Source organism: Campylobacter cuniculorum DSM 23162 = LMG 24588 (genome assembly GCF_002104335.1).
GTDB lineage: Bacteria > Campylobacterota > Campylobacteria > Campylobacterales > Campylobacteraceae > Campylobacter_D > Campylobacter_D cuniculorum.
Genome location: NZ_CP020867.1, coordinates 346,029 through 403,699 on the forward strand (window position 1 = coordinate 346,029; position 57,671 = coordinate 403,699).

A 57,671-nucleotide genomic window follows, 5' to 3' on the forward strand; every position below is an offset into this window, starting at 1 on the left:
AAAAAAGAAAAACAATGAAAATTTGTGAATTTTAAAAATATTTTTTTAATCTCAAATCAAAGCAGATGAAAAATTTCTTAGAATTTTTCATAAAAGCTTAGCGAAGTTAAACCAAATTTTTTAAGTTTAATCCGCTTAAATTCATTAAGAAATTGCGGGGTGTGTAAGTCTTTATGATGCTCTAAAATCAAAGCTGAAATTTTAGACGAATCAAGCTGATTTAACAGGGTATAAATTCTTTCATAAATCCCCTCAAAACCTTTCCTTATATCAAAAGGCGGGTCAAAATAAAGGACAGCCAAAGCATCAATTTGTTTTAAAAGCTTAGGTAAAAGCTCGAAGCTATCTCCATTTAAGATGTGTAAATTTTCATCTAAAGCCTTTGCATTTTTCAAAGCAATATGATAAGCCTTTTTATCAAGCTCGATGGCATAGGCTTTTAAAGCATAATTACTCAATGCCGTTGCTGCCATCAAAGCACTGCCACCAAAAGCTTCTATGAAAATTTTATCCCTTAAATTTTGTCTTAAAACATTAAAGACGCAAGAACAGACAATGTTTTTAGTGCTTCTTGTGCTTTGCAAACTTGGCAAAAGAAGTTTTTTTCCTTTGTAGCGACCGCTTGGAATGCTTGTGAAAATTTTTTTAGAATTTTGCTTTAAAAAATCGCTTTTAACTTCACTCATTCATCAAGGCTTTAACGAGCTTATCTTTTAAACTTAAAATGGCTTTATTGATTTTTTCTTCGTATTCTTTTTTAAATTCATTTGCAATTGTATCGATTTTTTGTTCCAAAATTTTTCTTTGCTCTTGGGCTAATTTTTTTGCAGCGATTTTCAAAGCTTCATCGAATTCCTCTAAAGAAGTTAAAAGCTTTTCTTTGCTAAAAGGCACTTGTAAAAAGGGAGAATTATCATTGATGATAAACAAGGGTTTTGCATGGGAGATTTTTTCATCACAAACGATAAAATCACAATCATTTTTTGTTACCAAATGTTCTTTTAAAAAAAGCTCTAAGGATTTTTCTAAAATCAAATCCTTACAATCAACTGCAATTCTCATATCAAAGTAACTTTTAATTTATGATTTTTCAAACTTGCACTCTCTTCACCTTCAATGAGTGCAATCAATTCTTGAGAATTTAAAATATAAAAATCCTCAAAATCCCTCCCACTTTCTTTCATCAAATCCTTACAACAAGTATCAAACATATAAAAATCTTTTGCCTCATCAACAACTAAAAAATCACAACCCTTATCATAAGCGTCTAAAACAATATCTGCGGCTATTTTATAGGCTAAATTTACATTAAAATTTAAAAGTTCAAAACCGCTTGATGGATTTTTAAAATCCATAATCTTAGCCTTAAGTTTGGTTTTTAATTCTTCATTTTCATAACCATAAAAACCTATATTAAATCCCTTAAAATCGTGCTTTATATGTGTTAGTTTTCTCTTTTCTTCTTTTTTAAATTCTTTAAAATTTATTAAATTTTTATCAATCAATCCTGCTTGAGAAATTTCATCTTTTAACTTCTTAATAATTTGCTCTAAATCCTTGTTTTTAGTAGGAAGATGATAAAAAATTCCGCGATTTTTATCTGCAAGAATTTGTAAAAAATCAAGTTTTTTCCCGGGATATTTTTCAATCATTTTAAAAATAAAATAAAACAAAGAATCTCCAAAACAATCTTGATTGAATTTTAAAATTTCACTTGTATAATAAAGATAATCATATTTTTCATAGAGTTTTTTATCCTCATCATTAACCAAAGAAGCAACAAATTTAAATTCGTCTAAAAAATCTTTTTTATCAAAGATTAAATCTTTTGTAGCTCTTTTTAAACTTAAAGGTTCAATCATAAGCTCAAAACCTTCTTCTTGTAAAATTTGTTCTAAATTTGCACAGAGGGGAAAAGGCTTAGAATTGACTAAAATATAAGCATTTTCATCTTTTGGAAAATCAAAATAAATATCATCATCTTGCACCTGCAAGAGCAAGTCATAAAGAGCCTTAAAATTTTCATAATTATCATAAACATAGGGCTTATAATAGTCTTCATAATCTTTATTTTTATCAAATCTAAAAATTCTAAGTTCTAATTTTTTCATTTGAATTTCCTCTGATAAATTTTTATTTTCAATTATATAAAAAAATTCTAAAATTCACTAGAATTTAAAAAAAAATTTTATAAAATAAATTCTATGGATAAAGAAAAATTGATTATCAAAGCCTTTTTAAATGAACTCAATGGAGATGATGGAGCGGTCATTAAAAATTGGTGTTTGAGTAAGGATTTATTCTTTGAAAATGTGCATTTTAAAAGAGAATGGCTTAGTTTAGAGCAAATTGCTTCAAAGGCTATGCTTGTTAATATTTCTGATGCCATTGTTATGAATGCTGTGCCCCGATACGCTCTTTTAGGACTTGCTTTACCTAAAAATTTAAATGAAAATCAAATCAAAGATTTGCAAAGAGGTTTTTTAAAAACAGCAAAAAAATTTGGCATTAAAATTATAGGTGGAGATACGATAAGTAATGAAAAAATCGATATTTCCATTACTCTACTTTCAAAAATTAGAAAAAAAGCCATTTATCGTAAAGGTTTAAAAATCGGGCATTTGCTTGCATTCACAGGGGAACTTGGACAAAGTTTAAAGGGACTTGAACTCTTGCAAAAAGGTGGAAGTTTAGAGGCAAAACATCGCTTTATTAAGCCAAAATTACGTAAAGATTTTTTTTATAAAATTGCAAATAAAGTTGTATGTGCTATGGATATTTCAGATGGCTTAAGCAAAGATTTATCGCGTTTATTAGAACTGAATCAGCTTGGAATTTCTTGGTTTAAGACACTTGATTTTTATGAGCTTTATAGTGGAGAGGAATATGAAATTTTATTTGCCTTTGAAAAAAAAGATAAAGAATTTATAGAAAAAATGGCTCAAAAATACAAACTCAAACTCAATATCTTTGGTCAAGCAGTGAAAGGAAAATATGAATTTAGGGGAAAAGAACACCATTTTTAAACCTTTGTATTCATTAAAACACAGCCCTATTGAAGCATATTTTAGTAAAAATAGCGAAGATTTTGTCGTGCGTGAAAAAGCTCTTTATGAATTCAGTGGCACAGGAGAGCATTTGATTTTACATATTTGTAAAAAAGATTTAAGCACGAGTGAAGCTGTGAGTATTTTAAGTCAAATGAGCGGGGAAAAGATAAAAAATTTTGGTTATGCAGGACTTAAAGACAAGCAAGGAACAACTTTTCAATACATTTCAATGCCTAAAAAATTTAAATCTTTTTTGAATGATTTTTCCCATCCAAAGCTTAAAATTGTAGAAATTTTTACTCATCATAATAAACTTAAAATCGGACATTTAAAAGGGAATTCTTTTTTTATCCGGCTTAAAAAAGTTTCTCCTCTTAATGCTCTTAAAATCAAACAAGCCTTTACAATCCTTGAAAATCAAGGATTTGCAAATTATTTTGGTTATCAAAGATTTGGAAAATTTCAAGATAATTATTTAGAAGGACTTGAAATTTTAAAGGGCAAAAAAGTTAAAAATCCTAAACTTAAGAATTTTTTTATCAGTGCTTTTCAAAGTGAGCTTTTTAACAGATATCTTAGTAAAAGAGTGGAATTATCGCATTTTGCAAAGGATTTTAGCGAAAAAGAACTTGCCCGAATTTACAACTTGTCTAAAAGTGAAGCCCTTTTTTTAAAAAAACAAAAACATTTTTTTAAGCTTTTAAAAGGAGATGTTTTGGGACATTATCCCTTTGGAAAATGCTTTATTTGTGAGGATTTAGAAACAGAAAGTCAAAGATTTTTAAAAAAAGATATAAGCGTTTTAGGGCTTTTACTCGGTGAGAGAGCTTTTAAAACAACGCAAGGTTTGGCACAAAATTTAGAAGCTGAAATTTTTAGTCCTTTTAATGAATTTATACCACAAATGCAAGGTTCAAGACGTTTTATGTGGAGTTATTTAGAAAAGAGTAAGATGGATTATGATGAAAAAAAGGCACATTTGTGTTTGGAATTTTTTCTTCAAAAAGGCTCTTATGCAACGACAATTTTAGAAGAACTTTTGCATCAGAATTTTGACTAAGGGATAAGAAATGAAAATTTTAGGTTTTGATATAGGAATTTCAAGTATAGGTTGGGCTTTTGTTGAAAACGAAGAGCTTAGGGATTGCGGGGTAAGAATTTTCACAAAGGCAGAAAATCCCGAAAATGGAGAGTCTTTGGCTCTACCAAGACGCGAAGCAAGAGGTGTAAGACGCAGATTAGCAAGAAGAAAAGCAAGGCTTAATGGTGTTAAAAAACTTCTTTGTCAAGAATTTGGGCTTAAGCTTAACGATTATTTTTCAAACGATGGAGAATTACCTAAAGCTTATCAAATGAGTAAAAATACTAAAAGTGTCTATGAATTAAGAACTTTAGCTTTGAGTTGTAAGCTTGAATTTAAAGATTTGGCTCGTGTGTTTTTGCATATTGCTAAGCATCGTGGTTATGGCAATAAACATGCTAAAATTTCTCAAGATAGCAAAGATATAGGGCAAATCAAAAAAGCACTTAAGCATAACGAAGAGGAGTTAAAAAATTATAGGAGTGTGGGCGAATATTTGTATAAAAATTTTTATCAAAAAGTTAGAAATTTTGAAGAAATAAAAACAAAAAATAAAAACAATCAAAGTACATTTGAATTTAAAAATGTCCGCAATAAATCTGGAAATTATAAGCAATGCGTTTCTCAAGAATGGCTTAAAAATGAATTAAAATTAATCTTTGAAAAACAAAGAAGTTTTGGGGTTAAATTAAGCAAAGATTTTGAAAATGAGCTTTTAGATAAAATCTTTTTTCAAAGAGAATTAAAAGATTTTAGTGATAAGATAGGATTTTGTATCTATTTTGAGGGTAAAAAACGAGCTTCAAAAGAAAGTTTAAGTGCAAAAGAATTTATTGCATTAACGCGAATGATTAATACGTTTAAAAATCTCGAACAACAAAATAGAAAAAATCAAAGCGGAGAAATTTATAGTCAAGAAATAATTAAAGAAATTTTAAACATAATATTAGATAAAGGAATGATGAAATACAAGGAATTGCGGACACTCTTAAAGCTCGATAAAAGCATACAATTTAAAGATTCTAAATTGAGTTATGAAAAAGGGATTGAAAAAGCCGAAGAAACAAAATTTATAGATTTTAAAGAATTGAGAAATTTTAAAAAGGCTTTAGGAGGAAGTTTTGAGGGCTTAGAGAGAAAACATATTGATGAGATTGCTCATAAAATTACCTTGATTAAAAGTAAGGAAAAATTAAAAATTGCCTTAGAAAATTATATTAAAGAGCATAAATTAGAGCAAAGATTAAATGAGTGTTTGGGCAATTTAAGTGAGCTTGATTTTTCGGGACATATCGATTTAAGCCTAGAAGCTTTGGAGCAAATTTTACCTTTTATGAGAGAGGGTTTTCGCTATGATGAAGCGGTGAAAAAAGCTGGACTTAGAGAGATAAGAAAAGATTATTTGAAAAAAGATTTTTTACCGCCACTTAAAGATTTTGAAAACTTAGCAAATCCTGTGGTCGTAAGAGCATTAGCAGAGTATCGTAAAGTTCTTAATGCTTTGCTTAAAAAATATGGAAAAATGCATAAAATTCATATTGAATTGACACGCGAAATAGGGCTAAATCATAAGGAAAGACAAAATTATATAGAAGAGCAGAAGAATAATTTTAATTTCAATGAAGAAGCTCGTAAAAAATGTGAGGAAATCGGACTTGATGCTGAAAAATATCTTTTAAAAATGAAACTTTTCTTAGAACAAGATGAATTTTGTATTTATAGCGGAGAGAAAATTAAAATTGAGCATTTAAGAGATGCTAAAATGTTAGAAATTGATCATATTTATCCTTATTCTCGAAGTTTTGATGATAGTTATCTTAATAAAGTCCTTGTTTTCAGCAAAGAAAACCAAAATAAAGGTAATAAAACACCTTTTGAAGCTTTTGGAAACGATAAAGAAAAATGGGATAAAATCAAAGGTTTAACTCAAGGACTTAAAAAACTTCCTTCTAAAAAGAAAAAAAGAATTTTAAATTTGTATTTTAATGATAAAGAAGCGGGATTTATTTCTAGAAATCTCAATGATACTGCTTATATTGCAAGGTTTAGTGCAAATTACACAAAATATTTTTTGGATTTTTTACCTTTGAGTGAAAATGAAGTAAGCATTTCTGGAGAAAAAGGCTCAAAAGTGCATGTAGAAGCCATTAGTGGAAGACTCACTGCAATGCTTAGGCATTATTGGGGATTAGGGCAAAAAGACAGAAACAATCATCTTCATCACGCGGTTGATGCGGTTATTGTTGCTTACACAAATGCCAAAATCATAAAAAATTTTGCAGATTTTAAAAAATTTAGAGAACAAAATAAGGCAAAAATTTATGCTAAAGAGTTTGCACAAACCACAGATAAAAAAATCTTTAAACCTTGTGAAAATTTTAGAAATAAGATTTTGATGAAAATAGATGAAATTTTTGTTTCAAAACCACCCAGAAAAAGAGCAAGAGGAGCTTTACATAAAGAAAGTTTTATGAGTTTTGATGATAAAAAATTGCTTAAAAGTTATGGAGGCAGAGAGGGTGTAAAAAAGGCATTAAGTTTAGGAAAAATTCGCAAAATTGGAACAAAAATTGTTGAAAATAAAAATATGGTTCGAGTAGATATTTTTAAAGATAAAAAGGGTAAATTTTATGGTGTTCCCATTTATACTATGGATTTTGCTTTAGGAATTTTGCCAAATAAAGCAGTTGTAAGTGGGGAAGATAAAAAAACAAGAGAGATTAAAGATTGGAAAGAAATGGATGAAAAATATGAATTTTGTTTTAGTTTATTTAAAGATGATTTGATTAAGATACAAAAGAAAGATATGAAAGAGCCAAAATTTTGTTATTATAAGAATTTTGATGTTTCTAATGCTTCAATTTGCATTGCTAAGCACGATAATAAATTTGAAAATAGGGACGAGGATGAAAAAATCTTATATTCTAAAGCCACTTATAAGAAAGTAGAAGCTAGAGGTATAGGGATTCAAAACCTTAAAATTTTAGAAAAATGGCAAGTTTCACCTTTAGGAGAGAAACGGGAATTTGAATTTGAACCGAGAAAAAATATAAGTTTAAAAACAACAAATAGAAAAAATGTCTTTTGATGAAGCTTTTAAGAGTGTTTTGATAGGTTCTAATGTAAAACTTAGCCTAAAACTCAATCATCTTGTCATCAAAAAAGATGAAAGTGAAACCAAGCTTTTTTTAAAAGATATTAACCTCATTATTTTAGAGACTCATCAAATTAATCTAAATTCTGCTTTGTTAAATGCTTTGGTGAAACACAAAATCATACTTCTAACTTGTGATGAGTCTCATCAAATCAATGGTATTTTCACTCCTTTTTTAGGACATTTCTTAAGTGCGAAAATAGCAAAAGAGCAAATGGCTGTAAGTGTTCAAAGAAAGGCGATTTTATGGCAAAAAATCATTAAAAATAAAATCAAAAATCAAGCTTATGTCTTAAAATTTTCAAAGCACCAAAAACAAAGTGAAGAATTGCTTGAATTTTCTAAGAGAGTTTTATTAGGAGATTCTAAGAATGTAGAAGCGAATGCCGCAGCTTTATATTTTAAAACTTTATTTGGGAAAAATTTTTACAGAGAAGAGCTTTGTTTTGTCAATTCTGCTTTAAATTACGGCTATGCTGTTATTAGAGCTTGCATCATTCGTAGTGTTTGTATCAGCGGACTTCTCACTTGGCAAGGGATTAAACACGATAATATTTATAACAATTTTAATCTTTGTGATGATTTGATAGAGGTTTTTAGACCTTGGGTGGATTTATGTGTTTTAGCTTTATTAAAAAATAAACAAAATGACAATGAATTTATAACGAAAGAAAATAAAAGAATGCTAATAGAAAATTTGCAAAGTAAGGTTAAAATCGATGGAAAAATTTATCCTTTGAATCGTGCCATCAATCACTACACGCAAAATTTTAAGAATGCTTTATTAGATAATCAAGAATTAATGCTTGTGGAATTTGATGATTGAAGATAAATTTATGCGTGTGCTTTTAATGTTTGATGTGCCAACTAAAACTAAAAAAGAACAAAAATATGCCAATCAATTTAGAAAAAATTTAATCAAACTCGGTTTTTTTATGATGCAATTTAGCGTATATGTTAGAATTTGTAAGGGCTTAAGTTCCGCTAAAAGCTCTATCAATGCACTCAAAAAACATTTACCACCTTATGGAAATGTCCGTGTTCTTATCATCACTGAAAAACAATTTGACAATATAGAAATTTTATTAGGAGAAATAAGTTTTAATGAAAAAATGAATGATGATAAAAATCTTGTTTTATTTGAATTTGATGAAAAAACAGGGGATTATCGTTACAATACAGAAAAAATATCTGATAAAAAAGAGAAACATTCTGTTAAAAAAGAAAAGATTTATCAAGCTCGTTTAATTGAATTTTAACGGTTTTTAAGGGATTGCAAACCCTGCGGGGAACCGAAAAACCCCTTATTTTAGTCCCTTTTTAAATTTATGATAAAAATTATAACATAAAATTTTATAATTTTTATGCAAAATTTTAAACCTAAATCCCTTTTTATTTTAATTTGATGAGAGTCTATTGTATCATAAAAAAAATTAAAAAGGGACTAAAACGTAAATTCATAATTTAAATTGGTTATATCAATTGTATCATAAAAAAAATTAAAAAGGGACTAAAACATCAGCTTGAGTTACATTGACTGCAGTTTGATTGTATCATAAAAAAAATTAAAAAGGGACTAAAACTTAATCCCTTATTATAATATTAAAACATTAATTGTATCATAAAAAAAATTAAAAAGGGACTAAAACGTTATTGAATGATTATCAGTTCATTCAAAAATTGTATCATAAAAAAAATTAAAAAGGGACTAAAACGATTTAGTGTTACACCAGCCCGATTTAATTATTGTATCATAAAAAAAATTAAAAAGGGACTAAAACATCAGCTTGAGTTACATTGACTGCAGTTTGATTGTATCATAAAAAAAATTAAAAAGGGACTAAAACTTAATCCCTTATTATAATATTAAAACATTAATTGTATCATAAAAAAAATTAAAAAGGGACTAAAACAAAAGAAGGTATGGCTAAAGCTGATGCTGAATTGTATCATAAAAAAAATTAAAAAGGGACTAAAACATCTTATGACGCTTATAATGAGACTATGGGATTGTATCATAAAAAAAATTAAAAAGGGACTAAAACATTGGGTCAATCGCTTTCAAATTTTCAATTGATTGTATCATAAAAAAAATTAAAAAGGGACTAAAACAATTCTCTATCTGTTGCGTTAGCTTCTTGTATTGTATCATAAAAAAAATTAAAAAGGGACTAAAACTCTTTACGAGTTGCTTAATGACTATAATTTATTGTATCATAAAAAAAATTAAAAAGGGACTAAAACCGTTTATAATGCTCTGTAAGAAGCCTTACCATTGTATCATAAAAAAAATTAAAAAGGGACTAAAACCCCTGCGATGGCTTATAATATGATTTGGAAATTGTATCATAAAAAAAATTAAAAAGGGACTAAAACGATTTAGTGTTACACCAGCCCGATTTAATTATTGTATCATAAAAAAAATTAAAAAGGGACTAAAACATCAGCTTGAGTTACATTGACTGCAGTTTGATTGTATCATAAAAAAAATTAAAAAGGGACTAAAACTTAATCCCTTATTATAATATTAAAACATTAATTGTATCATAAAAAAAATTAAAAAGGGACTAAAACATCTTATGACGCTTATAATGAGACTATGGGATTGTATCATAAAAAAAATTAAAAAGGGACTAAAACATTGGGTCAATCGCTTTCAAATTTTCAATTGATTGTATCATAAAAAAAATTAAAAAGGGACTAAAACATCTTGTAAATGGGTAGGAAATTCAGATGGATTGTATCATAAAAAAAATTAAAAAGGGACTAAAACGCTACCAAGAAAATAAAGCTAAATGGGGTCATTGTATCATAAAAAAAATTAAAAAGGGACTAAAACTTCGCAAGGTTCATTTTCACCCGCTACTGAATTGTATCATAAAAAAAATTAAAAAGGGACTAAAACAATTCTCTATCTGTTGCGTTAGCTTCTTGTATTGTATCATAAAAAAAATTAAAAAGGGACTAAAACTCTTTACGAGTTGCTTAATGACTATAATTTATTGTATCATAAAAAAAATTAAAAAGGGACTAAAACCGTTTATAATGCTCTGTAAGAAGCCTTACCATTGTATCATAAAAAAAATTAAAAAGGGACTAAAACCCCTGCGATGGCTTATAATATGATTTGGAAATTGTATCATAAAAAAAATTAAAAAGGGACTAAAACTTTCAATGGTTGCTTGTTCGACTTATTTTGATTGTATCATAAAAAAAATTAAAAAGGGACTAAAACAGTAATTCTCCAATCCAATTAACCTTACTAATTGTATCATAAAAAAAATTAAAAAGGGACTAAAACTCTGAGGTTCAAGCTCGTTATTTTTGTTCTATTGTATCATAAAAAAAATTAAAAAGGGACTAAAACTTATCCTGCATGGGCTTACATCAAAATATATTGTATCATAAAAATTTAAAAGTGATTTAATTTAAAAAAAGTTGTAATGAGGAAGTAAGCTGCAAATTTTAAAATATAAATAGAAATACATTTTTCAATATCTACAAAAGATAAAAGATATTAAAACAAATGCTTTATAGCATAGAAATGCAATTTCAATTAAGATAGAGATATAATGTAAATATGAAAAAATATAAAATCATTGAAAAAATACAAAATTTCATTTAAAATGTTAATTTAAATCGCAATCAATTCTAAAATTTTAATTTTTTTACAAAGATAATGCAAAAATTTAAAAAAAATTTGTTAAATTTTCAAAATCATTAAAATATAAAAATTCAATTTTTCTTTAAATAGGGTGGAAAATGAAAAAGAATTTAATCATAGTAGAATCTCCAGCAAAGGCGAAGACCATAGCAAATTTTTTAGGCAAAGATTATGAGGTGATTGCTTCTAAGGGACATATTAGAGATTTGCCTAAAACAAGCTTTGGTATCAAAATAGAAGATGAAAAATTTATACCAGAATACAAAATAAGTTCGGATCATAGTGCCTTAGTTAAGGAGTTAAAATCCAAGGCTAAAGACGCTTCGCAAATTTTCTTAGCTACTGATGAAGATAGAGAGGGTGAAGCCATAGCATATCATATTGCTAAAGCCTTAGGTAAAGATGAAAATTCCTTACCCAGAATAGTTTTTCACGAAGTCACTAAAAGTGCGATTGAAGATGCGCTTAAAAAGCCAAGAAAACTCAATATGAGTTCAGTTGATGCTCAACAAGCAAGAAGATTGCTTGATAGAATAGTAGGCTATAAACTTAGCCCTCTTTTAGGACAAAAAATTCAAAGGGGATTGAGTGCAGGAAGGGTGCAATCTGCTGCTCTTAAAATCATAGTTGATAGAGAAAAAGAAATCAAAGCCTTTGTTCCGCTTGAATATTTTAGTGTAGATATGATTTTTGAAAAAGATTTGGATGCTGAACTCGTCGCATTTGATAAGGCTAAAATCGAAAGACTCACTCTTACAAATAAAGACAGAGCAAAGCTTGTTTTTGAAGAATGCAAAAAAGGAGAATTTGTCATTAAAGAAATTGAAAGTAAAGAACGCAAAATTGCCCCGCCTCCGCCATTTATGACTTCAACCTTACAACAAAGTGCGAGCAATCAGCTTGGTTTTAGTCCTAAAAAAACTATGATGATTGCTCAAAAACTCTATGAGGGTGTGAATACACATCAAGGCACAATGGGCGTTATTACCTATATGAGAACTGATAGTCTTAATCTTGCTAAAGAGGCTTTGAAATCCGCAAGAACTTTTATCAAAGAGAATTTTGGTGCAAATTACTTGCCACAAAAAGAAAAAATTTATACAAGCAAAGCTAAAGGAGCGCAAGAGGCTCATGAAGCGATTCGTCCTACAAATTTAGACTTTACCCCGCAGATTGCAACACAATTTTTAGGTAAAGATGAGTTAAAACTCTATACTTTGATTTATAACCGCTTTTTAGCATGTCAAATGAAAGAAGCTGTGTCACAAATTCAAAATGTTTTTGTCGCAAATAATAGGGCTGTATTTAAAATCAGCGGACGCAAAATACTCTTTGATGGGTATTATAAAATTTATGGAGATAAAGATAAAGATAGAATTTTACCTGATTTAAAAATTTCTCAAGCCTTAAAAATTCAAAATTTAGAGCTTAGTTCTCATTTGACTGAACCACCTGCACGATATTCTGAAGCTGGACTTGTTAAAAAACTTGAAAGTCTTGGTATAGGGCGTCCTTCGACTTATGCTCCGACCATTTCTATCCTTACAAGCAGGGATTATGTTCGTATTGATAACAAACAACTCATTCCTACGGAAGTGGCTTTTAATGTTACTGAACTTTTAGAAAAAAATTTTAGCGATATTGTAGAGAGTGAATTTAGTGCAAAATTAGAGGATACTTTGGATTTAATTGCTGAAGATAAAGCGGATTGGCAAAAAGTTTTGTGTGATTTTTATTATCCTTTTATGAGAAAAATTGAAGAGGGAAAAACAAAAATTAAAAGCCAAAAAACCTTTACCAAACTAGGAGAAGCTTGTCCTGATTGTGGGGGAGAGCTTGCGATTCGCAAAGGAAGATATGGGGAATTTATAGCTTGTTTAAATTTTCCAAAATGTAAATATTCTAGAAATTTAAAGCCAAAAGAAGAAAATTCTCAAACCGCACCTAAAAAAAATGGCATAGGCGTAACTTGTCCAAAATGTAAAAATGCAGAACTTGTAGAAAGATTTAGCAAAAGAGGGAAATTTTATGGTTGCGGGTCTTATCCAAAATGCGATTTTATCTCTAAATACAAACCAAGCAAAGAGCTTTGCGAACATTGCGGGGAAAATTTAGTCATAAAAGAGCTTAAAAAAGGCACTTTTTTGGAATGCTTAAAATGTAAAACGAAAAGGAGAGCTTAATGAAGTATAATTTACAAACACTTCCTTTGGAGAAAATTAAAGCCGATGTTGTTTTGAGTTTGGGTTCAAATTGTCGCGTTGCCCATTATTTAAGAAAACACCATTTAAGATTATGGACAAGTCCGCTTGATTGGATGTTGCATACGAATTTAGAGAGTGCGTATGAGCTTTTTAAAAGCGGTTTTAAGAATTTTTTTACAGATTGCTCACTGGAGGGGGAAATTGAGACTTCAAAGGCAAGAAAAAAGCTCATCGTTAAGGACAATCAAACGGGAATGGTGAGTTTGCATCATTTCTTTCCTAATGAAAGTTTAGAGATTCAAGTCCAAAGAATCCGCGAACAGACATTTAAAAGATGGGAAATTATGAAGCATAAGCTTTCAAATTCTCAAAACATTATTTTAATTTTTACTGGAGTGGCAAATTTAGAAGAATTAACATCATTTTTAGAAAAGTTTTGCTCCCTTGATTTTATGAGTGAAGCAAAAAAAAAGGGGGGGGGGATTATATTGATTTGTATCTCTAATGATAAAAATTTAAAAGCTGATGAAATCACCATGCAAAAGACTCAAATCGCACAAAATAAAATCATATTTGAGTATTTTCTCAACGAAGAAAATGGTGATACTTTAAGAGGCAATGCATTGTTTTGGGATAAACTTATGAAGAGCATACAAATGTCTCGAAAAATTAAATTTAAAAACGCCTTAAATGATTTTAGAATCCGCTTTTTACGCTCTTGCAAGAAGAGGATAGCTTTTTTTACAAAAAGTTATAAAAACGACATTAACGAAACGCACTGAATGGAGTAAAAATGGAGATTATGTTATGTGCTATTAGCAATATCGCAAGTGGAGGTTGCAGTGAGGATTGTCAATACTGCACTCAAAGTTCTTTTGTAAAAACTCAAATTCCAAAATACAAAAGAAAAGATATAAAACAAATTGTTTTTGAAGCTAAACTCGCAAGAAAAAATCAAGCCTTAGGTTTTTGCTTGGTTACAGCAGGAGCTGGACTTGATGATGACAAACTCGAATATGTTTGCAAGGCTGTGTATGAGGTTAAAAAAGAAGAGCCTGATTTATTGCTTATTGCTTGCAATGGTTTGGCGAGTGTGGAGCAATTGAAGGAGCTTAAAAAAGCAGGAGTTTTTTCTTACAATCACAATCTTGAAACTTCTAAAGAATTTTTTCCGCAAATTTGCACAACTCATACTTGGCAAAGTCGCTTTGAAACAAATTTAAATGCTAAAGAAGCCGGGCTTATGCTTTGTTGTGGTGGAATTTATGGTATGGGTGAGAGTGAAGAGGATAGAGTGAGTTTTAGAAAATCTTTGCAAGAGCTTAAACCTTTTTCATCACCGATTAATTTTTTTATTTCAAATGAAAATTTAAGGCTAAAAGTCCCAAAACTTAATGCCGATGAAGCTTTAAGCATCATAAGAGAGAGCAAAAAAGCTTTGAGCGATACGCGTATTATGATTGCTGGAGGTAGAGAATGGGTTTTAGGCGAAAGACAATACGAAGTTTTCGAGGCTGGAGCTGAAGCCATTGTTGTGGGTGATTATCTTACCACCAAAGGAGAAGAGCCGAGTAAAGATATAGAAAAGCTTAGAAGTATGGGATTTAGCTTTGCATCCGAATGTCATTAGTTATCAAAATTTAATTGATTTAAAAATTCTCATTGTGATTGCAGCTTGTTTGCTTTTATCCCCTTATATCGCTAAATTTTTGCGTTTGCCCATCTCTGCAACAGAGATTATGCTTGGTGCGGTTATAGGATATTTTGGCTTTATTGGCGAGAGTGAGAATTTTAAAATTTTAGCCGATGTGGGCTTTTATTATCTTATGTTTATTGCAGGTATGGAGGTGAATTTACAAACTTTTTTCAATATGGATAAAAAGCTTTTTCAAAAGAGTTTGTTTTATATTATCATGCTTTATTTAAGCTCTTCGCTTTTAGTATGGGCTTTAAATCTTGATTATGTTTTTATTTTAATCATTCCTGTAATGAGTGTAGGATTGCTTTCTGTGCTTTTTAAAGATTTTGGTAAAGAATGCTATTGGCTCAATACCTCTATGCTTGTTGCCACTCTTGCAGAAGTTGTTTCTATCGTTCTTTTAACCATCACCGGAGCTTTTTTACACGAGGATTTGAGTTTGATTGAAGCGGGAAAGAGCATTTTGTATTTGAGCATTTTTTTAGGACTTTGTGTTTTAGGTTTTAAAATTCTTGGAGTGCTTTTTTGGTGGTATCCACAGCTTAAAATCATCTTAATACCTCACGAGGACAAAAATGAAAAAGATATAAGATTTTGCGTTGCAATTTTTATTTTAATCATTGTTGCGATGATTGTTACAAAATTAGAAATCGTTTTGGGTTCTTTTATCGCGGGTTCTTTTATCGCAACTTTTTTCAATCACAAAAAGGATTTAGAGCATAAAATTTCACATTTTGGTTATGGTTTTTTAATCCCTGTTTTTTTCATTTATATAGGTTCAACTTTTGATTTAAAAATCATTTTAGAATACCGCATTCTCTTACTCTCTTTGTTTATTATGTTTGTAATGATTATTTTAAGGGTCTTTTGTGCTTTGGTCTTTACTTCAAAGATAGGCTTTAAAAATACAATTTTATTTGCTCTAAGCCATTCTATGCCCTTAACCTTACTCATCGCCATAGCTTCTTTGTCTCATTCGGCAAAAATCATCACAGAGGATATTTATTCTGCTTTGATTTTAACAGCTTTGTTTGAAGCCATTTTAATTATGAGTTTGATTAAATTCATTTCAAATTACAAACAAAATTTAATAAATTCACAATGAAAATTCAATAAAATTACAATTTTACTCAAAATTTTAAGCTTTTTAATATATTGTCAGCCAAATAAAATATTTTAAATCTCTTTTTGGTTAAAATATAAATGAATAAAATATTAAAGGAGAAAAAATGTCAAATTCTGTGACTCTAACGGACAATAGAAATGGTAAAAGCTATGAATTTCCTATCTATGATGCAAGTGTGGGACCAAGCGTTGTGGATATGTCAAGTTTTTACAAACAAACAGGAATGTTCTCTTATGATGAAGGTTTAACTTCAACCGCAACTTGTAAATCTCAAATCACCTATATCGATGGAGATAAAGGAATTTTAACACACAGAGGCTATCCGATTGAATGGCTCGCAGAAAATAAATTATTCTTAGATGTCATTCATCTTCTGCTCTATAAAGACCTTCCAAGTGAGCAAAGATTAGATGATTTTAGGTATGAACTTAAAAAACGCTCTTATATTCATCAAGGTATGCACAAGCTTTTTGATGCTTTTCCGGACAATGCTCACCCTATGGCTATCTTACAAGCTTCAGTCGCTTCTCTTTCAGCCTTTTATCCTGATCATTTAAACATGGATATTAAAGAAGAATATATGGAAATGGCGGCTCGCATTGTGGCTAAAATTCCAACCCTTGTTGCAACTGCATACCGCTATAAAAATGGTTTTCCTATGGCATATCCTAATTTAGATAGAGGTTTTACAGAAAATTTCTTATATATGTTAAGAACTTATCCTTATGATCATGTAAGACTTAGACCTATAGAGGTGAAAGCACTTGATACCGTGTTTATGCTCCATGCAGACCATGAACAAAATGCTTCAACCGCAACTGTGAGAGCAGTAGGCTCAACTCAAGCTCACCCTTATGCGTGCATTTCATCAGGAATCGGAGCACTTTGGGGGCATGCTCATGGCGGGGCTAATGAGGGTGTTATAAGAATGCTAGAAAGAATAGGAAGTGTTGATAGAGTCGATGAATTCATCAAAAAAGCTAAAGATAAAAACGATCCTTTCCGTCTTATGGGCTTTGGACATAGAGTCTATAAAAATTTTGACCCAAGGGCAAAGGTGCTTAAAAAATTAAGAGATCAGCTCATCGATGAGTTAGGAATTGATACAAATCTTATTAAAATTGCTTCAAGGATAGAAGAAATTGCTTTAAATGATGATTATTTCATTCAAAGAAATCTTTATCCAAATGTGGATTTTCATAGTGGTCTTATACTCAAAGCTTTAGGAATTCCAAATGAAATGTTTGCAGCCATTTTTGTCATCGGCAGAACTCCGGGCTGGATTGCACAATGGATTGAGCAAAAAGAACAAGGAGCTTTAAAAATTGTCCGCCCAAGACAACTCTATCTTGGTGAAACTCAAAAATGAATTTAAATTCTTATCTTGATTTAGCTATAGAGGCTGCAAATGCAGCTTCTGTAGCAATTTTAAACGAAAGACAAAATTTAAAAATTTGGCAAAAAGAAGACAATTCCCCTGTAAGTTCTGCGGATTTAATTTCAAATGAAATTCTTACTCAAAACCTTGCAAAAACAGATATTGAGATTTTTTCAGAAGAAAAAATTTTACCCTTTGAAAAAAGAAAAAATTTAGAATATTTTTGGCTTATTGACCCCCTTGATGGCACAAGCAGTTTTTTAAAACAAAGGGACGAATTTTGCATAATGATTGCTCTCATACACAAACAACGTCCCATACTAAGCTTGATTAAAAATCCTACAAATGACGATATTTTCTACGCTCACAAAGACACTAAAGTCTATAAAAATTATAAAATTTTAGAAAAAGATGAGTCATTGTTTAAGGAGAATCAATTCACAGCCCTATTGAGTGTCAATCATCTAAGTGCTACAGATGCAGAATTTGCAAACAAGCATAAACTTAAAGCTCTTAATATAAGCTCCGGACTTAAATTCACTGCCCTTTTGGAGGGAAAAGCCGGAGTGTATAGAAGAGCTGAAAATTTAAGCATTTGGGATATAGCTGCGGGGGATTTTTTAATCAATCAAAATGGTGGTTTTATGGGTGATTTTAACGCAAAATTCTTAAACTATAATCAAAAAAATCATAGGACTTCATTTTTTTTAGCAGTGTCTGAAAAAAGTTTTTTAAAAGCTTTTTTATAAAAAATTTGAGTATAATTTAGGCTTTAGATTAAAAGGAAGATGATGAAAATTTTTTTAGTGCTTTTTTTGGCTTTTTTTCTTAATGCTCAAGCAAATGATTTTTCACAAAAAAAGATTATTAAAATCGATCAAAATGAAGATGAATTTAAAATCATTGATTTAGGACAAGGAATTCATAACCAAAAACTTGATGAGCAAAAAGCCCTTTTTGACAGCTCCGCTTTAAAAAAATCAAACAAAGACAAACAAGTTGATTTTGGAATTCTTATAGGATTTAGAGAAAATTTCGGCTATGCTTTGGATAATTTTCACATCAGAGCCAAAGATTTTTCAGAACAATTCAGTCAAAGATTGATTAAAGATTTAAATTTAAGATTGATTAATGCTGCGGCAAATAAAATTTATCAAGCAGAGAGAATGCTTAATTTTTCTCATCCTAATAAAAAATTTAAACTTGTTGAGCTGTCAAAATTCCTAAGACAAGAAAAAAATAAGGATAAAATTAACACGCAATTTACAGATTTTTTAATCGCTATCAGCTTGGATGATTTTTATATCAATATCACAGATTTTTTCTTTACAAGCCTCAAAAATGCCTATGCTAAAATCAATGTTAAAATCATATCCACAAGCACAAATAAAATCGTGCTTGCAAAAAATATCAATTTAAGATTAAGACTTGATTCAGAAAATCCAAAGGATAATTACGAAAATTTACTCTCACAAATGCCGACAATGTTAGCTGAAGTTGTCAATAAAGAGGGTGCAAAATTAAAAGTAGAATGACTCTTTATGTGCCCTTTGTTTATGAGATAAAAAACAATTTAGCTTCTTTTAAACCACAAATCAAAAAGCCTCCGATTAAACAGATTGAAAGCCCCTATTTCGTAGAAAATCAAAACTATGGATTGCTTAGAAAATTATTTAAAGGCTTTTTTTATGGACTCTAAAAATCCTTTGTTTTATCCTTTTTAAGAAATTTTATTGAATGAAATTAATCGGGGTTAATTCTCTTTTAACCTTTAAAATTCTATAATTAAAACCATTTAAATTATAGGAAAATGCGATGGATTTTTTTGATGAAATGCTGAATAAAAGCCCAAAGGAGAAATTTATAGAAATTATCCAAAATGGAAATTTAGGTGCTTTAGAAAATGTTTTTGAAAATTTCTTTGCAGAATACATTGCTATGGTTGAACTTTTGGAAAAACAAGGTTTAAACGAAAAAAATATGAAAAATTTTATCCTTGAAAATTTCGAATTTATCGAGCAAAGAAAGAATGATATTTTTATAGAACTTGGAGCAAAAATTTTAGGACATGAAGGCTAAAAGTGCTTAGAATTTTTGCCTTTTTGTTTTTTGTCTCCACTCTTTTTTCTTCTACGCCTCATTTTAAATACACCTATAAATTTACGCTTAAAAAAGACGAAAGAGCAAGTGTGCAAATCAAAGAATTAGGCTATGAAGATGTCCAAAATTTTGATTTTTATTGGACCTTGTTTGATACAAATAAAATTATCGTGCATTCTAAATTTAGGAAATTTCCCAGACAATTTGTGCTTTCTTTGCGTAGGAATTTAAATTGGGCAACTCAAACTTTAATCCCTGATTATACTAAACCTAATGTCGATAGAGCGAGACTGATTTTTGAATTTAGCGATTTTAAAAAGGGCGAAGCAGTTTTTACAATTTATATTGAAGATGAAGAATCCCGTCTTGAAGTGAAATTTATTGACCCAAGAAAACAAAATGCTAACACACAAAATTTAAACACAAACTAAATTAAAGTAAAAAATGATTAAAATATGACAAAAATTTCTAAGGACAGAGAGTGCAAATCATTGATGAGTTAATGGAAAGTTTTTTAAAAGAATTAAATTATGAACCGATTATGCAGATGTTTTCACATACAAATTCAGGTAAAAAACTCCGCTCAAAATTACTTTTGAGTATAGCCGGAGAAAATGAGCTTTCTTACAAGCTTTGTGCTGTGATTGAGCTGATACATTTAGCGAGTTTATTGCACGATGATATTATCGATGAGAGTGAGTTAAGAAGAGGGGCAAAGTCTGTGAATGCAAAATTTGGTGCAAAAAATGCTTTAATGCTTGGAGATATTTTGTATTCTAAGGCTTTTTATGAGCTTTCTTTGATGGATTCTAAGATTGCTGCTGTGCTTTCAAATGCGGTTGTGAATTTAAGTATAGGCGAATTGATGGACATTCATTTAAGCCTTGATTTTAACGCGGATAAAAATACCTATCTTAGGATGATTTATAATAAAACAGCAGTTTTAATCGAAGCAAGTGCTAGGTGTGGGGCAATTTTAGCGGGATTTGATGAAGAAGCCTTTAAGGAATATGGCAAAAATTTAGGACTTGCCTTTCAAATGATTGATGATATTTTGGATATTAGAGGCGATGAACACACCTTAGGCAAACCTGCAATGCACGATTTTAAAGAGGGTAAAGTGACTCTAGCTTATATTTATTTATATGAAAGCTTAAATGATGAGGAGCAATTAAAATTAAAAAAACTTTTCAAAAAGGATTTAAACATTGATGAATTAGAATGGTTAAAACTTAAATTGACTCAAAATCAGGCTTTACAAAAGGCTGCAAACGAAGCCAAAAAATATGGAAATTTAGCTCTTGAAGCCATTAAACACTATGAAAATCCAAAGCTTAATGAAATCATTAAAGCCATGCTTGATAGGAATTTTTGATGAATTATTTTTGTATCAGTTTTACGCATAAAAATACCGATATTGCTTTAAGAGAAAAGCTTTCAATGAGTGATGAGCTAAGAAAAAGAGAATTCTTAAAGACGATTAATTCCCATGAGAGTATTTTAGAAAGCCTCGTCATTAGCACTTGCAATCGCGTTGAAATTTTTTGTTTTGTTAAGAATTTAGAACAAGCAAACAACCATATCATCGCTTGTTTAGCCTTGTTTAGTGAGCTTTGCAAAGATTTGCTTTCGCAAAAGGCAGATGTGTTTGAAAACAGCGGAGCGATTCATCATCTTTTTTCAGTTGCAAGCTCTTTGGATAGTCTTGTTGTCGGAGAAACGCAAATTTCTGGACAGCTCAAAGATGCCTTTAGTTTTGCTTTAAAAAATGAATTTTGTGCCCTTAATCTTTCGCGAGCTGTGCATTATGCTTTTAAATGTGCCACTGAAGTGAGAAAACAAACGCAAATTTCTAAAAATCCTATCTCTGTAGCTTCTGTTGCTGTGGCTAAGGCTAAGGAACTTTTTGATTTGAGTCAAAAAAAAGCTGTAATCATCGGTGCGGGAGAAATGAGTGAGTTAGCCTGTAAGCATTTAATTGCCGCAGGGGCTAAGGTGATTATCCTTAATCGCGATTTGAAAAAAGCTGAAAATTTAAGTGAGAAATTAGGCGTTTTTAGTGAATTTGACAGCCTTGAAAATTTGCAAAAATATTTAAATTCTTATGAGCTTTTTTTCTCTGCAACGAACGCAAATTCAGCCATTATCACAAATTCTTTGCTTCAAGTTGTAAATTTTAAAAGATATTTTTTTGATATTGCTGTGCCACGTGATATTGATTTGGATGAAAATGACAAGATTAAAGTGTTTTCTGTTGATGATTTAGAAGAAGTTGTAAGAAAAAATTTAGCCTTAAGAGAACACGAAGCGGGCATTGCTTATAGTATAGTGGGTCAGATGACTTCAGAATTTTTTAAATATTTAAATGATTTGGCTTTAATGCCGATTATCAAGGCTATACGATTACAAGCTAAAGAATGTGCGGACAAACAGCTTGAACTTGCCCTTAAAAAAGGCTATTTAAAAAAATCCGATGAAGACGAGGCACGAAAGCTTATCCATCAAGTTTTCAAGGCATTTTTACACAAGCCTACGATTCATTTAAAGCATTTACAAGGTAAAATTCAAAGTGATACGATTATCAATGCAATGCGTTATGTGTTTGATTTAAAAAATGATTTGCAAGGTTTAGATCAATACAAATGCGAATTCAATATGGAGAATAATGATGAGATTTACTAAGCTTTACGCTCCAAGCACAAAAGAAGCACCAAAAGATGCGACTTTACCGAGCCATATTTTTTTATTACGTGGAGGTTTTATAGAGCAGCTTGGAAGCGGACTTTATAATTTTTTACCCTTAGGAAAAAGAGTTTTGAGCAAAATTCAAGCCATTATCAAAGAAGAAATGGACTTCGCAGGAGCACAAGAAGTTGCATTAAGCTTTGTTACTTCAGCAGCTTTGTGGCAGGAAAGCGGACGCTACAATGCCTTTGGTAAGGAGCTTTTAAAATTTAAGGACCGCAAGGATAATGATTTTGTTTTAGGACCCACTCACGAAGAAGCTATGCTCTCTTTGGTGAAAAATAAAATCACAAGTTATAAGCAACTTCCTTTGCATTTGTATCAATTCGGGCTTAAATTTAGAGACGAGTTAAGACCGCGATTTGGACTTTTACGATGTCGCGAATTTTTGATGAAAGACGGATACAGCTTCCATTCTAATGAAGAGGATTTAGGACGCGAATTTGACTTAATGCATAAAACTTATAGCCGTATTTTAGAGCGTTTGGGGCTTGAATTTAGAGCTGTGGAAGCAGATAGCGGGGCGATAGGAGGAAGTGGAAGTAAAGAATTTATGGTCTTAGCAAAGAATGGAGAAGATGATATTTTACTTTGTGAAAATTGTGATTATGCGGCTAATGTTGAGGCAGCTAAGAGGGCTAAAAAAACTTGTGATAAACAAAGACCAGAGGCAAATTATGCGAGTAAATTTCATACGCCAAATGTAAAAACCATAGAGGCTTTGGCGGATTTTTTTAAGATTGATGAATTTTATACAATTAAGGCTGTGGTTAAAAAAGCCATTTATGAAAATGAAAGCAAATTGATTGTTTTTTTCATAAGAGGTTGTGATGAGCTTTGCGATACTAAGGCTCAAAATGCTTGCGGGGCTTTAGAGCTTATAAATGCAGAAGAAAATGAGCTTTTAGATGCTTCGCTTGTGCCGGGGTTTATAGGTTTTATCGGGCTTAAAAATGTCGATTTTTATATAGATTGTGAGCTTGAAAACGAAAAGCAAATGATTATGGGAGCCAATGAAAAAGATTATCATCTTATCGGCATTGATGTGATGAATCTTAACCCGGAAAGATTTAAAGATTTGATAGAAGTTAAGGAAAATGATTCTTGTATAAAATGCGGTGGAAAGCTTAAAAGAAGCAAGGGTATAGAGGTCGGACATATCTTTAAACTCGGGCAAAAATATTCACGTGCAATGAATGCAAATTTTTTAGATGAAAATGGCAAAAGTGTGCCTTTTTATATGGGTTGTTATGGTATGGGCGTGAGTCGTTTGGTGGCTGTGGCTGTGGAGGCAAGTTTTGATGAAAAAGGTTGCATTTGGAATAAAACTTTAGCCCCTTTTGTGCTTGAGATTATACTTTCAAATCCTAAAGACAGCAAAGCCGCACATTTTGCAAACGCTCTTTATGAGAACCTTAAAAAACAAAATATAGAAGTTTTACTTGATGATAGAGATGAGAGATTTGGCGTTAAGATGAATGATTTTGAGCTTATGGGTTTTCCTTATGCACTCATCGTTGGCAAAGGTTTAGAAAACAATGAACTTGAATTCATTGAGCGAAAGAATTTGCAAAAAAGTGTCATCAATGCTGATGAAGCTTTAAATTTTCTTAAAGATTTGCTATGAGTAAAAGCTTAAGTTTAATGCCTTTATTTTTGCTTGAAATTGCTGCAAGTGTGCTTTTTATCATGGCTTTTGGTCTAGGAAATTTTTTAATTTTTATCTTAATGAGCGTGATTTTTGGCGTGGTGCTTTTGGTGATTTTTTGGAATAACATGCTGGAATTTCAAGTGAGAGATTTTAAGAGTATGTTGAGGCAGTTTAGCTTTGTGATTGCGGGATTTTTGTTGATTTTTCCCGGAATTTTGACAAGTATTTTTGGACTTATGGTTTTAATCTTTGGACTCGTTTTAAAAACAAAACCCAGAAAATCTCAAAAAGCAAACAATGAAGAAATCATCGATGTGGAGATTATCGAGGATACAAAATGATCACTTTTGATTTCACACAATTTAAAAACGCAGATTTTGTGAGCAATTTCAAAGAGGATTCTGTGAGAAAATTCATCATCGATCCCCTTTTAGATAAAATCGGCTTTGTGTTAAAAGACGATAAGAATCCCAAAAAGCTTGAAATGAAACTTTCAGAGGAAAGAGAAGCGGACATTAGAATCGGCAGCAACAAGAACATTAAAACAAGATTGATTCCAGACTACACGCTCTATGTGGATTCTAAGCTTCATTGTATCCTTGATGCAAAGGCTGCTAAGATAAATATAGAAAAAGGGAGTGAAGCCTTCAAACAAGCCTTGAGTTATGCGACAAATTTCAATGCCCATTATTTCGCCCTTTGTAATGGCTTAAAATTCAATCTTTTTAGCATTTTAGGGCAAGAAGTTTTGTTAGAGCTTGATTTTATGTCTGTAGAAGATGGACAAGAAGCATTGCTTAAACAATACCTAAGCACTCCTCCTCATTCTTTAAGGCAAGACATTCACTCAAAGGTTCAACGCGTTAAAAAGCCTGATTCTTGGTATTTAGAGCGTCCTTTACCTCAAGCGATTTTAAAGCCTCAAAAACAAGCAAAGGCAAGGTATTTTGGTTGCACAGCGTATTTTACGCGCCAAAGTTGGGATATTGTCACGCAAAACATTAAGAATTTCACCGATGAGGGCGATGTCGTGCTTGATCCCTTTGGAGGAAGTGGAGTGAGTGCGATTGAAGCCATGATGAATGGCAGAATAGGAATCCACACCGATCTCAATCCCCTCTCAATCTTTATGGTTAAAGCCTTAAGTGCGAAAGTGGATTGTGGTGTGCTCTATGATTTAAGCGAGGAGATTTTAGCAGAATTTGAAAGTCTCAAACCTCAAAACGAAAAAGAGGCAAAGTCTTTGCTAAAGAGTGCAAAATACTATCCTAATACTCTAAGCGAGGAATTTGGAGAGACTGCCTCACAAAAAGAGCAGGATGCAAGCCTATGGATTCCACAAGATGAACTCTTGCCAAAGGGCAGTGATGTGGATAGTGTTTTAGGGCTTTTCACTCCTTTGCAACTTGCTGAACTCGCCCTTTTACGCAAACTCATTTTCAAGCACACCACACCAAGCGGAAACAAAGAGCTTAGAATCACCAAAAGAAATCTACGTTATTCTTTAATGTTGGCGTTTTATAATACAATCACTCTCATTAATCTCACATATCACAATACAGACAGGGGCGGTCCCGCTTCCGCTATAACGAGATATTATCGCTACAGAATCGCACCAAAACCAGATTTTTTAGATACAGCAAAAACCTTTAGAGCTAAGATTCAACGTGTCCTCAAAGGTAAAAGAGAGCTTGAAAATTCTCCCGTGTTCTATAGTACCTATTTTCACCCCACTACAAGAGTGATTAAAGACTTCAAACACCAACTTCTAAAAGCACGTTTGGATGAAGATTTAAGCAAAATTGACTCCTTGCTTGATAAGACAAATGGAGAAAAGATCTTCCAAGCCGATGCGACAAAGCTTAAAGAGATAGAAAAGGAGAGCATAGACTTCATCTACACAGATCCACCCTATGGGGCGAAGATTCCCTATTTAGATCTTAGCACCATGTGGAATGCGTGGCTTGATTTGCCTGTTAGCAAGGAGGTTAGAGAGAAAGAATGCATAGAAAAGGGAAGCTTGGAAAAAACACGCGAGGAGTATTATGATTTAATGAAAGCAAGTTTGAAAGAAATGTATAGGGTTTTGAAATTCAATCGTTGGCTTGCCTTTGTGTTTCAACATCAAGATCCAAAATTATGGCAAATCATTAAAAATTCCGCCGAAGAAGTGGGCTTTGAATATGTTCAAAGCATAAGACAGAGCAATGGACAAACGAGCTTTAAAAAGCGTCAATATTCCTTTTCCGTTTTAAGCGGACAATTGATTATGTATTTTAAAAAGGTGGATAATCCAAAAACAAGGGCGAAACAAGACTTGGGCGATAATTTTGACATTATCATAGAATGTGCAAGAGATGAGATCATTAAAAATGATGGGGCGACTTTTGATGAAATTCATGATGCGATAATGATAAAGGCGATGGATGAGGGGTTTTTAGACGAATTGAGCGAGAATTTTAGCCAAATTATGCCCTTTGTGGAGCAAAGACTTGATTTTGATGAAAAAACCAAAAAATACCACATCGGTGAATTTGACCCGCACAAACACATGAGCATTCCGCTAGAAGTGAGAGCACATTATTTCATCACTTCATATTGCAATCGTTGCAAAAAGGAGGGACGTCCTGCACTTTTTGATGACATTTGCCTTGAAGTGATTCCAAAGCTTAGCAATGGAGTCTCTCCAAGCAATGATGACATTAGAAATATTTTAGATAAAATCGCCGTCATTGTGGATAAAAAAACGGGCGAATACCGGCTTAAAAATAAAAGAGATAAAGAACCAAGTTTATTTGAGGATTTTTAAAATGAAAGAATTAATTATCGCAACAAGAAAAAGTCAATTAGCCCTTTGGCAGAGTGAATTTATAGCTGATTTTCTTGAAAAAACTCATCACATCAAAGTGCGTTTGGAGGGTTTTAAGACCAAAGGCGATGTGATTTTAGACACTCCCTTAGCAAAAATCGGTGGTAAGGGGCTTTTTACAAAAGAACTTGAAGAGAGCATGTTAAGAGGAGAAGCCCATTTAGCTGTGCATAGCCTTAAAGATGTGCCAAGTTTCTTTCCCAAAGGTTTAAAACTTGCCGCTATAAGCAAAAGAGAACAAAGCAATGACGCAATGCTTAGTCAAAATTACGAAAATTTACAAGCCCTTCCAAAAGGTGCAAAAATCGGCACTACAAGCTTAAGACGCAAGATGCAACTTTTAACCCTAAGGAGTGATTTAAACATCATTTCTTTAAGAGGAAATGTTAATTCTCGCATAGAAAAGCTTAAAAAAGGCGAATTTGACGCTATCATTTTAGCACAAGCGGGGATTAAAAGGCTTGGTTTGGATAAAGCAGTGAAATTTTTATACACTTTTTCAAAAGACGAACTCATCCCCGCAGCAGCACAAGGGGCTTTAGGTATAGAAAGTCTTGATAAAAAAGAAATTCTGGATTTATTAGAATGTCTTCAAGATAAAAATGCTTATATAGAAACGAAAATCGAAAGGGATTTTATCAAAACTTTAGAGGGCGGTTGTCAAGTGCCTATAGGAATCAATGCTGAACTTAAGGATGATTTTATTTTTGTCCGTGCGGTGTTAGGACTACCTGATGGAAGCGAGTTTATCAAAGAAAAATCAAAGATTAAAAAGAATGAATTTGAGGATTATGGAGAAAAACTTGCAAAAATTTTTATAGAAAAAGGTGCAAAAGATTTGCTTAAAAGAGCTGAAAAGATGATTTGAAAGAAGAAAATGCAAAATTTTATCGAACTTTTAAAAGAAAATGATTTGCTTAAAATCATAGAAGAACCCTTAGATGTGGAGCTTGAAATTCCTCATTTAGCTTATATAGAAGCTAAAAAGGAGCAGGGAAAGGCTTTGCTTTTTACAAATGCTGTAAGCAAAAAAGAACATAAAAATTATCAATTTAAGGTATTAATGAATACCTTTTGCAATGAAAAAGCCCTAAATTTAGCTTTTGGTAGAGATTATAAAGAAGTCAGTGCTGAAATTTCTAAACTTTTAAAACTCCATATCCCTACAAATTTTAAGGCTAAAGTGGATTTTTTTATGAAACTTCTCACGCTTAAAAATGTCCCCCCTAAAAGAATCCATGCAAAATACCGCAAATATGATTTTCAAACTCTTCACTCTCTTGATGAACTTCCTATCCTTAAAACTTGGGAGTATGATGGGGGTAAATTCATCACTATGGGGCAGGTTTATACTCAAAGTCCGGATAAAACGCAAAACAATCTAGGAATGTATCGCCTTCAAGTCAGCGGTAAAAATGAACTTTTAATGCATTGGCAAATTCACAAAGACGGAGCGAATTTTTACAAAGAATACAAAAAAGCAGGATTAAAGCAAATGCCTGTAAGCATTGCTATAGGAGGCGACCCGCTTTATATTTGGTGTGCACAAGCTCCTCTTCCAAAGGGAATTTTTGAACTTTTGCTCTATGGATTCATTAAAAAAACTCCGGCAAAGCTCACCCCTTGCGAAAATGGAATTTTCGTGCCTTTTGATAGCGATATAGTCCTTGAAGGTTATGTCAATTTAGATGAATTTAAAATCGAAGGTCCTTTTGGAGACCATACGGGTTTTTATACGCCAAAAGAGCCTTTTCCTGTGATGAAGATTGAAAAAATTTCTGTAAAAGAAAATGCAATCTATCAAGCCACAGTCGTAGGAAAACCGCCTTTAGAAGATAAATTTATGGCACTAGGCACAGAGAGGATTTTCTTGCCTCTTTTGCAAAGCACGATTTGCGATTTGATTGATTATAAAATGCCAGAAAATGGAGTTTTTCATAATCTCATTTTAGCAAAAATCCGCACAAATTATCCCGCACACGCAAAACAGCTCATGCACGCCTTTTGGGGAATAGGACAAATGAGTTTTGTCAAACACGCGATTTTTGTTGATGAAAATGCACCAGATTTAGAGGATTATGATGCTTTGATAAAATATATTTTAAATCGCTTCAGCACGAAAAATTTACTCATCAGCGAGGGAATTTGCGACCAGCTTGACCACTCCTCGCCCCATGCGTGTTTTGGAGGAAAAGCCGGGCTTGACGCAACGCGTGATTTCAAAGCGGACAAGCTAGAGCTTTTAAAAGATAAAGACCTTAAAAGGCTTTTTAATGAAGAGCAAATCGTGGATTTAAAGCAATTTTACACACAGACTCAAAATCCTATCGTTTGCGTTTTGGTTAAGAAAAAAGAAAGACTTAAGCGTCTTTTTAAAAGACTTTTGAAATTTAAAAAACATTTTAGAATCATTGTATTTTTGGATTCTGATAACAAACTCGCAAATCCTTACATGCTCGTTTGGCGTGTGGTTAATAATATCGACGCTCTAAGAGATATTTTTATCGAAGAAGAGGTTGTGGGCATTGATGCGAGTGCTAAGGGTGCTTTGGAAGATTATACACGAATCTGGCCTAAGCAGACAGATTGCTCTAAAAAAGTCATTGAAGATTTGATTTCACGTAAAATTTTAAAAAATGACACCAAGCTTTTTAAAAAATTTGAAATTTTTTAAACTTTGTAAAAATAAAATTTTGCTATATTCTTAAACGAGAAAGTTAAGAAATTTTTTGCGAAAAGAGGTTTAAAAATGGGTTTTAAGAATTTAAAAGAAGAGAATTTTGAGACTTCGCTTTATATAAAACCTAAGAGATTCAGCTATGAAAGCAGAGAAAAGACCTATTTTTGGGATTTTATCGAGGTTAAAGACAGCGTTTCTGTGCTTTTGTATCACAAAGATTTTGAAAGTTTTATTTTTGTGCGTCAGTTTAGAATTCCTCTTTGGTATCATCAAAGTAAGGATAAAAGCTATAAAAAAGATGAAAATATGGGCTATAGCATTGAACTTTGTTCGGGTTTGGTGGATAAGAATTTAAGCCTTGAAGAAATAGCCAAAGAAGAATGTATGGAAGAAATAGGCTATAAACCAAAATTTTTAGAAAAAATCGGCGATTTTTATACAGGTTTTGGTTCGGGCGTGAGTCGCCAAAGTTTTTATTTTGCTTCTCTTGATGAAAGCGATAAAATAGGACTTGGAGGCGGGATTGACGGAGAGCAGATTGAAACCATTTTTGTCAAAGTCAAAGAATGCGAAACATTCTTTTCAAAAACCATTCATACGCCCTTGCTGAATTTCGCATATTTATGGTTTATGAAAGAAAAGGCTCAAAATTTTGGTCTTGCTTGAAGTGCATTTAAATGCTCTTTAAACCGCACAACAAGACGTATCAATTCACAAAATCAATCTTTTTTCAAACCCTCACTTCACTTTAAAATTTCGTTGAAATTTTCAAATCCTATTAAAACAACAACCAAAGCAAAGCTTTTAACGCAAATCATACACTTAAAATTCCTTAACAAATCCCATTAAAACAACAACCCCCAAATAAAACACAAGCAAAGCCCTCCAGCCAAAAACGCAAATTTATATCAAGCCCCAAAGCCAAATTTAAAACACCCCGCAACTCATCCCATTCGCAAATTCATCTCGCTTTAAAATCCCCGCCCTAAAAATTCACTCCGCTCACAAATTCACTCCGCCAAAAAAACCAAAACCTCAAAACAACTCAAAAGAACCAAAATTCCAAAAAAGTAAAAACTCAAATTCATCGCTTTAATTTTCTATAAAAAAAAGGATTTTATTCTTAAACTTGGAACACTTATTGCTTGTATTTTTGCAAACAATATTTTTAAAGGATTCACAATGATGAGATCACTTTGGTCTGGAGTTTCCGGACTTCAAACACATCAAATTGCAATGGACGTTGAGGGTAACAACATTGCAAATGTCAATACCAACGGATTTAAATATTCTCGTGCAGATTTTGGCACTATGTTTTCTCAAACCGTAAAGATTGCCACCGTTCCAACAGACGGCAGAGGAGGGCAAAACCCCTTACAAATCGGACTTGGTGCGTCTGTAAGCTCGACCACTCGCATCCATTCTCAAGGCTCTGTGCAAACCACAGATAAAAACACCGACGTTGCGATTAATGGTGATGGTTTTTTTATGGTTTCAGATGATGGAGGACTCACAAATTATCTCACAAGAAACGGGGATTTTAAACTTGATGCGTATGGAAATTTTGTGAATAATACAGGTTTTATCGTGCAAGGCTGGAATATCAACTGGGCTGACCAGACCATCGATAGTTCGCGTATTCCGGGAAATATTTTTATTGACCCGGGTATGCACATCCCTGCACAAAAATCCACCGAAGTCTCTATCAAAGCTAATCTTAATAGCGGTCTTAATATCGGCACATCAAGCCGCAATCTCTACGCCCTTGACTCCGTGCATGGATACAACTCAAAAACCTTGCAGGATAGAGATGAAAACGATACCGGAATCACTCAATTCTACACCACTTCAAACAATTCTATAGAAGTGACAGAAAAAGGTGTCGATGCGGCTTCTTTGTTTAACTCAAGCGGAACAGGGCTCAATCTTAGAGAGGGACAAGGCATTTGGGTTTCTTATACAGATGCGAAGTATTCTACAAATCCAAATGACACCGCCGCCTTTGACCCAAACAATCAAGCCACTCAAAATGGTGTTATTTTTTGGGGAAGTGCCGATACAGCCACCACGCTTGATATTACGCTCAATGGAGTGCGTATTCAAAATGACAGCATAAGAAGCATACAAGATGCTATCGCTTATATCAACACCTTCACCGCTCCAACCGATACAAGAGCGGGCACAGGAGTTAAGGCTGTGGCTAAGGCAAATGGTGCGGGGATAGAATTTGTCAATGACAATGCCGATGGCACAACAGACAATATGAAAAACATACGATTGAATGTCAATGCAGGCAATACCGCAGGAGAAGCAAGAGATATGACTTGGGGCGCAGCGACGAGTTCTTTCACCGCGTCCGTTACACCTAACCCAAATCCAGCAGCGGGTGCAACTTCTTGGATAGATGGAGCGATGAATGTAGAAATCATCACAGCGCATAAATACATCTACACCTCAACGCCTACCGATATAGGAGTGATGTATAATCCTGATAGTGGAAAGACATTCACTCCAAATGGGGGTGCAGGTAACTATCAACGCCCTGACCCAGCGAATGACCCTGAAGGTGCAGCTTACTGGGACGCTATGAATGGAGGTTTGCTCAATACTAATGCAAGAGTTTTTAGAACCACAGAGGATTTAAGAGAGCTTTTCCAAAGAGATGCAAGATATGGGGTTGATTATGATGGAAGCGGAGACTTTGCACTTGATGATGTGAATGAAGCGGTTAAGGTTGTGGTGAATGCAAGTGGGAGTTATGCTATCTCTAATGCGAATGAAATTTCAAATTTGCCTGCAGGGATTCAACAAGCTGCAAACGCTCCTACGCCTGTGAATGCGAAAAATATGAGCTTTAATATCACTTCTTATACGGATGAGCAAGGCACAGTGAGCACAAATGACCTTTTCACTCAAATTTTTAAAGCCTTTGATGGACCACAACCTGCGGGAAGTCAGATTAAAGAGAGTGAAGTGCTTAAGCTTTCAGCCTTTTCTGCGGGGCTTTTGGTCTATGATTCTTTAGGGGGACGCCACACCTTAGAAGTGCAATTTGTCAAACAAACCACCACAAGAGACGGGGGAAATGAATGGCAGATGATTATTCGTGTGCCTGAACCTGCGGAGATTAACACAACGGGAGAGGGACCGACAAATATCGTTGTGGGAAGTGCGAGATTCAATAATGATGGCTCTTTGGCGTCTTATTCTCCAAGAACGGTTAATTTCTCACCAAACAATGGAGCCGCACCAAATCAGCTCATTAAGCTTTCTTTTGGAACAAGCGGAAGCAATGACGGAATCGTGAGCTCAAACTCTGCTTCAACTCTGACTGGACAAGCCACAGACGGCTACACTTCGGGCAATCTCAAACCTGATGCCCTAAGAGTGGATGAAAAGGGAAATATCTTAGGTGAATTCACAAACGGACTCACCTTTGCTGTGGCAAAAATCGCAATGGCGAGTGTTTCAAATAATTCTGGTCTTGAAGAAATCGGCGGAAATTTGTTTAAGATTACTGCGAATTCGGGAGCAATTGTCGTTGGAGAGGCTGGAACAGGCGGAAGGGGAGAGATGAAAACTTCAGCCCTTGAAATGTCAAATACAGACTTAAGCCGTGCTTTAACCGAACTCATTATCATACAAAGGGGTTATCAAGCCAATTCCAAGACCATTTCAACAAGTGATCAGCTTTTAAACACCTTAATACAGCTTAAACAATAACCCTTAAGTGTGTCCTTAAGCCCTTTGCTTTTAAGCTTAGGGCTTTTGCGAATTTGGTTTTTTGAATTGAGTTTTTGAATTTAAATTGAGTTTTGGTTTTTGAATTGAGTGTTGATTGCCATTGAAATTGCAATCAATTTTGTTTGAAGCTTTAACTAAATTTGGTTTAGGACTTTGAGTTGAAAGAGCTTTTAAAGAACTTTCGAATTTGAAGCTTTTTGCTTTGAGTTTTTTGTTTAAAGCTTTGAATTTAGGGGATTTAATGCTTTAAAAACTTTGTTTTGATGAGTTTTAACTTCGAAAATGCGAATTTTGTGAAGTTAGATTGCAAGGCATGGTTGTGTAAAACTTTGTTTTGTAAAAATTTGTTTTGTGTTAGGTTTGAATTTAAAACTTAAAAGTATTTTAAATTCAAACTTTGTTTTAAAGCCTTTAAAAAGGGTTCATTTAAAAGCTTTGAATTTAAAAAAGCCTTGCTTTGCAAGCCTACTTAGTAGTTTTGCAATACTAGGCTTAGGCTTGACTGCCTTCATTTATTGCTAACTCACTCTTTTTTGGAGTGAGTTGCATTTTTGAAACTGATTTGTTTAAAAAAGGCAAAAATTTACTCAATAAAAATGAGCCTTTTTTTAAAAAAATTTATTGTTTAAAAAATCATTGCGAAAAAATTTCGCAAAATTTCGCATTTTTTTTAAGCGGGTCATTTGATAAACTTTTTCGCTCCTTTGGGGTCAAAACTCAATGAAAATATTCTTTTAAAACGCATTTTTCAAATGAAAATTAAGCTTAAAATTTAAGAATTATTTTCAAAAGCAAGAAATACTCTTAAAAATAAAAATGAACAATGATTTTTATCTTGTCATTATGAAAAATACTTCTACAGAATAAAATTTTATCTTGGTTGAAAAAGAAAGGTGTTTAATTAAATTTTAAAGTAAATTTTACTTGAAATTAAGTTTAATGAGATTATACTTGCAAAAAAATTAATAATAAATATCATTTTTTTAATTTTATTAATTTTTAGGTTGAAACAATGAAAATTTTATATTTGATTCTATTTTTTTTAAGTTTTTCTTTCGCAAGAGTTGATGATTTTATTGCTGAAGCACAAGCCATTAAAGAGATGTTGAAACAAAGTGTTGAACTCTATAAAAAGGGTGATTCGGCTGGGGCAAAAAAGATGAGCGAAGACGCTTATTTTCAACGCTTTGAAAATATGGAAGGTGCAATAGGCAGAAATATAGGACGCAAAGCCATCACAATGGAACGCAAATTCACAAATTTAAGAAGAATGTATAAAGAGCATTCTCCTCTTGAACAAGTCAATGCCCTTGTGGATAGTTTGATTTATGATTTAAACGAGGTTGCTCCTATCTTGCAAAAGGGTTTTCGTTTGAGTGCGCAAGCGAGTGATTTAAATTATGATAAAGAAAAAGCTGCTTTATCCTCCATAGAGGAAAACAAAAAAAGAGAGGCACAGGCTGAAGAGCTGATTGCTCAAATGATGGGAGTGAGCCCCGATGAATTAGCTCAAACAAATAAAAATTCAAATCAAAATTTGAATGAAAACTCAAATGCAAATGCGGTTGATAATGACTTACAAGCTGCTGCGGCAATGGATGCAAGACTTCAATTTATCTTAGATAATATCAGCACAAAATTTTCAGAAGCGGCAAGTGCTTTTAAAAGCGGACAAAAAGAAGAGAGTAAGAAATTCTTGCAAAATGCTTTATTTGAGGATTATCGTAACACAAAAATCGAAGTACTTGTCAATCAATTCACCACCGCAGGAAATGACCAAAAAATTCAGCAAGGCATAAGAAATCTTATAAGACAAATCAATGATGAAAATATGAGCGAGAAAACACTAAGAGAAAATTTAGACCACATAGAAGAGCAACTTTTTGATAGCTTTTTGCAAATTCCAAAAGAGGAGCTTAATGCACTGAAAATCAAAGGCTTTAAAGATGAAAACGTGGGCAAGGATTATTCTAAGGTTTCAAAAGATATTGAACTTGCTTTGAATGAAATTTTACAAAATTATGAGGGCTTTAGTGCTTCGATTATCGATGATTTGCAAAATGTGTATTTGGATATTTTTGAAGCGAGTGGAATGGAAAGCAAAATCGGTGCAGTGGATAGCAATTTAAAACTTAAAATTGAAGCCTTATTTTCTAAAGGCGTTGCACTCATTAAAGCAAGTGCTGATAAAACAGAACTTCAGCTGTGTTTTAAAGAACTCAATGCTTTGATTGATTCTAGTGTGGATAAGATTGTAGATTCTTCGCCTTATTCGCTTTTCATTTGGGCTTTAGGCATCATTTTAAGAGAGGGTTTAGAAGCTTTAATCATCATCGTTGCTATCGTGTCTTATCTTGTGCAAAGTGGCAATAAAAATCGGCTTAATATCGTATATTCAGCTCTTTTGAGTGGGGTTGTTTTAAGCTTTATCACTGCTTTTGCTGTCGCTTGGCTGTTTAAAGAAAATTCTGGGCAAAGCAGAGAACTCATAGAGGGTATTACAATGCTAATTGCTGTGTGTTTGCTATTTTATGTCGGTTTTTGGCTTTTGTCAAATGCTTTAAACAAAAAATGGGAAAATCTCATCAAAAATGAAACCTTAAAAGCCATTTCTAGCAATTCCGCAAAAGCCCTTTGGCTTACGACTTTTTTAGCTGTTTATAGAGAGGGGGCTGAAACTGTGCTTTTCTATCAAGCTTTACTTTTTGATTCTAAAACAAGTGCGGATTATAGTGCAGTTTTTATAGGACTTGCGCTTGGACTTTTAGCTTTGATTGTGCTTTATTATCTTTTAAAAGCCGGAGCTATAAGACTTCCTATCAAGCAATTTTTCTTTATCACTTCTTATATTATCTTTTATATGGTTTTTGTCTTTACGGGCAAGGGTTTTGCAGAGCTTATAGAAGGAAAAATCATCACCCCGAGCTTTTTAAGCGTAGAATTTGAGCCGATTTTATGGCTTGGGATTTATCCTTATTATCAAACCCTTATCCCTCAAATTTTGGTTTTAATCTTGCTGGTTTCTGGCATATTGATAACAAAACAACTTTCAAAAAAGGAGAAAATATGGTAAAATTTTTATCAATGGTGAGTGCGAGTGTCATTCTTGCGACGAGTGCATTTGCGGGTGAAGTACCGATTGGCGACCCAAAAGAGCTTAATGGCATGGAGATTGCAGCAGTTTATTTGCAACCGATTGAAATGGAGCCTAGAGGTATTGATTTAGCGGCTTCTTTAGCAGACATTCACTTAGAAGCAGACATTCATGCTGTTAAAAACAATCCAAATGGCTTTCCCGAAGGCTTTTGGATTCCTTATCTTACGATAGCTTATGAGCTTAAAAATACAGATACAGGGGCTATTAAAAGAGGAACTTTAATGCCTATGGTCGCTGATGATGGTCCTCATTATGGGGCAAATGTTGCTATGGAAAAAGATAAAAATGGCGGATTTGGTGTTGGAAATTATGAACTGACTTATTATATTTCAAATCCCGAAAAACAAGGTTTTGGACGCCATGTTGATGAAGAAACAGGGGTTGGAAAATGGTTTGAACCTTTTAAGGTGGATTATAAATTCAAATACACCGGCACTCCAAAATAATTTCACTCGGCTTTTTGCCGAGTTTTTAGGAAAACAATGAGTTTGTATTTTGTGCATTTTTTTAGTTGTGCTTTGCCTTTAAGCGTGATGATAAGCTTAACTTCTAAAAAGTTTAAACATATTTTTAAACAATTTTTAGCGATATTTTTGGGCTTTTTATTTGCTTATTTTGCTTTTTTTATCGCGGCATCTTTTCTGCAAACGCAAAATTTAATTTTTAATATCAATTTTATCTTTGTATTTTGTTTATTCTTGTGTTTTGTTTTTTATTTTTGGCAAAAATTTGAAATTCTCTCCTTGATTTTTAGCTTTATACTAAGTTTTTGTGTCGCTTTACAATATGATTTTCTCTCGCAAGATTTTCCTATTTTTAGTGCTTCTTTACTCGATAGTCAAGCTTTGATTTCTTTGGGTTTTATCTTTCTTGCTCTAGGAATTTGTATCTTAATTTTCTTTTTTTTAAGGTTGCAAAAAAATTCTTTAGCAAGTTTTATATTGCTTGTACTTGTCGTATTTTTAGAATCGGATAAAATTTTAGCTCAAATACTTTTAACCTTGATGAGAGAAAATTTTATCTCTACTTATGATTTTCTTTTAAGCTTTGTAGCAAAAAGCTTATATTTTAGTGCTTATAATGTTTATTTGTATCTTGTTTTTATTGCAATTTTAGCTTTTTTAAGTCTTAAAATGCGTGTGAAAAACATTCAAAAAAAAGAATTTTTAGACATTGATTTTCGTAAAAATATCGCTTATAATGCCTTTATTTATCGCTATTTTTCTGCTGTGCTTTTTTGTGTTTTACTTTCTTTAAGTGTGCTTTCGTATTTTCATCTTATTAGCTCTAAACCTCTTAAAATAGACGAACCGACAGAAATTATGCCTAATGATGAAGGGCTTTTTGTCTTTGATATGAGTCAATTTAGAGACAATAAACTCCACCGCTATGCTTATGTGAGCAAACAAGGTAAGGTGATAAGATTTTTTATATTAAATAAAAGAGAGGATAGGGATTCTCCTGTGGCTGTATTTGATGCGTGTATGATTTGTGGAGATATGGGCTATATCAAAAAAGATGGAGAACTCATTTGTATTTCTTGCAATGTGAGAATTTTTTTACCAAGTGTAGGAAAATTAGGAGGTTGCAATCCCATACCTCTCGAATTTAAATTTGATGGACAAAAAATCATCATCGCTTTAAAAGATGTCGAGGCGGGTTCAAATTATTTTAATCAAATTAAAGAAATTGAAGTAACAGACCCGGTTTCAAAAGAAAAACTCATCAATCTTAAAGCCCCTTTTTCTTATAGTTATAAAGGGATTATTTATTATTTTGCGACTGAAAAAAATTACGAGGAATTTAAAACAGACCCGGAGAAATACACAGATGAAGACAAACAGGCTCATTTTATGATACAAAGGCGTAACGATGCTCATTAGAATGATTAAAAATTCAATTTTTAAAAATAAAATTCAAAAATTTCTTGCTTTTTTAACCTGCTTTTTAGCGACCTTACTCATCTGCACTATGCTTAATATTACTTTAAGCATAGGCAATGAAATCACAAAAGATTTAAGAAATTATGGCTCAAATATCTTAGTTTTACCGAAGGGTTCAAGTCTAAGCATTGAAATAGGTAATGAAATTTATGAACCTTTAAAGGATAAAAATTATTTAGAGGAAAAGGATTTGCATATCATCAAAGAAATCTTTTGGCGTAATAATATCACAGCTTTTGCCCCTTTTTTGGAGGGCAAAATCACTTTTAATCAAACAAAAGAAGCCTTAGTTGTGGGGACTTATTTTGATAAATTGATTGCATTGAGTGATGAGGATGATTTTAAAACCGGCATTAAAAATCTTTATCCTTTTTTAAAATTGAGTGGAAGATGGGCTAAAGATGATAGTCTTGATGAGGTCATGGTTGGCGAGGATTTTGCTAAAAATAATGGCTTAAAAGAGGGGGATTTTTTAGAACTTGGAAATAAAAAGGTGCAAATTGTAGGAATTTTATCTCAAGCGGATAAAATGTCAAATAAAATCATCACTTCTTTGGCTCTAGCAGGAGTTTTGTTCGATAAAAAAGGGCTTTATTCAAGAGCTGAAGTTTCGGCTTTAACCATACCTGAAAATGATTTGGCTCAAAAGGCAAGACGCGATTCAAGCTCTCTTAATCAGCTTGAATTTGACACTTGGTATTGCACAGCTTATGCAGGAAGCATTGCTTATCAAATTGAAGAAGAACTTAAAGGTTCAAGTGCTAAGGTTTTAAATGCGATTAATGATGCTCAAAATTTGATTGTGAAAAAAATTCAGTCTTTAATGGGAATTACAAGTCTTATTTGCATTGTCGTTGCAAGCATTGCAATTTCAAGTTTGATGAGCTCTGAACTCCATAGACGCAAAAAAGAAATCGGGCTTTTGAAAGTTTTAGGAGCAAACACTTTTCAAATTTATTTACTTTTTGCAAGTGAAAATCTTATCGTGGCTTTAATATCTTCTATATTTGGCTTTGTTTTTGGAATTTTAATTTCTCAATTGATTGCTTTAAATATTTTTGGTTATTTCATCGATATTGCTTATATTATCTTGCCTTTAAGCCTTATTTTTGCAGCATTAATAGCGATTTTAGGTTGTTTATTGCAAATCCTTAATATCTCAAATTTATCTCCAGCACAGGTGCTTTATGGCAGATAAGTTTTTTTTAAAGGATATTTTTAAAAGCCTTATTTACTCGCGTCAAAGGCTTTTTATTATTGCTTTATCTGTATTTATTGGAGCTTTAATCAGCAGTGCGTTTTTAAATATTTATTTTGATATTGATATAAAGCTTTCTCACGAACTCAAGGCTTATGGAGCAAATGTCCTCATCAGTCCTAAAAATGAAAATATGATTTCTAATGAAAAATTTGCAGAATTTAAAGAAAAACTAAAGGCTAGGGCTATCACTCCTTATTTGTATGATTTTTTAAATTTAGGAAGCACAAGTGCAGTGGTGCTTGGCACGGATTTTAGGGCTTTGAAAATCACTAAACCCTTTTTAGAACTCAAAGAGGGAAGTTTTTCTTTAAATGATTTTAAAGATGATTCTGCTTTTATTGGCGTTAATTTAGCTAAAACTCTTGAAGCTAAAGTGGGCTCACAAATCCAAATTTACAATCCTAACACCTCAAAAACTACTAAACTTACGATAAAAGCTATACTTATAAGCAATGATGAGTTTGATTCTTTGCTCTTAGTGCCTTTAAAAATTTTGCAAGATTTAAGTCATATCAATGGAATTCATTACGCAAATGCTGTGCTTTATGGGGATTTTGAAAGTATCCGTGCTAAAACACAAGCTTTAAGCGATGATTATATCAGTGCAAAGCCTATTTCATCGGTAAGTTTAAGCGAAGCTATGGTTCTTGATAAAATCAAAGCTTTAATGTTTTTAATCATACTCATTGTTCTTATTATCGTTACAACAAGCGTGAATACAACACTAAGCTCCATTATTTTATCAAGAAAAAAAGAAGTGGCTTTGCGTTTGGCTTTGGGTGCAAAAGAGAATGAAATTTTTAAACTTTTTGCCAGCGAATGTTTTGTAGTGAGTTTGATGTCTTGTATTTTGGGTGCATTTTGCGGAATTTTATTGGCAAATGTTTTTGGATTTTTGATTTTTAATTCTGGTATTGATTTTAGATTGAAGGCTGTGGTTTTATCTGTGATTATTTCTTTGATTTTTGCAGCTTTTGCAGCGTTTTTTCCTCTTAAAAAAGCATTAAAAATCAATGTTTGTGAAAATTTAAAGGGTGAGTGATGAAAGAACTTATAAAGATTAAAAATTTAAATAAAGAATTTGGTAAGGTTAAAGCCTTAAATGACATCAATCTAAGTGTTTATGAAGGAGAATGGCTTGCGATAATGGGACCTTCAGGGAGTGGAAAATCCACGCTTTTAAACATACTCTCTCTTATGGATACGCCTACAAGCGGTGCATATATTCTTAATTCTCAAAATTTAGAACAAATGAGCGAGGAAGAAAAGGTTAAAATCAGACGCGAAAAAATAGGCTTGATTTTTCAGCAATTTCATCTCATTCCGCATTTAAGTGCCTTAGAAAATGTGATGCTTTCGCAGTATTATCATTCGAGTATCGATGAAAATGATGCAAAAATGACGCTTGAAAAAGTGGGTTTGGCTCATCGTTTCCATCACACTCCAAATCAATTAAGCGGAGGAGAGCAGCAAAGAGTTTGCATAGCAAGGGCTTTGATTAACAATCCCGAACTTTTACTTGCAGATGAACCGACAGGAAATTTAGACGAGGCTAATGAGAAGATTGTGCTTGAACTCCTTAAAAAGCTTAAAAATGAAGGTAAAACTATTATTTTAATCACGCACAATCCCGAACTCGCTAAAAATGCCGATAGATGCATCAAACTTCACCATGGAGTGCTTGAATGAAAACAATCTTATTTTTTTTCATATTTTTAATGTTAAATGCTTGCACAATTAGTGAAGATAAGGGAAAAATAGGCTCACAAGCGAGTGAAATTTTAGCCAAAGATTTAGAAGGAAAGAGTGTCAAACTTAGTGATAGCAAAGAAGAACTTAAAATTCTGGTTTTCTTTCAAAATGGTTGTGCTTCTTGTTTGAAAGAATTGCCTATGCTTGATGAATTTATTGAGAAACACCCTAAAAAAATCGCTGTTTATGCTATAAATTCTGTGGATAATGCTGAAGTGATTAAGGTTTTAAGTGAGCAATTTGAATTTAAAAATATCAAGGTTTTAAAAGATGAACTTGCTATGACCTCTCAAAAATATGGTATTTTTGCAACTCCGACAACGATTATCATAAAAAACAATGAAATCAAAGATAGAATTCTAGGGGAAAAATCATGGGAACATTTAGAATCCAAATTTATGCCTTTGCTTTGATTTTATTTTGTGCTTGTGGGAGTGGAGAAAATTTTAAAGCCTTAAATACAGATGAAATTTATAATTTTTCTTACAATGGTTTTGAAAAAGAATTAAAACTCAATCATCAAAAAAATTCATTTGCTCTCGTTTTTTTTACCAAAGATTGCGGAGTTTGCAAGGAGCAAATTTCTGTTTTGAAAAAATTAATCAATCATTATGATTTTGATTTTTTTGTTGTTTTAGGCGATGCAAAGGATTTTAATGATGCAAAAGAATGGAGTTTTGAAAAAAATTTGGATTTAAAAGTATTTTATGAAAAAAAGGCGGTCAATTTTCTCTCTCTTGCTGTGGGAGGCGTTTATGGTGTGCCTGTGCTAAGCTTTTTTAATCAAGGAAAAATGGAGCAAAAATTCATAGGTTTAACCCCTTATGGAATCTTAGAAAACACGATAAAAAAGATAAAATCTTAATTTGCTTTTAATCTTAAATATGTTTTAGTAAAAAGTCTCGTTTTTTAAATGTGCAAATTGCTAAAATATAATTCTAATTTTGATTTAAAAAAAATAAATCTTTCTTCTTAAAAATTAAACAATTTAAAATATATTTTTAAAACTTAAATTCAAGCAAAATAACGCTTAAAATAGGAATTTTTATTAAATTTTTTATATTTGATAGAGATGATTTAAAAGATTAAAACTTTGATTTTAGAAGTTATGGTTTCATCAATATCGCTTTTAATCAAGGGTCTAAGCTCATCTTTTGAGACTTCAGCACCGCTCATTTGCAAATGCCACAAAGCATTTTCTAAAGCTTCTTCTTGAGTTCTTTTAACCTTTCTTGTTTCATCAAAGATAAAACGAGAAAAAGCATAGTGATTTTGTGTTAAAAAATCTTCTAAATTTTCTTTATCAAAGCCTTTTGCTTTAACATTAAAATGCCTAAAAATCGGCTCTAAAAAATCGCTTTGTCTGTAATGATGCCAAGTTACATAAATTCTTAAAGCAGCCAAGCGGATGAAATTTTGACAAGCCTCTTTTGAATTCAGCACAGGTGCCATACTCAAAAACGCTATATCACAATGAAATTGAGGATGATTGCTCACAAAGTCCTCAAAACTTAGATGATACGTTTTGATATTATCAATCTTAAATTCTTTTGCATCTTGATATAAAATATCAAGCATAGACTTAGAGCTGTCCAAAGCTATAAGCTCTTTAGCCCTTTGTGCTAAATGCAAACTCCAAACTCCCGTCCCGCAGGCTATATCTAAAATGACTTTATCTTTAAAATCTATATTTAATTTCTTAAATTCCTCAAAACTTTGTTTTTGGATTGAGTTTAATTTTGGATTATATCTTGCATAGCTTTTGGCTTTTTTATCCCATAAATTCATTTCTTATCTATTCCTTTTACAATTTTATAAAATTGTATCAAAATCATCTTTAAATCTTAAATATTTGCTCAATTGTTTTTGTTTAATTTATATTAAATTAATTCTCAATCATTTATCAATGAATGGGTTTTGATAAATTTAATTTTAATTCATTGAATAAAAACTCATAAAAAGTAAAAATTAATAAAAACAATGTTATAATAAATGCTAACAGATTTAAAAAAGGAAAATAATTCAATGAAAGATTTATTCTTATTTAGTTCTTTGTTTGACTCCAGCCATACTTTTGCCTATTTTTTTCATATCGCTCTAGTGGCTTTAATCGCCGTAATTATCGCTAAAATGGCAACGCATTCTATGCAGCTTGTCCCAAGGGGAATGCAAAATTTAGGTGAAGCTTTTTTAGAGGGTATTGTCTCTATGGGACGCGATACTATGGGCAGTGAAGAGGGGGCAAGAAAATATCTTCCTCTTGTAGCAACTCTAGGAATGATTATTTTTATAAGCAATATCATAGGAATTATTCCGGGTTTTGAAGCCCCGACAGCGAGTTTAAATTTAACCCTTTCTTTGGCAGTGATTGTTTTTGTTTATTATCATTTTGAAGGGATTAGAGTTCAAGGATTTATTAAGTATTTTTCGCATTTTATGGGTCCTGTAAAGCTCCTTGCTCCTTTAATGTTTCCTATCGAGCTTGTTTCTCATTTTTCTCGTGTGATTTCTTTATCTTTTCGTTTGTTTGGTAATATTAAGGGTGATGATTTATTTTTGGCAGTTATTTTAGCTCTTGTTCCTTATATCGCACCACTTCCAGCTTATGTGCTTTTAACCTTTATGGCTTTTTTACAAGCTTTTATTTTTATGATTTTAACTTATGTGTATTTAGCGGGTGCGACTATAGTTGAGGAAGGACATTGATTTATATTTTAGATTTTTTTAAAGGTGCATTCTTTGCTTTTTTAGCTTTGGGTGTGCTTTTTATTCTTCTTAATTTTAATTCTTTTTGTCTCTTTGTGTTGAAATTCTTTCATTATAATTTTTAAACAATTCAATATACCAAAACTTAATTTTAAAAGATGAGAAAATTTAAAATAAATTTTTGGCGGTATTATTATAAAATATTTGTTTTTTAAATTCTATTTGCCTTTTTCTAAGTTTTAGTGAGTTTTTTAACAAAACATTTTAATTTTATAAAATAATAAAATCCATCGGTTTAATCCTTGATTATGTGCATTTTATATTTTTCTTGCATATTGTTTCATAAAGATAAGAACTTGAAAAAGATTTTTATCATTTAAATTTAATTATTTTTCATCTTACTTTTGCAAAAACTCACAAACAAGATATATTCTTTTTTTTGAGTTATTTATAAAAATTTATTTTATAAAACAATTTTTTATATTTTTCAAGGCTAGTTTATTAAAGAAAATTTTTAACCAAATTTAGATTAAAATAAAAATGCTTATTATGAAAATTCTATGAGACAGCGTTAAAGGTGGAGATTAAAAGAATTTAAGGCAATCCTTGAATTAGGATTGCTTTTGTTGCTCTTCAATCATATCTTTAAAGACATCGAAAAGCTGAAGCGAAGTGTTTTCAGCAGTTTGACATTTTTCAAAAATTTTATTTTGTGTTTCTTCGAGTTTAATGTCTTCAGAATGAGCAATAGAAATAGCTGAATTCATATTTTCATGGATAATTTGATGTGGAGTATTGATTTTTGAAAAGTTTTTATTTTGACCAAATCTTTCTTTTCCAGCTCCCAAATACCATTTACCCAAACGACAATTTAAATGATCGGCAAGTTGTTTTCCTGATTTTGCGAAAATCTCTTTATAACCATTGACTTTAAATGCAACATGATCAAGTTTAGCCAAAGATACAAAAATTTCAGAAACGATATTGACAGCATTTGAATTGGTTGAATGTGCTTCATTAACAAGTTCTGTAAATTTACTAGAGAAATTCGTAATATGAGAATTCGAATCAATGGAAATTTGCTCCACTTGCTCACTTTGAGTGTACATTTCATTAGCATTTTGTTTCAATAAATTGATATTAACTTCTACTTCTGCAGTTGCTTTTTGAGTTTTTTCAGCAAGTTTTCTGACCTCATCAGCCACGACAGCAAAACCGCGTCCATGCTCTCCTGCACGAGCCGCCTCAATGGCTGCATTAAGAGCTAAAAGATTAGTTTGGTCGGATACATCTTTGATGAGATTGATAACATTTGTGATTTCATCAACGCTTCTGTGTAAAGTTTCTGCTGTATCTCTTGATTTGTTTGCAGATTCTATGATATTGCCGAGTGATGCGGTGATAGATTCTGTGATGTGACCCAGCTCGTCCATTGCACTAAGAGAAGTTTGAGAATAAGAAGAGATAACCTCTGCTTTATCGATGTTTGATACCATATCCCCTTGAACGATAGAAATATTCTTAACCACACCTTCTAACAAAATATTTAAGAGTTTATTTTTTAAACTAAGCTCCCCTGATTTTTGCTCAAAAGTTGCAAGTTTATTTTTAAGCTCAAGATTTTCAGATTGAACTCTTGCGAGTTGATTTTTTAATAATTGATTTTCTCCATTGATTTTTTTAATTTCTTCATTATTAGTTTTAGTACTACCACCAAACATAGAATTCTCCTTATTTATTATAATTTGCTAAATACATATTCAAGTCATCTTTAACACGTAGTTTTTCTTTTTTAAGAGTTGAAATTTCGGCATCACTAAGATGAACTCTACCTTCTTCGGCATCTTTAATTTGGTCGTCTAATTCATTATGCCTTTCAAATAATTTGTCAAAATGGGCATCTTTACCCTTTAATTCAGACATTAACTCTCTATATTCGTGCAACATATACATACTCCTTTTAACTCTTTTATGTATTTTTTGTAGATTTTACCATAATAAAAGATAATTTTTACTTAAAATATTTAAATTTTATTAATTTTTAGCACTTTTACACAGACATTAAAATGCTAAAAATTAAGTAAAAAACAAAGAAGAATGATTTATAAAATATAAGATGAAATGATGAATTCTTAAAAATTATTTTGAATTTTGTTTTTTAAGAGTTCTTAAAGTTGAGGCTGCAACTCTTATTCTTCTTGTTGTGCCATCTTCTAAAGCTATGCGAATGGTCCTAAGATTAGGTAAAAATCGCTTTTTGGTTTTGTTATTAGCATGGCTGACATTATTTCCTACCAAAACGCCTTTGCCTGTGATTTGACATACTCTTGCCATTTTTTATCCTTTAAAATTTTTAAGCAAATATTATAACAAATTTTAGCTTAAAATATTCAAATATTTATTAAGTTTTAACATAAAAAAAGATAAAATTCTTTTAAAGTTTAATTCTAAGGTTTTTTAATGTATGTAGCCCCGAGTTTATTGTCAGCAAATTTTTTGAGGCTTGAAGATGAAATTAAAGCGGTCAGTGAGGCTGGAGCAGACCTTTTGCATATTGATGTAATGGATGGACATTTTGTGCCAAATTTAACTTTTGGACCCTGCGTGATTGAAAGAATTTCAAGCATAAGCAAGGTGCCTTTGGATATACATTTGATGGTTGAAAATGTGAGTTCATTTGTAGAAATTTTTTTACCCCTTAAGCCTAAATTCCTTTCTTTTCACATCGAAGCTGAAGCTCATCCTATAAGAATTTGTGAATACTTAAAAACTCAAGGCATACATCCAGCAATTGTGCTTAATCCTCATACACCCATTAGTTCTATCAAAACAATGATAGAATTTGTCGATATGGTTTTATTAATGAGTGTTAATCCGGGTTTTGGCGGACAAAAATTTTTGCCTTTAATTTATGAAAAAATCGCAGAATTAAGAGAATTGATTGATAAAAAAAATGCAAAAGTTTTTATCGAAGTTGATGGGGGAATCAATGGCTTAAATGCTTCAAATTTAGAGGAAGCCGGAGCGGATATACTCGTGGCGGGAAGTTATATTTTTTCTTCAAATGATTATAAAAATGCTATCAAATCTTTAAAGCTAGAATTTTGAGTTTGCAACAAATTGATAAAATCATAAGCATTTTAAGTAAAGAAAGCAGACCTTATGAATGGGTTATGGCTGAATTTGGCAAACTTGAAGAATTAAGTCATTTGGATTTGGATTTAGAAACTCTCGAACTTATGGGACTTTCTTTTAAGATTAAACAAAACAATCTCTTAAGTTTAAAAACAAGAACAAATCAAATCAAAAATGAAATTTTTTGCATTGTGGATATTGAAAGCACAGCGGGGATTAAAAGTGGGCAAATTTTAGAAATCGGTGCAGTGAAAATTCAAAATTCCAAAGAGATAGACAGATTTGAATCGCTCATTAAGGTCGATGAGATTCCGGAAAATATCACAGAACTTACAGGAATCAGTCTTGATATGGTTAAAAATGCTCCAAGTCTTGCAAAAGTTTTAAATGATTTTAGACTTTTTTTAAAGGATAGTATTTTTATTGCCCATAATGTGCGTTTTGATTATAATTTCATTTCAAAGGCTTTGAGTGAAAATGATTTTGGAATTTTACTCAACCGCAGAATTTGCACGATAGAATTTGCACAATGTTGCATTCAAAGTCCAAGATACAAACTCGATACACTCAAAGAACTCTTAGGCATACAAAGCACACATCATAGAGCTTTAAGCGATGCTTTAGCGGCGGGAGAAATTTTTAAATATTGCTTAGGAAAATTGCCCCATCATATTAAGACTACAGAAGAATTAATAGAATTCATTAAGACCTCGCGTTTGAAAAAAATTTCTTAAATTTACTCAAAATATATTATACTTTATCCTATAAATGACGGGAGCTTGTGAAACAGGCTGAGAGTAAGCTAAAAGCTTAGACCGAACCGGATCTGGATAATGCCAGCGTCGGGAAGATTTTAACTCCTTTATCACTACCCTTCATTTATCCAAATTTTCTTAAAAGGATAAAACATGAAAACTCAAATGAATTATGCCAAAGAAGGCATTTTTACTAAAGAGATGGAAATTGTCGCGAGTAAAGAACAAGTGGATAAAGATTTTTTACTCCAAAACATTGCTTGTGGTAAGATTATTATCCCTGCAAATATTCTTCACAAAAGTCTTGATCCAAATGGCATAGGATATGGACTTAAGACTAAAGTGAATGTGAATTTAGGTGTTTCTAATGATTGTATAGATTATACTGAAGAAATGAAAAAGGTTGAATTGGCTCATAAATTCGGCATTGAAGCGATAATGGATTTGAGTAATTATGGCAAAACGAGTCATTTTAGAGATGAACTCATTAAAGTTTCAAAAGCGATGATAGGAACCGTGCCTGTATATGATGCTGTGGGTTTTTTAGAAAAAGATTTAAAAGAAATTAAGGCTAAAGATTTTTTAGATGTGGTCTATCATCATGCTAAAAGCGGGGTGGATTTTATGACCATACATGCGGGGATAAATTCTCGTGCCGCTAGGGTTTTTAAACAAATTCAAAGAATCACAAATATAGTTTCAAGAGGAGGTTCTGTGCTTTATGCATGGATGCAAATGAATGAGGCGGAAAATCCTTTTTATGAATATTTTGATGATTTGCTTGAAATTTGCTTGAAATTTGATGTTACCTTATCTTTAGGAGATGCTCTAAGACCCGGTTGCACTCACGATGCAAGTGATAGTGCTCAAATTGCTGAACTCATTGAGCTTTCTTTATTGACACAAAGGGCTTGGGATGCGGGAGTGCAAGTGATGATAGAGGGACCTGGACATATGGCTATTAATGAAATAGAAGCGAATATGCAGATTGAAAAACGTATTTGCAAGGGAGCTCCTTTTTATGTTTTAGGACCTTTGGTAACAGATATTGGAGCGGGGTATGATCATATAAGCGGAGCAATAGGAGGAGCAGTTGCAGCGGCAACGGGAGCGGATATACTTTGCTATGTAACACCAGCTGAACATTTGAGATTACCGAATTTAGATGATGTAAGAGCTGGGATTGTTGCAACTAAGATTGCAGCTCATGCTGGAGATTTAGCCAAATTGCCAAAGAGCAGAGAAATTGATGATAAGATGAGTCAAGCAAGACAAGATATTGACTGGGAAAAAATGTTTGCTTATGCCATTGATGGAGAAAAAGCTAAAAAAATGTTTAATGAAAGAAAACCCGAAGAACTCAATTCTTGCTCAATGTGCGGAAAAATGTGTGCAATGAATACAATGAATCAAATTCTTAAAGGTGATGAGGTGAGTTTGGTTTAAATTTTATAAACATAAAAAACGCATTAAAAAGCGGCGGAATAGATTTTGATAACAAAACTAATATCAATGCCTTCTTGTGCCGCTTTTAAATTCAAAGGATAGTCCATTTTAACCAGATAATCAAATCCACTCAAAGCATCAATAAAATCATAAAAACTCTTAGGATTTTGAATTTTTGCGTCGATTGTGAAAGAATGCTTAAGATATTTTTGGGTTTGGGTGAGTTGATTTTCTTGTATTTTTACATTCTTAAAATATTTTTGTAAAAAATTTTCAAGGATTTTTATATCAAAATTTTGCTCAAATTGTTCTAAACTTTTGTTATTTTCATTGCGTAAAGATGAAATTTTATTTTCACTTGCTGCAAATTTAGCCTTAGTGGCTTCAAAAAGGGCGATTTGTGAATTCTCTCTTAAAGAATTTTCTTGATAATTTCTTAATTGAGGTAAAAGTAAAAATAAAATCAAAGCCATACAAATGCTTATAAAACTTAAAATGCAAATGAGTAATTTTATAGGATTGATTTCTTCAAGACTCTTATCTTTCATCGTTTTCCTCTAAATTTTGTTTTGTGTTGATATTGATAAAACGATACCAACCATTACTAAGCTGATAATAACTTGTATGAGTTTCATCAAATATACTTTTTAAAGGTGTTTCTAAAAGTAAAGCAAACATTTCTTTTGTTGGGCTCACTCCTGTGATTTTTAAGGAATTTTTATCTTGTTCGACATTATCAAGAGTAATGCCATCAGTTTTCACAACAATACTAAAAAGATTTCTTAAACTTTCTTTGATGGCTTGATTTTCTTTATTAAAATCTTTAGACATATGGCTTTGTTCGAGTAAAATTTCGTAAAGTTTGTTTGCTTGAGCAATCTGCTCTTCAATCCGCACAACCTCTTCTCTTTTATGATTTACAGAATTTTGAGCGAGTTTGATTTTTATACTATAAATGAAATATATACCCATAATAAAAAAAACAGCAAATGCAAAAAGGGCAAGCCAAAGTTTAGCAAATAAATTAAAAAATGACCTTTTTTGAGGTTGAGTGAAACTATAAGTCATATTTTAAGCTCCTTTTGCATTAATTCTATCATTAAATCTAAGGTGTTTAAAGATTTAACTTGCGGAGTTAATAAGATTTCATTTTCTAAAAATTCAAGAGCACTTTGAGTGATGTCTTCATTAGTAAATATTAAAAGTTTATCGATAAAATCCCCTGCGTATCTTGTATCTTTATAAAATTTTTCTATACTTGAAATGATATAATTGCAAAATTCCATATCATCGCTAAAATTGCTAAATTCATCAAATTCTGCTTTTTGCTCCTGATTAGAAAGGTCTAATTTATCCTTAAATTCCTCGCCAAAATTTTCATTAAAATTTTCAAGCTCATCCTCTTGTTCGACTTGCTCTTCTGTTGTTTCGTTGATAATTTCTTCGTTTTGACTTTCAAAGCCATCAAGCTCTAAACCTATATCTTTTTCAAAAAGCTTAAATTCTCCTATTAAAATTTCTTGTCCCTTACAAGCGATTAAAGCAAGATTGTTTGAATTTTTATAAACACAAAGCGAGATTTTATCCCTTTCTAAATTTTCTTTTTGGACACAATAATAAAGCAAAGCCAGAGGGGAAAATAAAAAATCAAGTCCGCCATTATCCTCAAAAAGTTCAGTAAAATGCTCTATGTGTTCTGTTGCTGTATAGAGTCTAGCATTGTTTAAAACTATGCTTTTAACGCTTACTTTGGTTGTGATAAAATTTTCAAATTCATTAGAATCTAAACTTGGCACAAGCCATTGTTCTTCGCTATTTAAAAATAAAGATGTATAATAATAAAGATATTTTTTTTGAGAGTTTTTGATATAAGCAAACAATCGATGAGGGTCTTCGAAGCTTTTTTCAACGATATTTATGAATTTCCCATTAAGATAAGTTGCGGTTTTAAGAGAATTTTTCTTTTCTCTTAAAATCACGCTGATAAAAAGTCTAGGAATGAATTTTTTGAAAAAAGATAACATTTTATTCCTTAAAACCATCGCTTTGACGTATTTTTTCAAATTCTCTTTGTAAAAATTCCTTAGCCTCATCTTTGCTTAATTGCGAAACATCTAAGGGCTCACTCAATCTATAAACAATCTTGCTAAAAGGTTTTGGCAAAATCATTTTATCCCAACTCTTAAACTGCCAAAAACGACTCGCCTCATAATTTAAAATTCTTATTTTAACATTTTTTTTATGGGCAAGCAAAATGGCTCCATCTGAAATGCTATGATAAGGACCTCTTGGTCCATCAGGTGTTATGATTATATCGTCATTTTCATCAAGAACTTTAAAAGCAGCTTTTAAAGCACTACTTGCACCTTTTGAAGTGCTCCCTCTGACCGAATTTAAACCATAAAGTTTAATGATTTTTGCGATATATTCTCCATCTTTATGATGAGAAATCATCACATAAGCTCTTTTTTTACCACATTTAAAATGTCTAAAGGCAAAAGGCATTAAGGCTAAACGTCCGTGCCAAAACAGCACCACATAAGGACTTTCATCAACTTTAGCTCCCCTATAAGTCTTAAAACAAGTAAGAAAAATCAGCCATTGTAAAATAAAAACAAATCGGGTTAAACAAAGAATTTTAAACGACTTCCCCATAAAGCACCATACGTCTTGCATTTGTGATTTTAACTTGTTTCATTTGCCCCAAAAATTCTTCACTTCCTTTAATTTGAACTAAAAAATTATTATCTGTGCGTCCGGCTATCTCGCCATCGGCTCTTAATTCTTCAAAAAGCACTTCAAAAATTTGATTCTCTTGTTTTTTAACAATTTCATCTAAAATTTCATAATGCCTATTTTGCAAAATTTCTAGTCTTTTAGAAGCAATTTCTTCGGGGATTTGATTATCCATTAAGGCTGCTTTTGTCAGTGGTCTTTTAGAATATTTAAAGGAAAAGATTTGTTCAAAACGAACCTTTTCTATCATTTCTAAACTTTCTTCAAAATCCCTTTGACTTTCTCCGGGAAAAGCTACGATAATATCTGTTGAAATGCTTAAATTTTTGCAAAGGCTACGCAACTTCAAAGCCCTATCCAAATACCATTCTTTCGTATAGCCTCTTTTCATTGTTTTTAAAATTTCATTTGAACCGCTCTGCAAAGGCATATGAATACATTTGCAAATTTTAGGATTTTGACTGAAAGTGTGTAAAAATTTATCGTCCATATGCAAAGGATGCGGACTGGTAAAACGAATTCTTTCTAAACCCTCGATTTGACTCAATTCTTCTAAAAGGTCTGAAAAATCCATTTTTTTATGTTCATTTTTAAATTTTTTTCCGTAATTATTGACATTTTGTCCAAGTAAAAAAATCTCTTTAGCCCCTTTACTCACGGCTTTTTTTGCCTCGTTGAAGATGATTGCAAAAGGAATAGAAATTTCATCGCCTCTTGTATGTGGGACAATGCAGTAAGTACAATGCTTATCACAACCGATTGAAATATTAATATAAGCTTTATAAATGCTATTTCTAAAATCTTTAAAAGCAAAATCACTCTCATCATAATTTAAATCAGTGCCTAAAAATTTAGGAATTTTAATTGCTTGAGTGATTTTAGAAACATTTCTAGCCCCTAAAACAAAATCCACATAGGGAGCTTTTTTAAAAATTTCAGCTCCTAAATGGGAAGCTGTGCAACCGCATACTCCTATTTTAGCCCCATTTTTTTTAAGTTTTTTAAAAGCTCCTACTTCAGAAAAGAGCTTATGCACGGGCTTTTCACGCACTGAACAAGTATTGATAAGAATCAAATCTGCTTCTTGAATGTCTTCAGTGAGGCTGTAATTCTCCTTTTGAGTAAGCTCTGCAATGATGTGCTCTGAATCTCTAACATTCATCGCACAACCTAAGGTTTGGATAAAGAGTTTTTTAGCACTCAAAGGATATGCACCTCATAAATGAAATCATTCTCATCAAGTCCGTATTTAACAACTCTGTGATAAACATTTAAGCCCTTTTTTTCAAAATGCTCAACCAGAGCAATCAGCTGCTTGTGTGAATTTTCTTTATCAAAATAAAAAAACTTCTGCCCCTCTTTTTCAACCGCTTCCTCTATCTTTTCCAAGCTGATATTTTTAGGTTTTTCGTTGATCAAATTTCTCGCTAATTTTAAGTCCATATTATATCCTTGACTTTTTTAAATCTATAATCTTAGCAAATTTTACTTTTAATTAAACTTATTAAGTATATAATTTTAGTCTTCATTTAAATAAATTTCCCAAAAAAGGTATTTAAAATTATGGAAAAAATAACGGATATAATAGAAGCTATTGCTAATGAAAAAAATTTAAATTTAGAAAGTGTGAAGGAAAAAGTTATCACTGCTTTAATCAATACTGCAAAAAGAATTTATGGACAAGAATATGATTTTTTTGTAGAACCAAAAAGCCTTAATCTTTACCAAAAAATCAGTGTTGTAGCCGATAATGATGAAAGAATTAAACAAAATCCTGAAAGCTTTATCGCTTTAAGCAAGGCAAAAAAAGAGGTTGCAGATATTGAACTTGGCGATGAGCTGACTTATGAATGCTTTTTAGAAAATTTAGGACGAACAGCGGTCAATGCTTTGCATAAAGAGCTTGAGTATCACATACAAAAACTTTTAGAACAAACAATTTTTGAAAAATATAAAAATAAAATTGGACAAATGGTCTTTGGGACGGTCATTCGTGTGGATAATGAAGAAAATACTTATATAGAAATTGATGAACTGCGAGCCTTTTTACCGCGAAAAAATCGTATTAAAGGCGAGAAGTTTAAGGTCGGAGATGTGATTAAGGCAGTGATTCGTAGTGTTTATATGGATAAGGGCATTAAGATTGAACTTTCCCGCACAAGTCCAAAATTTTTAGAATGTCTTTTAGAATCTGAAGTGCCGGAAATCAAAGACAAACTTGTCAGTGTTGTAAAAAGTGCAAGAATTCCCGGAGAAAGGGCTAAGATTGTTTTAATGGCAAATGCGGATAATATAGATCCTGTTGGAGCTACTGTTGGAGTTAAGGGTGTTAGAATCAATGCTGTGAGTAAGGAACTGCATAATGAAAATATCGATTGTATCGAGTATTCTAGTGAGCCTGAAATTCTTGTTGCAAGAGCTTTAACTCCCGCTATCATCCATTCTGTAAAGATTGAAGGCAAAAAAGCCTTAGTGAGTTTAAGCAGCGACCAAAAAAGCAAAGCCATAGGTAAAAGCGGTATCAATATCCGCCTTGTAACTATGTTAAGCTCCTATGAGATAGAGCTTAAAGAACTTGATTCTACAAAGGCTCAAAGCAGTGAAGAAGCCTTTAAAAATTTGCAAGATTTATTTAAAAATGTTTAAATGTCTTTAAATTTTTTGTTATTTTCAATATTTGAATCAATCAAAGTAAAAAGCTTGTTAAGTAGGGTGGCTTCATTCTCTTTTTGCTTGTCTTTGATGGATTTATTTATAGCATAATTTTTAAAATCTTTTAAGATTTTTGAGAGATTGAGCTCATCATCGCTAAAATCACTCTTCTTTTTTTCTTCTTTGTTTAAATTTTCTAAATATTTTTCGAATTCTTTGTCCTTTTCATCTTTTCTTTTGTTTGCTTGAAAGAAAGTTGAATTTTTAGAATTTGTTTCATTAATCTGCATTTTTATTCCTTTGAAAATCAATTTTAAATTAACAAGCAAAAATCATTCCTAATATAGGACTAAGAAAAATTCTATTTTTATAAAAACTTTTATGAGACTTAGGTTCCATAAGATTTAAATTTTTATTATAATTTTTACTAAAATTAATTTTTATGAAGTCAATTGTGAAATCAAATTTAATCTTAAAAAATTTGGTTCAATTGAAAAACAATGCAGTGTTTTTAAAAAAATATTAAAAGATGAATTTAAATTCTTAAAAAATACTTCAGCTTAAAAAGAAGAACAGAATATAGCCTTTAAAAGGAGTTTTAAGTGATTTATGCTCGAGCTTTATTTTAATTGCTTTAGCTGTTATGAGGAATAAACATAAAATTTTGCTACAATCAAAGGAATTTTTATAGATAAAAAATTGAGCTATAAGATTTTAAAACTCGTTTGACTAAATTTTTTTTAAAATAAAATCACACAAAAGACAAGTTTGACATGATATTGTAGTTTGAAAATATGATTTGATGGGATTAAAAAGCGACAATAAAAATAAAAAATGAAGGATTTAAAAAAATATTTAAAAATCATAATGAAATTTAAATCAAAAGATAATTTTCCTCGTTAAATTTGTTCAATTTTTAGTGAGGTATTGATTAAATTTCAAAATTATGTTTTTGACGCAATTTTGCCAAATAAATGGCAAAATTTACAGCTTCTTTGTAACTTTTAGTATTGATTTTAGCATTTTTATAAGCCTTGTCAAAGGCTGTTCCGTGATCAACACTGGTGCGAATGATGGGTAAATTTAAACTCACATTGACACTTTTTTCAAAATACAAAGCTTTAAGAGGGGCTAAACCTAAATCATGATACATCGCAACAAAATGCCTGCATTGCTTTAAGGAATCTTTTGTAAAAGCCGTATCTGCAACCAAAGGATAGGGCAAATAAAAACATTTTTGCTTAAAATTCTCTGTCAATTTTTTTTTGAGCTTTTTATTTTCTAAAATTTCATAAAAATTGTTCCTTTTATTCTCTTTTATAGAAGTTAAAAACTCTTTTTTAGTCTCTAAGTCGCTTTGTAAAAAATTCAAATACGCATTTGTAAATTGTATCGCTTCTGTAATGATTTTTTCTTCTTCACCTCCTATAACTCCATAATCTCCTGCGTGAGGATTGAAAGCTAAAACCCCGATTTTTTTAAAACGAGTTTGTAAGTAAAAATCTCTCAAAAATTCCGCTAAAGCCTTAAATTCTATCTTTTGACTGACTTGATTTAAGGGGATATGTTCGGTAAAAAGTCCAACAAAAAGCTCTTTGCAACCTAGCATCATGATTGCATTTTTTTGATAAAAACTTCTTAGGGCATCTGTGTGTCCTTTAAATTTAATCCCTGCTTTGTCCCAAGCTTTTTTATGAATGCTTAAGGTTACTAAAGCATTTGCGTAATGTTGTTTGACAAAATGATTTGCTGCTTGAAAGCTCAAAAAAGAATAAGCCCCGCTTTTTTCATCGATTTCACCTGCCTTAATTTCAAAATCGCAATCAAGCTCAAATTCCAAAGCAGAAGTAAAAGAAAAGATATTGAGTTTTTTTTCTTTTTTTACAAAGTTAAATTCTTGTTTTTCTGCCTTTGAAAAGGCGACTAAATTGGCGTTTTCAAGTTTTAAATTCAAAAGTTTTAAAGCTTGATTTAAAAGTTTTTGATGCACAAAATAATAGGGCTCACAAAATTGAGAAATTTCTTTATGAGAGCGGATGAGAATTTCTATGCCCACTCCGTTTATATCGCCCACACTCACAGCTATTTTCATCTTTTAATCAAGGCTTTCATTTCTAAAATAGCTTGTTTAAGTCCTACAAAAACAGACCTTGCGATTATGCTTTGTCCTATGTTGAGTTCGGTAATTTCTTTAATTTTTACAAGTTCTTTAACATTTTTGTAGTTTAATCCATGTCCAGCGGCGATTTTAAGTCCTAAACTTTGGGCTTTTTTTGCACAAAGATTTAAGAGTTGAAGTTCTTTTTGAAATTCTTTTTCAAGCTCTTTTTTAGGGAGATTTAATTCTTTGATTTTATAGGGGGTGTGCAAGATATTTGAATAAAGTGCATTATATAAATTCGCATATAAACCTGTGTGAAATTCTACAAAATCGGCTTTTAAGTCAAAAGCCCTTTGCACATCTTCTAAATTTGGATTGATAAAAAGTGAAACTTCAATATCGCAAAGTTTGAGTTTTTGAATGCTTTTTTCAATTTTTTCAAGATTTAAATTCAATCCCCCCTCTGTGGTAAGCTCTTCTCTTTTTTCAGGAACTAAAGTGACACGCGAGGGCTTAAATTGGCAGGCGAGATCTAAAATTTCATCACAAGTTGCACATTCTAAATTGATAGGAATTTTACAAAATAAAATTAAATTTTCAAGGTCTTTTTCATGGGTGTGCCTTTTATCTTCTCTGACATGAATGGTAATTTGCTCACAAAAATGAGCACAATACAAAGCCGCTTCTAAAAGGTCAGGGTCATTAACCTTTCGAGCCTCCCTTAAAACAGCGATATGGTCGATATTTACACCTAAAGTCATTTTTTTCCTTTAAAAATTTTTGCTATTATACTCTAAATTTTAATTAAGGAAGCTTATGTTAGGCATAGATATTGGCTCAAATACTTTAAGAGCAGTTTATATGGATACAAATTTTAAAAAA

54 protein-coding genes, 1 pseudogene, 1 CRISPR repeat array and 1 riboswitch (1 of these 57 only partly in view) are annotated in these 57,671 nt (G+C 31.8%); of the genes and pseudogenes, 38 read left to right on the forward strand and 17 right to left on the reverse strand.

Features of this window, described 5'->3' with window-relative positions:
- Positions 1 to 77: 77 nt before the first annotated feature.
- The 3 genes from CCUN_RS01795 to CCUN_RS01805 are packed head-to-tail and all read right to left on the reverse strand — an operon-like array spanning position 78 to position 2,111.
- A complete protein-coding gene (locus CCUN_RS01795) occupies positions 78 to 686 on the reverse strand; it encodes an RsmD family RNA methyltransferase (protein ID WP_051521678.1) in 609 nt (202 codons plus the stop codon).
- Entirely contained in the window at positions 679 to 1,062 is a 384-nt protein-coding gene (locus CCUN_RS01800) for a hypothetical protein (RefSeq protein WP_027305224.1), read from the reverse strand. The genes CCUN_RS01795 and CCUN_RS01800 overlap by 8 nt, the downstream gene beginning before the upstream one ends.
- Positions 1,059 to 2,111: an HdrB C-terminal domain-containing protein gene (locus CCUN_RS01805; protein ID WP_027305223.1), complete on the reverse strand. Its 1,053-nt coding sequence runs from the start codon at positions 2,109 to 2,111 to the stop codon at positions 1,059 to 1,061. Before CCUN_RS01805 ends, CCUN_RS01800 begins: the two co-directional genes overlap by 4 nt.
- 93 nt (positions 2,112 to 2,204) lie before the next feature.
- Between CCUN_RS01805 and CCUN_RS01810 the strand changes: the two genes are divergently transcribed.
- The 32 genes from CCUN_RS01810 to CCUN_RS01960 all read left to right on the forward strand — a co-directional run bounded on the left by CCUN_RS01810 (position 2,205) and on the right by CCUN_RS01960 (position 42,123).
- A complete protein-coding gene (locus CCUN_RS01810) occupies positions 2,205 to 3,026 on the forward strand; it encodes a thiamine-phosphate kinase (protein WP_027305222.1) in 822 nt (273 codons plus the stop codon).
- Positions 2,995 to 4,110: a tRNA pseudouridine(13) synthase TruD gene (truD, locus tag CCUN_RS01815; RefSeq protein ID WP_027305221.1), complete on the forward strand. Its 1,116-nt coding sequence runs from the start codon at positions 2,995 to 2,997 to the stop codon at positions 4,108 to 4,110. The genes CCUN_RS01810 and truD overlap by 32 nt, the downstream gene beginning before the upstream one ends.
- A gap of 10 nt (positions 4,111 to 4,120) precedes the next feature.
- The gene (gene cas9, locus CCUN_RS01820) at positions 4,121 to 7,219 is read left to right on the forward strand and encodes a type II CRISPR RNA-guided endonuclease Cas9 (RefSeq protein ID WP_027305220.1); all 3,099 of its coding nucleotides are present in this window, start codon (positions 4,121 to 4,123) and stop codon (positions 7,217 to 7,219) included.
- Positions 7,209 to 8,111, forward strand: a complete 903-nt coding sequence (gene cas1, locus CCUN_RS01825) for a type II CRISPR-associated endonuclease Cas1 (protein WP_027305219.1) — start codon at positions 7,209 to 7,211, stop codon at positions 8,109 to 8,111. Before cas9 ends, cas1 begins: the two co-directional genes overlap by 11 nt.
- Positions 8,104 to 8,544, forward strand: coding sequence for a CRISPR-associated endonuclease Cas2 (cas2, locus tag CCUN_RS01830; RefSeq protein ID WP_027305218.1), 441 nt, complete (start codon positions 8,104 to 8,106; stop codon positions 8,542 to 8,544). Before cas1 ends, cas2 begins: the two co-directional genes overlap by 8 nt.
- 156 nt (positions 8,545 to 8,700) lie before the next feature.
- Positions 8,701 to 10,652: a CRISPR direct-repeat array (repeat unit 36 nt; unit sequence ATTGTATCATAAAAAAAATTAAAAAGGGACTAAAAC).
- A 395-nt stretch (positions 10,653 to 11,047) separates the two neighbouring features.
- Entirely contained in the window at positions 11,048 to 13,132 is a 2,085-nt protein-coding gene (gene topA / locus CCUN_RS01835) for a type I DNA topoisomerase (protein WP_027305561.1), read from the forward strand.
- Positions 13,132 to 13,935 carry a DUF1796 family putative cysteine peptidase gene (locus CCUN_RS01840; RefSeq protein ID WP_084483675.1) on the forward strand — a complete coding sequence of 268 codons (804 nt, stop codon included), beginning with the start codon at positions 13,132 to 13,134 and terminating at the stop codon, positions 13,933 to 13,935. Before topA ends, CCUN_RS01840 begins: the two co-directional genes overlap by 1 nt.
- Before the next feature lie 11 nt (positions 13,936 to 13,946).
- Positions 13,947 to 14,783, forward strand: a complete 837-nt coding sequence (locus tag CCUN_RS01845; RefSeq protein ID WP_027305562.1) for a biotin synthase — start codon at positions 13,947 to 13,949, stop codon at positions 14,781 to 14,783.
- Positions 14,764 to 15,957: a cation:proton antiporter gene (locus tag CCUN_RS01850; RefSeq protein WP_027305563.1), complete on the forward strand. Its 1,194-nt coding sequence runs from the start codon at positions 14,764 to 14,766 to the stop codon at positions 15,955 to 15,957. Before CCUN_RS01845 ends, CCUN_RS01850 begins: the two co-directional genes overlap by 20 nt.
- A gap of 124 nt (positions 15,958 to 16,081) precedes the next feature.
- Positions 16,082 to 17,347 (forward strand): citrate synthase, encoded by a 1,266-nt coding sequence (locus CCUN_RS01855; protein WP_027305564.1) that lies wholly within the window; start codon positions 16,082 to 16,084, stop codon positions 17,345 to 17,347.
- Positions 17,344 to 18,105: a 3'(2'),5'-bisphosphate nucleotidase CysQ gene (locus CCUN_RS01860; RefSeq protein WP_027305565.1), complete on the forward strand. Its 762-nt coding sequence runs from the start codon at positions 17,344 to 17,346 to the stop codon at positions 18,103 to 18,105. The genes CCUN_RS01855 and CCUN_RS01860 overlap by 4 nt, the downstream gene beginning before the upstream one ends.
- A 42-nt stretch (positions 18,106 to 18,147) precedes the next feature.
- Positions 18,148 to 18,891: a hypothetical protein gene (locus tag CCUN_RS01865; protein WP_027305566.1), complete on the forward strand. Its 744-nt coding sequence runs from the start codon at positions 18,148 to 18,150 to the stop codon at positions 18,889 to 18,891.
- Positions 18,888 to 19,055: a hypothetical protein gene (locus tag CCUN_RS09710; protein ID WP_157258332.1), complete on the forward strand. Its 168-nt coding sequence runs from the start codon at positions 18,888 to 18,890 to the stop codon at positions 19,053 to 19,055. Before CCUN_RS01865 ends, CCUN_RS09710 begins: the two co-directional genes overlap by 4 nt.
- A 116-nt stretch (positions 19,056 to 19,171) precedes the next feature.
- A complete protein-coding gene (locus CCUN_RS01870) occupies positions 19,172 to 19,435 on the forward strand; it encodes a DUF2018 family protein (protein ID WP_027305567.1) in 264 nt (87 codons plus the stop codon).
- Positions 19,436 to 19,437: 2 nt separating this feature from the next.
- Positions 19,438 to 19,887: a hypothetical protein gene (locus tag CCUN_RS01875; protein ID WP_035175750.1), complete on the forward strand. Its 450-nt coding sequence runs from the start codon at positions 19,438 to 19,440 to the stop codon at positions 19,885 to 19,887.
- Positions 19,888 to 19,937: 50 nt separating this feature from the next.
- On the forward strand, positions 19,938 to 20,831 hold the full coding sequence (locus CCUN_RS01880; protein ID WP_027305568.1) for a polyprenyl synthetase family protein: 894 nt from the start codon (positions 19,938 to 19,940) through the stop codon (positions 20,829 to 20,831).
- Positions 20,831 to 22,138, forward strand: coding sequence for a glutamyl-tRNA reductase (gene hemA / locus CCUN_RS01885; protein ID WP_027305569.1), 1,308 nt, complete (start codon positions 20,831 to 20,833; stop codon positions 22,136 to 22,138). Before CCUN_RS01880 ends, hemA begins: the two co-directional genes overlap by 1 nt.
- The gene (locus CCUN_RS01890; protein ID WP_088245170.1) at positions 22,122 to 23,828 is read left to right on the forward strand and encodes a proline--tRNA ligase; all 1,707 of its coding nucleotides are present in this window, start codon (positions 22,122 to 22,124) and stop codon (positions 23,826 to 23,828) included. Before hemA ends, CCUN_RS01890 begins: the two co-directional genes overlap by 17 nt.
- A complete protein-coding gene (locus CCUN_RS01895) occupies positions 23,825 to 24,193 on the forward strand; it encodes an FxsA family protein (RefSeq protein ID WP_027305571.1) in 369 nt (122 codons plus the stop codon). Before CCUN_RS01890 ends, CCUN_RS01895 begins: the two co-directional genes overlap by 4 nt.
- Positions 24,190 to 26,661 carry a DNA methyltransferase gene (locus CCUN_RS01900; protein ID WP_051521697.1) on the forward strand — a complete coding sequence of 824 codons (2,472 nt, stop codon included), beginning with the start codon at positions 24,190 to 24,192 and terminating at the stop codon, positions 26,659 to 26,661. The genes CCUN_RS01895 and CCUN_RS01900 overlap by 4 nt, the downstream gene beginning before the upstream one ends.
- A 1-nt stretch (position 26,662) precedes the next feature.
- The gene (gene hemC, locus CCUN_RS01905; RefSeq protein ID WP_027305572.1) at positions 26,663 to 27,589 is read left to right on the forward strand and encodes a hydroxymethylbilane synthase; all 927 of its coding nucleotides are present in this window, start codon (positions 26,663 to 26,665) and stop codon (positions 27,587 to 27,589) included.
- 9 nt (positions 27,590 to 27,598) lie between these two features.
- Complete coding sequence (locus CCUN_RS01910) at positions 27,599 to 29,395, forward strand: menaquinone biosynthesis decarboxylase (RefSeq protein ID WP_027305573.1); 1,797 nt, start codon at positions 27,599 to 27,601, stop codon at positions 29,393 to 29,395.
- A gap of 75 nt (positions 29,396 to 29,470) precedes the next feature.
- On the forward strand, positions 29,471 to 30,067 hold the full coding sequence (locus CCUN_RS01915) for an NUDIX hydrolase (protein WP_027305574.1): 597 nt from the start codon (positions 29,471 to 29,473) through the stop codon (positions 30,065 to 30,067).
- Between the two features lie 516 nt (positions 30,068 to 30,583).
- The gene (gene flgE, locus CCUN_RS01920) at positions 30,584 to 33,124 is read left to right on the forward strand and encodes a flagellar hook protein FlgE (RefSeq protein ID WP_027305575.1); all 2,541 of its coding nucleotides are present in this window, start codon (positions 30,584 to 30,586) and stop codon (positions 33,122 to 33,124) included.
- A gap of 1,033 nt (positions 33,125 to 34,157) precedes the next feature.
- Complete coding sequence (locus CCUN_RS01925) at positions 34,158 to 36,218, forward strand: FTR1 family iron permease (RefSeq protein WP_027305576.1); 2,061 nt, start codon at positions 34,158 to 34,160, stop codon at positions 36,216 to 36,218.
- On the forward strand, positions 36,212 to 36,748 hold the full coding sequence (locus CCUN_RS01930) for an iron transporter (protein WP_027305577.1): 537 nt from the start codon (positions 36,212 to 36,214) through the stop codon (positions 36,746 to 36,748). Before CCUN_RS01925 ends, CCUN_RS01930 begins: the two co-directional genes overlap by 7 nt.
- A gap of 36 nt (positions 36,749 to 36,784) precedes the next feature.
- Complete coding sequence (locus tag CCUN_RS01935) at positions 36,785 to 38,185, forward strand: Fe-S-containing protein (RefSeq protein WP_027305578.1); 1,401 nt, start codon at positions 36,785 to 36,787, stop codon at positions 38,183 to 38,185.
- The gene (locus CCUN_RS01940) at positions 38,175 to 39,443 is read left to right on the forward strand and encodes an ABC transporter permease (RefSeq protein ID WP_027305579.1); all 1,269 of its coding nucleotides are present in this window, start codon (positions 38,175 to 38,177) and stop codon (positions 39,441 to 39,443) included. Before CCUN_RS01935 ends, CCUN_RS01940 begins: the two co-directional genes overlap by 11 nt.
- Positions 39,433 to 40,548 carry an ABC transporter permease gene (locus CCUN_RS01945; protein WP_027305580.1) on the forward strand — a complete coding sequence of 372 codons (1,116 nt, stop codon included), beginning with the start codon at positions 39,433 to 39,435 and terminating at the stop codon, positions 40,546 to 40,548. The genes CCUN_RS01940 and CCUN_RS01945 overlap by 11 nt, the downstream gene beginning before the upstream one ends.
- Positions 40,548 to 41,195: an ABC transporter ATP-binding protein gene (locus CCUN_RS01950; protein ID WP_035175752.1), complete on the forward strand. Its 648-nt coding sequence runs from the start codon at positions 40,548 to 40,550 to the stop codon at positions 41,193 to 41,195. The genes CCUN_RS01945 and CCUN_RS01950 overlap by 1 nt, the downstream gene beginning before the upstream one ends.
- On the forward strand, positions 41,192 to 41,671 hold the full coding sequence (locus CCUN_RS01955; RefSeq protein ID WP_027305582.1) for a TlpA family protein disulfide reductase: 480 nt from the start codon (positions 41,192 to 41,194) through the stop codon (positions 41,669 to 41,671). The genes CCUN_RS01950 and CCUN_RS01955 overlap by 4 nt, the downstream gene beginning before the upstream one ends.
- Positions 41,632 to 42,123, forward strand: coding sequence for a TlpA family protein disulfide reductase (locus tag CCUN_RS01960; protein WP_027305583.1), 492 nt, complete (start codon positions 41,632 to 41,634; stop codon positions 42,121 to 42,123). The genes CCUN_RS01955 and CCUN_RS01960 overlap by 40 nt, the downstream gene beginning before the upstream one ends.
- 212 nt (positions 42,124 to 42,335) lie before the next feature.
- Here the strand turns inward: CCUN_RS01960 and CCUN_RS01965 are convergent, their stop codons facing one another.
- Positions 42,336 to 43,046: a class I SAM-dependent methyltransferase gene (locus CCUN_RS01965; RefSeq protein ID WP_027305584.1), complete on the reverse strand. Its 711-nt coding sequence runs from the start codon at positions 43,044 to 43,046 to the stop codon at positions 42,336 to 42,338.
- A gap of 237 nt (positions 43,047 to 43,283) precedes the next feature.
- Here CCUN_RS01965 and CCUN_RS01970 point away from each other — a divergent pair, with 237 nt between their 5' ends.
- Positions 43,284 to 43,964, forward strand: coding sequence for a F0F1 ATP synthase subunit A (locus tag CCUN_RS01970; RefSeq protein ID WP_027305585.1), 681 nt, complete (start codon positions 43,284 to 43,286; stop codon positions 43,962 to 43,964).
- A 611-nt stretch (positions 43,965 to 44,575) separates the two neighbouring features.
- On the opposite strand, the gene CCUN_RS10235 is transcribed toward CCUN_RS01970, so the two are convergent.
- From CCUN_RS10235 to rpmB, 4 genes and pseudogenes are all read right to left on the reverse strand, one after another.
- Positions 44,576 to 44,923, reverse strand: a complete 348-nt coding sequence (locus tag CCUN_RS10235; RefSeq protein WP_415270576.1) for a CZB domain-containing protein — start codon at positions 44,921 to 44,923, stop codon at positions 44,576 to 44,578.
- 81 nt (positions 44,924 to 45,004) lie between these two features.
- Positions 45,005 to 45,268: pseudogene (locus tag CCUN_RS10240) on the reverse strand (methyl-accepting chemotaxis protein); the annotation flags it as partial.
- 427 nt (positions 45,269 to 45,695) lie between these two features.
- A complete protein-coding gene (locus tag CCUN_RS01980; protein ID WP_027305587.1) occupies positions 45,696 to 45,911 on the reverse strand; it encodes an HP1242/YdcH family protein in 216 nt (71 codons plus the stop codon).
- A 192-nt stretch (positions 45,912 to 46,103) separates the two neighbouring features.
- Entirely contained in the window at positions 46,104 to 46,298 is a 195-nt protein-coding gene (rpmB, locus tag CCUN_RS01985; protein ID WP_027305588.1) for a 50S ribosomal protein L28, read from the reverse strand.
- Between the two features lie 126 nt (positions 46,299 to 46,424).
- Here rpmB and rpe point away from each other — a divergent pair, with 126 nt between their 5' ends.
- The 3 genes from rpe (at position 46,425) to thiC (ending at position 49,300) form a co-directional block, all read left to right on the forward strand.
- Positions 46,425 to 47,072, forward strand: a complete 648-nt coding sequence (gene rpe, locus CCUN_RS01990) for a ribulose-phosphate 3-epimerase (RefSeq protein ID WP_027305589.1) — start codon at positions 46,425 to 46,427, stop codon at positions 47,070 to 47,072.
- The gene (locus CCUN_RS01995) at positions 47,069 to 47,833 is read left to right on the forward strand and encodes a 3'-5' exonuclease (RefSeq protein WP_027305590.1); all 765 of its coding nucleotides are present in this window, start codon (positions 47,069 to 47,071) and stop codon (positions 47,831 to 47,833) included. Before rpe ends, CCUN_RS01995 begins: the two co-directional genes overlap by 4 nt.
- 27 nt (positions 47,834 to 47,860) lie before the next feature.
- Positions 47,861 to 47,965, forward strand: a riboswitch (TPP riboswitch).
- A 42-nt stretch (positions 47,966 to 48,007) separates the two neighbouring features.
- A complete protein-coding gene (thiC, locus tag CCUN_RS02000; RefSeq protein ID WP_027305591.1) occupies positions 48,008 to 49,300 on the forward strand; it encodes a phosphomethylpyrimidine synthase ThiC in 1,293 nt (430 codons plus the stop codon).
- A gap of 23 nt (positions 49,301 to 49,323) precedes the next feature.
- Here thiC and CCUN_RS02005 read toward each other — a convergent pair whose 3' ends face one another.
- The 6 genes from CCUN_RS02005 to CCUN_RS02030 are packed head-to-tail and all read right to left on the reverse strand — an operon-like array spanning position 49,324 to position 53,479.
- Entirely contained in the window at positions 49,324 to 49,848 is a 525-nt protein-coding gene (locus tag CCUN_RS02005; RefSeq protein WP_027305592.1) for a hypothetical protein, read from the reverse strand.
- Positions 49,838 to 50,368 (reverse strand): hypothetical protein, encoded by a 531-nt coding sequence (locus CCUN_RS02010; protein ID WP_027305593.1) that lies wholly within the window; start codon positions 50,366 to 50,368, stop codon positions 49,838 to 49,840. The genes CCUN_RS02005 and CCUN_RS02010 overlap by 11 nt, the downstream gene beginning before the upstream one ends.
- Positions 50,365 to 51,324, reverse strand: a complete 960-nt coding sequence (locus CCUN_RS02015) for a hypothetical protein (RefSeq protein ID WP_027305594.1) — start codon at positions 51,322 to 51,324, stop codon at positions 50,365 to 50,367. The genes CCUN_RS02010 and CCUN_RS02015 overlap by 4 nt, the downstream gene beginning before the upstream one ends.
- A gap of 1 nt (position 51,325) precedes the next feature.
- Positions 51,326 to 51,955 carry a lysophospholipid acyltransferase family protein gene (locus CCUN_RS02020; RefSeq protein ID WP_027305595.1) on the reverse strand — a complete coding sequence of 210 codons (630 nt, stop codon included), beginning with the start codon at positions 51,953 to 51,955 and terminating at the stop codon, positions 51,326 to 51,328.
- The gene (gene miaB / locus CCUN_RS02025; RefSeq protein ID WP_027305596.1) at positions 51,939 to 53,240 is read right to left on the reverse strand and encodes a tRNA (N6-isopentenyl adenosine(37)-C2)-methylthiotransferase MiaB; all 1,302 of its coding nucleotides are present in this window, start codon (positions 53,238 to 53,240) and stop codon (positions 51,939 to 51,941) included. Before miaB ends, CCUN_RS02020 begins: the two co-directional genes overlap by 17 nt.
- The gene (locus CCUN_RS02030) at positions 53,237 to 53,479 is read right to left on the reverse strand and encodes an HP0268 family nuclease (RefSeq protein WP_027305597.1); all 243 of its coding nucleotides are present in this window, start codon (positions 53,477 to 53,479) and stop codon (positions 53,237 to 53,239) included. The genes miaB and CCUN_RS02030 overlap by 4 nt, the downstream gene beginning before the upstream one ends.
- Before the next feature lie 120 nt (positions 53,480 to 53,599).
- Between CCUN_RS02030 and nusA the strand changes: the two genes are divergently transcribed.
- The gene (nusA, locus tag CCUN_RS02035; protein ID WP_027305598.1) at positions 53,600 to 54,682 is read left to right on the forward strand and encodes a transcription termination factor NusA; all 1,083 of its coding nucleotides are present in this window, start codon (positions 53,600 to 53,602) and stop codon (positions 54,680 to 54,682) included.
- Here nusA and CCUN_RS02040 read toward each other — a convergent pair.
- The 3 genes from CCUN_RS02040 to CCUN_RS02050 form a co-directional block, all read right to left on the reverse strand.
- Entirely contained in the window at positions 54,679 to 54,978 is a 300-nt protein-coding gene (locus tag CCUN_RS02040; RefSeq protein WP_051521698.1) for a hypothetical protein, read from the reverse strand. The two genes, nusA and CCUN_RS02040, sit on opposite strands and share 4 nt — an antisense overlap.
- A 641-nt stretch (positions 54,979 to 55,619) precedes the next feature.
- Complete coding sequence (gene pdxA, locus CCUN_RS02045; RefSeq protein WP_027305599.1) at positions 55,620 to 56,780, reverse strand: 4-hydroxythreonine-4-phosphate dehydrogenase; 1,161 nt, start codon at positions 56,778 to 56,780, stop codon at positions 55,620 to 55,622.
- Positions 56,777 to 57,550 carry a pyridoxine 5'-phosphate synthase gene (locus CCUN_RS02050; protein WP_027305600.1) on the reverse strand — a complete coding sequence of 258 codons (774 nt, stop codon included), beginning with the start codon at positions 57,548 to 57,550 and terminating at the stop codon, positions 56,777 to 56,779. Before CCUN_RS02050 ends, pdxA begins: the two co-directional genes overlap by 4 nt.
- 55 nt (positions 57,551 to 57,605) lie before the next feature.
- Between CCUN_RS02050 and CCUN_RS02055 the strand changes: the two genes are divergently transcribed.
- A protein-coding gene (locus CCUN_RS02055; protein WP_027305601.1) for a Ppx/GppA phosphatase family protein crosses the window boundary here: on the forward strand, positions 57,606 to 57,671 show its 5' portion. 909 nt of this gene lie beyond the right edge of the window; the window shows 66 of its 975 coding nt (coding positions 1–66); it begins with the start codon at positions 57,606 to 57,608; its stop codon lies beyond the right edge, outside the window.

Bases quoted from the DNA above. Each gene is read 5' to 3' on its own strand.
- CCUN_RS01795 (WP_051521678.1), bottom strand. From the start codon at position 686: ATGAGTGAAGTTAAAAGCGATTTTTTAAAGCAAAATTCTAAAAAAATT.
- CCUN_RS01800 (WP_027305224.1), bottom strand. From the start codon at position 1,062: ATGAGAATTGCAGTTGATTGTAAGGATTTGATTTTAGAAAAATCCTTA.
- CCUN_RS01805 (WP_027305223.1), bottom strand. From the start codon at position 2,111: ATGAAAAAATTAGAACTTAGAATTTTTAGATTTGATAAAAATAAAGAT.
- CCUN_RS01810 (WP_027305222.1), top strand. From the start codon at position 2,205: ATGGATAAAGAAAAATTGATTATCAAAGCCTTTTTAAATGAACTCAAT.
- truD (WP_027305221.1), top strand. From the start codon at position 2,995: ATGAATTTAGGGGAAAAGAACACCATTTTTAAACCTTTGTATTCATTA.
- cas9 (WP_027305220.1), top strand. From the start codon at position 4,121: ATGAAAATTTTAGGTTTTGATATAGGAATTTCAAGTATAGGTTGGGCT.
- cas1 (WP_027305219.1), top strand. From the start codon at position 7,209: ATGTCTTTTGATGAAGCTTTTAAGAGTGTTTTGATAGGTTCTAATGTA.
- cas2 (WP_027305218.1), top strand. From the start codon at position 8,104: ATGATTGAAGATAAATTTATGCGTGTGCTTTTAATGTTTGATGTGCCA.
- topA (WP_027305561.1), top strand. From the start codon at position 11,048: ATGAAAAAGAATTTAATCATAGTAGAATCTCCAGCAAAGGCGAAGACC.
- CCUN_RS01840 (WP_084483675.1), top strand. From the start codon at position 13,132: ATGAAGTATAATTTACAAACACTTCCTTTGGAGAAAATTAAAGCCGAT.
- CCUN_RS01845 (WP_027305562.1), top strand. From the start codon at position 13,947: ATGGAGATTATGTTATGTGCTATTAGCAATATCGCAAGTGGAGGTTGC.
- CCUN_RS01855 (WP_027305564.1), top strand. From the start codon at position 16,082: ATGTCAAATTCTGTGACTCTAACGGACAATAGAAATGGTAAAAGCTAT.
- CCUN_RS01860 (WP_027305565.1), top strand. From the start codon at position 17,344: ATGAATTTAAATTCTTATCTTGATTTAGCTATAGAGGCTGCAAATGCA.
- CCUN_RS01865 (WP_027305566.1), top strand. From the start codon at position 18,148: ATGAAAATTTTTTTAGTGCTTTTTTTGGCTTTTTTTCTTAATGCTCAA.
- CCUN_RS09710 (WP_157258332.1), top strand. From the start codon at position 18,888: ATGACTCTTTATGTGCCCTTTGTTTATGAGATAAAAAACAATTTAGCT.
- CCUN_RS01870 (WP_027305567.1), top strand. From the start codon at position 19,172: ATGGATTTTTTTGATGAAATGCTGAATAAAAGCCCAAAGGAGAAATTT.
- hemA (WP_027305569.1), top strand. From the start codon at position 20,831: ATGAATTATTTTTGTATCAGTTTTACGCATAAAAATACCGATATTGCT.
- CCUN_RS01890 (WP_088245170.1), top strand. From the start codon at position 22,122: ATGATGAGATTTACTAAGCTTTACGCTCCAAGCACAAAAGAAGCACCA.
- CCUN_RS01895 (WP_027305571.1), top strand. From the start codon at position 23,825: ATGAGTAAAAGCTTAAGTTTAATGCCTTTATTTTTGCTTGAAATTGCT.
- CCUN_RS01900 (WP_051521697.1), top strand. From the start codon at position 24,190: ATGATCACTTTTGATTTCACACAATTTAAAAACGCAGATTTTGTGAGC.
- hemC (WP_027305572.1), top strand. From the start codon at position 26,663: ATGAAAGAATTAATTATCGCAACAAGAAAAAGTCAATTAGCCCTTTGG.
- CCUN_RS01910 (WP_027305573.1), top strand. From the start codon at position 27,599: ATGCAAAATTTTATCGAACTTTTAAAAGAAAATGATTTGCTTAAAATC.
- CCUN_RS01915 (WP_027305574.1), top strand. From the start codon at position 29,471: ATGGGTTTTAAGAATTTAAAAGAAGAGAATTTTGAGACTTCGCTTTAT.
- flgE (WP_027305575.1), top strand. From the start codon at position 30,584: ATGATGAGATCACTTTGGTCTGGAGTTTCCGGACTTCAAACACATCAA.
- CCUN_RS01925 (WP_027305576.1), top strand. From the start codon at position 34,158: ATGAAAATTTTATATTTGATTCTATTTTTTTTAAGTTTTTCTTTCGCA.
- CCUN_RS01930 (WP_027305577.1), top strand. From the start codon at position 36,212: ATGGTAAAATTTTTATCAATGGTGAGTGCGAGTGTCATTCTTGCGACG.
- CCUN_RS01935 (WP_027305578.1), top strand. From the start codon at position 36,785: ATGAGTTTGTATTTTGTGCATTTTTTTAGTTGTGCTTTGCCTTTAAGC.
- CCUN_RS01940 (WP_027305579.1), top strand. From the start codon at position 38,175: ATGCTCATTAGAATGATTAAAAATTCAATTTTTAAAAATAAAATTCAA.
- CCUN_RS01945 (WP_027305580.1), top strand. From the start codon at position 39,433: ATGGCAGATAAGTTTTTTTTAAAGGATATTTTTAAAAGCCTTATTTAC.
- CCUN_RS01950 (WP_035175752.1), top strand. From the start codon at position 40,548: ATGAAAGAACTTATAAAGATTAAAAATTTAAATAAAGAATTTGGTAAG.
- CCUN_RS01955 (WP_027305582.1), top strand. From the start codon at position 41,192: ATGAAAACAATCTTATTTTTTTTCATATTTTTAATGTTAAATGCTTGC.
- CCUN_RS01960 (WP_027305583.1), top strand. From the start codon at position 41,632: ATGGGAACATTTAGAATCCAAATTTATGCCTTTGCTTTGATTTTATTT.
- CCUN_RS01965 (WP_027305584.1), bottom strand. From the start codon at position 43,046: ATGAATTTATGGGATAAAAAAGCCAAAAGCTATGCAAGATATAATCCA.
- CCUN_RS01970 (WP_027305585.1), top strand. From the start codon at position 43,284: ATGAAAGATTTATTCTTATTTAGTTCTTTGTTTGACTCCAGCCATACT.
- CCUN_RS01980 (WP_027305587.1), bottom strand. From the start codon at position 45,911: ATGTTGCACGAATATAGAGAGTTAATGTCTGAATTAAAGGGTAAAGAT.
- rpmB (WP_027305588.1), bottom strand. From the start codon at position 46,298: ATGGCAAGAGTATGTCAAATCACAGGCAAAGGCGTTTTGGTAGGAAAT.
- rpe (WP_027305589.1), top strand. From the start codon at position 46,425: ATGTATGTAGCCCCGAGTTTATTGTCAGCAAATTTTTTGAGGCTTGAA.
- thiC (WP_027305591.1), top strand. From the start codon at position 48,008: ATGAAAACTCAAATGAATTATGCCAAAGAAGGCATTTTTACTAAAGAG.
- CCUN_RS02005 (WP_027305592.1), bottom strand. From the start codon at position 49,848: ATGAAAGATAAGAGTCTTGAAGAAATCAATCCTATAAAATTACTCATT.
- CCUN_RS02010 (WP_027305593.1), bottom strand. From the start codon at position 50,368: ATGACTTATAGTTTCACTCAACCTCAAAAAAGGTCATTTTTTAATTTA.
- CCUN_RS02015 (WP_027305594.1), bottom strand. From the start codon at position 51,324: ATGTTATCTTTTTTCAAAAAATTCATTCCTAGACTTTTTATCAGCGTG.
- CCUN_RS02020 (WP_027305595.1), bottom strand. From the start codon at position 51,955: ATGGGGAAGTCGTTTAAAATTCTTTGTTTAACCCGATTTGTTTTTATT.
- CCUN_RS02030 (WP_027305597.1), bottom strand. From the start codon at position 53,479: ATGGACTTAAAATTAGCGAGAAATTTGATCAACGAAAAACCTAAAAAT.
- nusA (WP_027305598.1), top strand. From the start codon at position 53,600: ATGGAAAAAATAACGGATATAATAGAAGCTATTGCTAATGAAAAAAAT.
- CCUN_RS02040 (WP_051521698.1), bottom strand. From the start codon at position 54,978: ATGCAGATTAATGAAACAAATTCTAAAAATTCAACTTTCTTTCAAGCA.
- pdxA (WP_027305599.1), bottom strand. From the start codon at position 56,780: ATGAAAATAGCTGTGAGTGTGGGCGATATAAACGGAGTGGGCATAGAA.
- CCUN_RS02050 (WP_027305600.1), bottom strand. From the start codon at position 57,550: ATGACTTTAGGTGTAAATATCGACCATATCGCTGTTTTAAGGGAGGCT.